At 69.0% G+C, this 57,671-nt stretch carries 40 protein-coding genes and 1 tRNA gene (1 of these 41 cut by a window edge); 23 read left to right on the forward strand and 18 right to left on the reverse strand.

What is annotated here, in order from left to right; all coding sequences use genetic code 11:
- Window positions 1-73 precede the first annotated feature (73 nt).
- On the forward strand, window positions 74-919 hold the full coding sequence (locus tag HMPREF0058_RS04835; RefSeq protein ID WP_040319530.1) for a PHP domain-containing protein: 846 nt from the start codon (window positions 74-76) through the stop codon (window positions 917-919).
- Window positions 920-1,018: 99 nt separating this feature from the next.
- On the forward strand, window positions 1,019-1,648 hold the full coding sequence (locus HMPREF0058_RS04840) for a MarC family protein (protein WP_006548591.1): 630 nt from the start codon (window positions 1,019-1,021) through the stop codon (window positions 1,646-1,648).
- A 120-nt stretch (window positions 1,649-1,768) separates the two neighbouring features.
- On the opposite strand, the gene HMPREF0058_RS04845 is transcribed toward HMPREF0058_RS04840, so the two are convergent.
- Window positions 1,769-3,442, reverse strand: coding sequence for a DEAD/DEAH box helicase (locus HMPREF0058_RS04845; RefSeq protein WP_006548592.1), 1,674 nt, complete (start codon window positions 3,440-3,442; stop codon window positions 1,769-1,771).
- Between the two features lie 321 nt (window positions 3,443-3,763).
- On the opposite strand from HMPREF0058_RS04845, the gene HMPREF0058_RS04850 reads away from it, so the two are divergent.
- A complete protein-coding gene (locus tag HMPREF0058_RS04850; RefSeq protein WP_034237073.1) occupies window positions 3,764-4,417 on the forward strand; it encodes a ferritin-like fold-containing protein in 654 nt (217 codons plus the stop codon).
- A gap of 102 nt (window positions 4,418-4,519) precedes the next feature.
- Here HMPREF0058_RS04850 and HMPREF0058_RS04855 read toward each other — a convergent pair whose 3' ends face one another.
- Both HMPREF0058_RS04855 and HMPREF0058_RS04865 read right to left on the reverse strand, forming a co-directional pair.
- Window positions 4,520-9,265, reverse strand: coding sequence for a S8 family serine peptidase (locus HMPREF0058_RS04855; protein WP_006548594.1), 4,746 nt, complete (start codon window positions 9,263-9,265; stop codon window positions 4,520-4,522).
- A gap of 690 nt (window positions 9,266-9,955) precedes the next feature.
- A complete protein-coding gene (locus HMPREF0058_RS04865) occupies window positions 9,956-10,171 on the reverse strand; it encodes a DUF3107 domain-containing protein (RefSeq protein ID WP_006548596.1) in 216 nt (71 codons plus the stop codon).
- A 250-nt stretch (window positions 10,172-10,421) separates the two neighbouring features.
- On the opposite strand from HMPREF0058_RS04865, the gene HMPREF0058_RS04870 reads away from it, so the two are divergent.
- Complete coding sequence (locus HMPREF0058_RS04870; protein ID WP_006548597.1) at window positions 10,422-13,892, forward strand: PD-(D/E)XK nuclease family protein; 3,471 nt, start codon at window positions 10,422-10,424, stop codon at window positions 13,890-13,892.
- Complete coding sequence (locus tag HMPREF0058_RS04875; protein WP_101638117.1) at window positions 13,892-17,347, forward strand: ATP-dependent helicase; 3,456 nt, start codon at window positions 13,892-13,894, stop codon at window positions 17,345-17,347. The genes HMPREF0058_RS04870 and HMPREF0058_RS04875 overlap by 1 nt, the downstream gene beginning before the upstream one ends.
- On the opposite strand, the gene HMPREF0058_RS04880 is transcribed toward HMPREF0058_RS04875, so the two are convergent.
- A complete protein-coding gene (locus HMPREF0058_RS04880) occupies window positions 17,319-18,644 on the reverse strand; it encodes a phosphotransferase (RefSeq protein ID WP_006548599.1) in 1,326 nt (441 codons plus the stop codon). The genes HMPREF0058_RS04875 and HMPREF0058_RS04880 overlap by 29 nt on opposite strands.
- 336 nt (window positions 18,645-18,980) lie before the next feature.
- Here HMPREF0058_RS04880 and HMPREF0058_RS11730 point away from each other — a divergent pair, with 336 nt between their 5' ends.
- Entirely contained in the window at window positions 18,981-19,691 is a 711-nt protein-coding gene (locus tag HMPREF0058_RS11730) for a type II secretion system F family protein (protein WP_048684726.1), read from the forward strand.
- On the forward strand, window positions 19,688-20,383 hold the full coding sequence (locus tag HMPREF0058_RS04890; RefSeq protein WP_006548601.1) for a type II secretion system F family protein: 696 nt from the start codon (window positions 19,688-19,690) through the stop codon (window positions 20,381-20,383). The genes HMPREF0058_RS11730 and HMPREF0058_RS04890 overlap by 4 nt, the downstream gene beginning before the upstream one ends.
- A 53-nt stretch (window positions 20,384-20,436) precedes the next feature.
- On the opposite strand, the gene HMPREF0058_RS04895 is transcribed toward HMPREF0058_RS04890, so the two are convergent.
- Window positions 20,437-20,778: a CBU_0592 family membrane protein gene (locus tag HMPREF0058_RS04895; RefSeq protein WP_006548602.1), complete on the reverse strand. Its 342-nt coding sequence runs from the start codon at window positions 20,776-20,778 to the stop codon at window positions 20,437-20,439.
- An 83-nt stretch (window positions 20,779-20,861) separates the two neighbouring features.
- Here HMPREF0058_RS04895 and HMPREF0058_RS04900 point away from each other — a divergent pair, with 83 nt between their 5' ends.
- Together HMPREF0058_RS04900 and prfB are read left to right on the forward strand one after the other, a co-directional pair.
- Window positions 20,862-21,773 (forward strand): LysR family transcriptional regulator, encoded by a 912-nt coding sequence (locus HMPREF0058_RS04900; protein ID WP_006548603.1) that lies wholly within the window; start codon window positions 20,862-20,864, stop codon window positions 21,771-21,773.
- Between the two features lie 57 nt (window positions 21,774-21,830).
- On the forward strand, window positions 21,831-22,955 hold the full coding sequence (gene prfB, locus HMPREF0058_RS04905) for a peptide chain release factor 2 (RefSeq protein WP_006548604.1): 1,125 nt from the start codon (window positions 21,831-21,833) through the stop codon (window positions 22,953-22,955).
- 190 nt (window positions 22,956-23,145) lie between these two features.
- Here prfB and ettA read toward each other — a convergent pair whose 3' ends face one another.
- The 3 genes from ettA to ptsP all read right to left on the reverse strand — a co-directional run bounded on the left by ettA (window position 23,146) and on the right by ptsP (window position 27,759).
- Window positions 23,146-24,828 carry an energy-dependent translational throttle protein EttA gene (gene ettA, locus HMPREF0058_RS04910; RefSeq protein ID WP_006548605.1) on the reverse strand — a complete coding sequence of 561 codons (1,683 nt, stop codon included), beginning with the start codon at window positions 24,826-24,828 and terminating at the stop codon, window positions 23,146-23,148.
- Window positions 24,829-24,976: 148 nt separating this feature from the next.
- Window positions 24,977-26,065: an acyl-CoA thioesterase gene (locus HMPREF0058_RS04915; RefSeq protein WP_006548606.1), complete on the reverse strand. Its 1,089-nt coding sequence runs from the start codon at window positions 26,063-26,065 to the stop codon at window positions 24,977-24,979.
- On the reverse strand, window positions 26,062-27,759 hold the full coding sequence (gene ptsP, locus HMPREF0058_RS04920; RefSeq protein WP_034234692.1) for a phosphoenolpyruvate--protein phosphotransferase: 1,698 nt from the start codon (window positions 27,757-27,759) through the stop codon (window positions 26,062-26,064). Before ptsP ends, HMPREF0058_RS04915 begins: the two co-directional genes overlap by 4 nt.
- Window positions 27,760-27,911: 152 nt before the next feature.
- Here ptsP and HMPREF0058_RS04925 point away from each other — a divergent pair, with 152 nt between their 5' ends.
- Window positions 27,912-28,142, forward strand: a complete 231-nt coding sequence (locus HMPREF0058_RS04925; RefSeq protein WP_006548608.1) for a PTS sugar transporter subunit IIB — start codon at window positions 27,912-27,914, stop codon at window positions 28,140-28,142.
- Between the two features lie 259 nt (window positions 28,143-28,401).
- Window positions 28,402-30,558 (forward strand): 4-alpha-glucanotransferase, encoded by a 2,157-nt coding sequence (gene malQ / locus HMPREF0058_RS04930; protein WP_006548609.1) that lies wholly within the window; start codon window positions 28,402-28,404, stop codon window positions 30,556-30,558.
- 117 nt (window positions 30,559-30,675) lie between these two features.
- Here the strand turns inward: malQ and HMPREF0058_RS04935 are convergent, their stop codons facing one another.
- From HMPREF0058_RS04935 to HMPREF0058_RS04945, 3 genes are all read right to left on the reverse strand, one after another.
- A complete protein-coding gene (locus HMPREF0058_RS04935; RefSeq protein ID WP_006548610.1) occupies window positions 30,676-31,131 on the reverse strand; it encodes a PTS sugar transporter subunit IIA in 456 nt (151 codons plus the stop codon).
- A complete protein-coding gene (locus HMPREF0058_RS04940) occupies window positions 31,128-31,358 on the reverse strand; it encodes a PTS sugar transporter subunit IIB (protein WP_006548611.1) in 231 nt (76 codons plus the stop codon). Before HMPREF0058_RS04940 ends, HMPREF0058_RS04935 begins: the two co-directional genes overlap by 4 nt.
- 163 nt (window positions 31,359-31,521) lie before the next feature.
- On the reverse strand, window positions 31,522-32,301 hold the full coding sequence (locus tag HMPREF0058_RS04945) for a GntR family transcriptional regulator (RefSeq protein WP_006548612.1): 780 nt from the start codon (window positions 32,299-32,301) through the stop codon (window positions 31,522-31,524).
- Window positions 32,302-32,566: 265 nt separating this feature from the next.
- Here HMPREF0058_RS04945 and HMPREF0058_RS04950 point away from each other — a divergent pair, with 265 nt between their 5' ends.
- A complete protein-coding gene (locus HMPREF0058_RS04950; protein ID WP_034234698.1) occupies window positions 32,567-34,015 on the forward strand; it encodes a PTS transporter subunit EIIC in 1,449 nt (482 codons plus the stop codon).
- A gap of 198 nt (window positions 34,016-34,213) precedes the next feature.
- Here HMPREF0058_RS04950 and pepN read toward each other — a convergent pair whose 3' ends face one another.
- The gene (pepN, locus tag HMPREF0058_RS04955; RefSeq protein ID WP_006548614.1) at window positions 34,214-36,781 is read right to left on the reverse strand and encodes an aminopeptidase N; all 2,568 of its coding nucleotides are present in this window, start codon (window positions 36,779-36,781) and stop codon (window positions 34,214-34,216) included.
- 185 nt (window positions 36,782-36,966) lie between these two features.
- Between pepN and HMPREF0058_RS04960 the strand changes: the two genes are divergently transcribed.
- A complete protein-coding gene (locus tag HMPREF0058_RS04960) occupies window positions 36,967-38,082 on the forward strand; it encodes a glycerate kinase (RefSeq protein WP_006548615.1) in 1,116 nt (371 codons plus the stop codon).
- Between the two features lie 78 nt (window positions 38,083-38,160).
- Here the strand turns inward: HMPREF0058_RS04960 and HMPREF0058_RS04965 are convergent, their stop codons facing one another.
- The gene (locus HMPREF0058_RS04965) at window positions 38,161-40,242 is read right to left on the reverse strand and encodes a M13 family metallopeptidase (RefSeq protein WP_006548616.1); all 2,082 of its coding nucleotides are present in this window, start codon (window positions 40,240-40,242) and stop codon (window positions 38,161-38,163) included.
- A gap of 85 nt (window positions 40,243-40,327) precedes the next feature.
- Between HMPREF0058_RS04965 and HMPREF0058_RS04970 the strand changes: the two genes are divergently transcribed.
- The 3 genes from HMPREF0058_RS04970 (at window position 40,328) to HMPREF0058_RS04980 (ending at window position 43,283) form a co-directional block, all read left to right on the forward strand.
- Window positions 40,328-40,786: a ribose-5-phosphate isomerase gene (locus HMPREF0058_RS04970; protein WP_006548617.1), complete on the forward strand. Its 459-nt coding sequence runs from the start codon at window positions 40,328-40,330 to the stop codon at window positions 40,784-40,786.
- A 24-nt stretch (window positions 40,787-40,810) separates the two neighbouring features.
- A complete protein-coding gene (locus HMPREF0058_RS04975; RefSeq protein ID WP_006548618.1) occupies window positions 40,811-41,893 on the forward strand; it encodes an Fpg/Nei family DNA glycosylase in 1,083 nt (360 codons plus the stop codon).
- An 85-nt stretch (window positions 41,894-41,978) separates the two neighbouring features.
- A complete protein-coding gene (locus HMPREF0058_RS04980; protein ID WP_006548619.1) occupies window positions 41,979-43,283 on the forward strand; it encodes an alpha/beta fold hydrolase in 1,305 nt (434 codons plus the stop codon).
- A gap of 23 nt (window positions 43,284-43,306) precedes the next feature.
- Here HMPREF0058_RS04980 and epsC read toward each other — a convergent pair whose 3' ends face one another.
- From epsC to HMPREF0058_RS04995, 3 genes are all read right to left on the reverse strand, one after another.
- Window positions 43,307-43,882: a serine O-acetyltransferase EpsC gene (gene epsC, locus HMPREF0058_RS04985; protein WP_006548620.1), complete on the reverse strand. Its 576-nt coding sequence runs from the start codon at window positions 43,880-43,882 to the stop codon at window positions 43,307-43,309.
- 142 nt (window positions 43,883-44,024) lie between these two features.
- On the reverse strand, window positions 44,025-44,948 hold the full coding sequence (gene cysK / locus HMPREF0058_RS04990; RefSeq protein ID WP_006548621.1) for a cysteine synthase A: 924 nt from the start codon (window positions 44,946-44,948) through the stop codon (window positions 44,025-44,027).
- A gap of 355 nt (window positions 44,949-45,303) precedes the next feature.
- Window positions 45,304-45,987 (reverse strand): IMPACT family protein, encoded by a 684-nt coding sequence (locus tag HMPREF0058_RS04995; RefSeq protein WP_040319531.1) that lies wholly within the window; start codon window positions 45,985-45,987, stop codon window positions 45,304-45,306.
- 183 nt (window positions 45,988-46,170) lie between these two features.
- On the opposite strand from HMPREF0058_RS04995, the gene rpmF reads away from it, so the two are divergent.
- The 7 genes from rpmF (at window position 46,171) to HMPREF0058_RS05025 (ending at window position 54,300) form a co-directional block, all read left to right on the forward strand.
- Entirely contained in the window at window positions 46,171-46,335 is a 165-nt protein-coding gene (gene rpmF / locus HMPREF0058_RS05000; protein WP_006548624.1) for a 50S ribosomal protein L32, read from the forward strand.
- A 59-nt stretch (window positions 46,336-46,394) separates the two neighbouring features.
- Window positions 46,395-46,468 (forward strand) — tRNA-Gly (locus HMPREF0058_RS05005).
- A gap of 117 nt (window positions 46,469-46,585) precedes the next feature.
- Window positions 46,586-47,965: a tyrosine-type recombinase/integrase gene (locus tag HMPREF0058_RS05010; protein WP_006548625.1), complete on the forward strand. Its 1,380-nt coding sequence runs from the start codon at window positions 46,586-46,588 to the stop codon at window positions 47,963-47,965.
- 83 nt (window positions 47,966-48,048) lie between these two features.
- A complete protein-coding gene (locus HMPREF0058_RS11735) occupies window positions 48,049-49,428 on the forward strand; it encodes a tyrosine-type recombinase/integrase (RefSeq protein WP_050765643.1) in 1,380 nt (459 codons plus the stop codon).
- Between the two features lie 992 nt (window positions 49,429-50,420).
- Window positions 50,421-50,882: a helix-turn-helix domain-containing protein gene (locus HMPREF0058_RS13005; protein ID WP_006548627.1), complete on the forward strand. Its 462-nt coding sequence runs from the start codon at window positions 50,421-50,423 to the stop codon at window positions 50,880-50,882.
- Between the two features lie 1,562 nt (window positions 50,883-52,444).
- Window positions 52,445-52,951, forward strand: a complete 507-nt coding sequence (locus HMPREF0058_RS12295; protein ID WP_006548629.1) for a hypothetical protein — start codon at window positions 52,445-52,447, stop codon at window positions 52,949-52,951.
- A complete protein-coding gene (locus tag HMPREF0058_RS05025; protein WP_040319532.1) occupies window positions 52,948-54,300 on the forward strand; it encodes a site-specific integrase in 1,353 nt (450 codons plus the stop codon). Before HMPREF0058_RS12295 ends, HMPREF0058_RS05025 begins: the two co-directional genes overlap by 4 nt.
- A 598-nt stretch (window positions 54,301-54,898) precedes the next feature.
- Here the strand turns inward: HMPREF0058_RS05025 and HMPREF0058_RS12300 are convergent.
- Window positions 54,899-55,384, reverse strand: coding sequence for a hypothetical protein (locus HMPREF0058_RS12300; RefSeq protein WP_141560465.1), 486 nt, complete (start codon window positions 55,382-55,384; stop codon window positions 54,899-54,901).
- 2 nt (window positions 55,385-55,386) lie between these two features.
- Window positions 55,387-57,671: the 3' portion of a DEAD/DEAH box helicase family protein gene (locus HMPREF0058_RS05030; RefSeq protein WP_248596998.1), read on the reverse strand. It continues 163 nt past the right edge of the window; the window shows 2,285 of its 2,448 coding nt (coding positions 164-2,448); its start codon lies beyond the right edge, outside the window; it ends in the stop codon at window positions 55,387-55,389.

A 57,671-nucleotide genomic window follows, 5' to 3' on the forward strand; every position in this document is an offset into this window, starting at 1 on the left:
CCGTTGGCGCGGGCCGGGCAGCGAGGCCGGAGCGTGCACGACCGCCACGGCAGGCGCCTCCTAGACTGCACGGGTGCGCATCGACCCTCATACCCACTCCGCGTGCTCTGACGGCACCGACTCCCCGGCCGGGCTCATGGAGGCTGCGGCCAGGGCGGGCCTCGACGTCGTGGGGCTGACCGACCACGACACGACGGCCGGCTGGGCCGAGGCGGCGGCAGCCGTGCCCGAGACCGGGGTGAGCCTGCTGCGCGGGATCGAGATCTCCTGCATGGACCGTGGTGTCACCCTCCACCTGCTGGCCTACCTGCCCGATCCCGAGGCCCCGGGGCTGGAGGAGGCCTTCGAGCACGCGCGAGCCTCGCGGGAGGGCCGCGCCCAGCGCATCGTCGAGCGCCTGAGCCAGGACTACCCGATCACGTGGGAGGACGTGGTGACCCAGGCCTCCCAGGCCGTGACGATCGGGCGTCCGCATATCGCTGACGCGCTGGTGGCTGCGGGATCCTTCCCTGATCGCTCGGCTGCCTTCGCCGGGCCGCTGGCCACGGGCAGTCCCTACTACGTCGGCCACTGGGCACTGGACCCGGTGCGTGCCTGCGAGCTGGTCCGGGCCGCCGGTGGTGTGCCCGTGGCTGCGCATCCGCGCGCCGGCGGGCGTCAGCGCCGTCTGGTGCCAGATGAGACCTTCGCGCGGATGGCGGAGGCAGGCCTGGCTGCCCTCGAGGTCGATCACCGAGATCACGACGCCGCCCAGCGCGAGCAGGCCCGAGAGCTCGCCCACCGCCTGGGCCTGGCCTGCTCGGGGGCCTCGGACTACCACGGCGCGGGCAAGCCGAACCGACTGGGGGAGAACCTCATGCCGGCTGAGCTGCTAGAGCAGATCGTGGAGGAGGGCAGCCTGCCGCTCCTGCCCCCCTGACGACCTCGGGGCGCGCGGCCGTGCCAGAGATGCCGGCTGCGCCAGGAGCGTCTACGCTGCCACTCATCCGTCACCTAGTAGAGGATCGCCAGACCCCGCATGCTCGACTCGATCTTCAGCCTGTCCCTGTTCGCCACCTCCTTCACCACGATCCTGGTGATCCAGGACCCTCTGGGCGCGGTGCCGATCTTCCTGTCACTGACCAGCAGGCAGACCGACGCCCAGCGCAGGGCCTCGGCCCGGCAGGCCACGCTTGTCGCCTTCGCCGTCATCGTGGCCTTCGCGCTCTTCGGGCGCTACATCCTGACCTTCCTGGGGATCTCGGTGCCTGCTCTGCAGTTCTCCGGCGGCCTGCTCCTGCTGCTGGTGGCTCTGGAGCTGCTGACCGACCGGGCTGACGAGAACCCGGACCCGGACGCCGTGACGGCCAACGCGGCCCTGGTCCCGCTGGGTACGCCCCTGCTGGCCGGTCCCGGCGCGATCGTCGCCGCGATGGTGGCCGTGGACTCGGCCAGCACGCCGGTGGTTGGGTGGGTGAGCATCGTCGCGGCCCTCGTGGCGACTCACGTCGTCATCTGGCTGTCACTGCGCTTCTCTCTGCCACTGCACCGTGTGCTGGGGGAGTCCGGCATCCGCGTGCTTACCCGGATCTTTGGGCTGCTCCTGGCCGCGATCGCGGTGCAGATGATGGGCGACGGCGTCCTGGCCTGGATCCACCAGCACTTCTGAACCCGTCCAGAGGCTCGCTGCCCCTCGCGCCCCGCGCCGTCCCAGGCCATGTCTTCCTGGGGGACGCGGGAGGTGAGGGGCAGCGGTGGATCGCCGTGAGGCAGAGGTATACGGGGCGGCTCAGTCCTCGCTAGGACGGTCGCTACGACCGCCACGGGTGCGCTTGCGGGTACGCGTTCGAGGCTTGCGCTGCGAGCCGGAGGATCCGCCCGACGTCGTCTCATTGCCCTCGCGGGCGGGCTCGCCGCCGCGACGGCCGCGAGACGAGCCGTGCGAGCCTGAGCGCGACCCTCGCCCACCCCGGCCGCCAGAGCGGGAACCGCGCCCGCCCTCGCGGTGTCGCTTGCCAGTCTCGCCCAGGTCCTCGATCTCCTCGGCCGCCAGTCCCGCCAGCGTGCGCTGGTTCTTGGGCAGCGTGCCGCTCACGCCCTCGGGGATATCGAGGTCGGAGAAGAGGTGGTCACTGGTGTGGTAGGTCTCCACCGGCTCCTCGACCGGCAGGCCCAGGGCCTTGGCGATCAGGCGCCAGCGAGGGACGTCGTCCCAGTCGACGAAGGTGACGGCGGTGCCGGAGTGCCCAGCACGGCCGGTCCGGCCGATGCGGTGGACGTAGATCTTCTCGTCCTCGGGGCACTGGTAGTTGATGACGTGGGTGACGTCGTCGACGTCAATGCCTCGCGCGGCTACGTCAGTGGCCACGAGGACGTCAACCTTGCCGTGGCGGAAGGCCCGCAGAGCCTGCTCGCGCGCGCCCTGACCCAGGTCCCCGTGCAGGGCGGCCGTGGCGAATCCACGCGATCCCAGGTCCTCGGCCACGCGGGCCGCCGTGCGCTTGGTGCGGGTGAAGATGATGGTCCGCCCACGTCCACGGGCCTGCAGGATGCGCGAGACCACCTCGACCTTGTTCAGGGCGTGGGTGCGGTAGACGACCTGCTTGACGCTGGTGACCGTCATCGACTCGTCGCCCGGGTCCTGAGCGCGGATGTGGGTGGGCTTGGACATGTAGCGGCGGGCCAGCGCCACGACGGCGCCGGGCATGGTGGCGCTGAAGAGCATGGTCTGGCGGTCCGGGCGCGTGCGCGCCAGGATCTTCTCCACATCCGGCAGGAAGCCGAGGTCAAGCATCTCGTCGGCCTCGTCCAGGACCACGGTGGTCACGTGTTCCAGGGACAGCACGCCCCGCTCCATGAGGTCGATGAGTCGGCCGGGGGTTCCCACGACCACCTCAGCGCCCTTCTCCAGGGCCTCGATCTGAGGCTCGTAGGCACGACCGCCGTAGACCTGGACGATGCGCACCGTGCGCTTGGCTGCGGCCTGGGCCAGCTCGGTGGCCACCTGCTTGGCCAGCTCGCGGGTGGGAAGGACCACCAGGGCCTGCGGGGAGCCGGAGGCCGGGTCCTCGTCCCAGCCCTCCTCGCCCGGGCCCAGGGTGTCCATGAGCAGCGGGATCCCGAAGCCGAGCGTCTTACCGGTCCCGGTCTTGGCCTGGCCAATGACGTCGCGTCCGTCCAGGGCCACCGGCAGGGTCAGCGCCTGGATGGGGAAGGGGTGGATGATGCCCTTGTCTGCCAGGGCCTGGCTGATCTCAGGCTCGACGCCGAAGTCGGCGAAGGTCTTGGCGCTCAGGTCGGTCTCGTCACCCTCGTCAGTGATATCGGGGGTGGCCTCGTCCAGGACGGGGGCGTGGGCCTGGGCGGTCTCGATGACCCCGGAGCTCGGCTGGGCCGGGGCGGCGTCGGTGGTGGGCTGGGCGCCGGGCTCGCTGGCGTCCTGGGCGGTGATGTCGTCAGTCACGACGTTCCTTCAGTCTGATCGGCCGCGTGCGTTCCCGTGCCGGACAGCGGCACAGGCTCGCTAGCCGCGGCCTGCCGGGTCTGAGGCGGTGGGCCTCGGGCTGACAGGCGGCGGCGAGGGCGGCCTGGCATCGATGGCAGCCGATCGTGAATCTGCTCCGTTCAGGGCCTCGAGCCGGCGGGGCGTGGCTGCTGGACGACCGGGCAACCGTGGACAGGGCCACCTTAGCGGCCCGTCATCGCTTCCGTCCTGGTCAGCGGCGGCCCTACGGGGCCGGCGTGGGCGAACTCACGGCGAGAGTGGGGGACCTACGCTGTGTCCATGACTGATGCCCCATCGCCCCTGTCAGCGCCGTCCTCCACCGGGTACCTGCCCGCGGTCCTGGGCATGGTTGCCTTCGCCTCCTCGGTGGCGAGTATCCGGCACGCCAAGGACGCGGACAAGGCTCCCTCGATGGCCCTGAGGATCGAGCTGCTGCAGACGGCGGCGCGCCGTGTGGACTCCTTCGCTCAGGTGGAGGCGGTCTGCGCGGAGCAGGGATGGCAGGCCACCACGCTCGCAGAGGTCTTCCGTGGCTCCCTGGGTGAGTTTGACGAGCGCCTGCGCCCGGCCGACTGGCCCGAGCGCCTGCTCAAGACCTACCTGAGCCTGGGGCTGCTGAGTGACTTCTGCCTGACCCTGGTCGCGGGCCTGGGGCAGGAGCACGCCGGAGAGCTGGCGGGGCTGGTCCGCGAGGACTCTTTTGACACCCTGGCGGTGGCCCAGCTGCTGCCCGGCATCGAGGCCGACGCCCAGCTGGCCGGTCGCCTGGGCCTGTGGGGACGACGCGTGGTGGGGGAGGAGATCGGCACCCTGCTGGGCATGCTGGCCACCTACCCGGCTCTGCTGGAAGGACCAGCAGACCGCGCTGACCTCCACGAGGCACTGTCGCAGGGTGCCGTACAGCGCATGCGTGGGATTGGTCTGCGCGTGTGAGACCGCCTCGTCGGCTTGGACGCGGCAGCGCCCGTCCCCACCGAGGGGACGGGCGCTGCCGCGCATGAGCCGGGGCGGGCCGGGGCAGCGGCCCACCGTGGCTCAGGCCTGACGACGGCGGCGAGCCGCCAGGACCAGGCCCGTGGCGACCACCATCGTGGAGGCCAGGAGGAGGGTGCCGGAGTCAGCGCCCGTGCGTGACAGGGAACCACGCTGGCTGCGTCCGGTCGCAGAGCCGGATGCAGCGGCGGTCGAGCCCTGGCAGGAACCGGTCACGACGGCGTCGGGAGCCTGACCCGGTGCGACCAGTAGGTAGGTCGCCCGCGAGGGACCGGTGAAGGTCACCACGCCCTCGGCCCAGGTCGAGGCCACCGGGACCTCACGGCCGTCAGCCAGCACGCGCCACACGCTGGTGCCCTGCACGGCGGGGGCGGTGATGACCGCCTCGATGGCTGCCAGACCCTCCCGGTTGGACACCACCAGGCGGCCATCGCTCACGGTGGTGCTCAGGGCGTCGTCGCGGCGGAAGGTTCCCGTGGCTGTGACCTGGCCGTCGTGCAGGGTCAGTGTCTCCAGGGTGAGCGTGAGCGTGACGGTGCGTCCGGCGGTGTCGGTGGCCACGAGCGTGACCGTCTGCTCGCCCTCGGTCAGGACCGTGCCCGCCAGCAGGGACAGGGCGTCGGCTCCCTCGATCTGCGCCGCGGCGTCGACGACGAAGCTGACGGTCTGGGTCGACTCGTTGCCGGCCAGGTCGCGTGCGGTGACCGACACCGTGTGACGGCCCAGCGCCAGGTCCGCGGTGGGTACCTGGGCGCTCAGGACCGGGGAGTCAGCTTCATCGACCGCGCGGGCGGCCTGCCCGGCCTCGCCGCGAGCCTCCTCCTGGGTCGCCTCGTCCGGGACCGCCTGCTGCGACGCCGCTGTATTGGGCTCCTCGCCCTCCTGCGAGGAGGCTGACGAGCCGGCGGGAGCCAGCGCGCCCTGAACGGTGCCGGCCTTGGCGGTGGTCGGGGTCGACAGGGAGTCGACGACCTTGCCGTCAACGGTGGCCTGGGCGGTGGCCAGGTGCTGGTCCGTGGCCGAGACGGTCAGGACCCGCTGGTCGGCGACGGTCTCGCCCTCACTGACGGTGCTGATCTGGGTGTCCGGCGCCTGGGTGTCGACGACGACCGGGATCCCACCGGCCAGGGTGTTGCCCATCGAGTCACCCGCCACGATCAGCAGAATGTCGCCGTCGGCGACGGTGACGTCCCGGGAGAACTCCCGCTTGTTGGACTCAGGTCCTGTGCCGGAGCCGTTGTAGACGTCGATGACGGCCGAGTCGTTGATCTTGAGCTGGTAGCCCCAGCCGTCGTCCTCAGCGCTGCCCGCGAAGGTGACGGGGCTGTCCTTGGTGTACAGGACGCCGTCGTAGAGCGTGGGCGTGGCGAAGGAGAGAGTCGGCATCGTGACGTCGAGGTAGAGGAAGAAGGGGTGGTCGTAGCCGGGCACGACCGCCCCCGTGCTGTCCAGGACCTCCAGCCGGAACTGGTTGATACCCGGCTGCGTGGGCAGATCGAGGGAGAAAGTGCCGTCGCCGTTGTTCCGGGCCTGGATCGGCTCGGGGTTGATGACCGAGCCGTCCTCGCTCACGCGCGTGGCTGGGGTCAGGCGGATGACGGAGGCGTCACCCATCGAGCCAGTCAGCGTGTAGCTGGTGGCTGTGGCCCCGCTGTCCGCGGCCGAGACGAAGCAGGCACTGAGGTTCGCCTGGCAGCTGCCGTTGAAGGTCGGCGGTGTGAAGGCGGCCTCGGTCTGCCCCGAGCGGCCGGCGATCGGCAGGCTGGTGGAGGCGGTGTTCGCCCCGTCGGAGGCGACGACGGGGACGGTCACCAGCTTCTCGTCCGGGGTGACGGTGACAGAGAAGGACCCGTCAGGGCCGACCTCGACCTTCTGACCGGCCACCGTGACTGACAACGCGGCGTCACCACGCTCGTCACTGACCGAGCCCGTGACGGTGACGGTGCCGTCCTGTGCCAGGGCGAGGGCGCCGTCGTCGTCCAGCTGTCCGGTCACCGTGAGAACCGGCGCCTGGGAGTCGTAGGTGACCGGGACCGTCAGGGTCTGGAGGACCGTCCCGTCCGCGGCGTAGGCCACGACCTCGATCTCCTGCCGGCCCTCAGTCAGCGGGACGAAGGCGTTGGCGCGTCCGTCGGCCACCTCGACCTCCTGGCCGGCCACGGTGAGGTGGTCAACCGTGGAGGAGACGAAGGCCTGCAGGTGCAGCTGGCCACCGGACACCAGCGGCGAGGCCGAGACGATGACGGAGGAGGACAGAGTCTCAGCGTCAGGGATGACCAGGTCGGTGTCCGGTGCCAGGATCGTGGTGGCAACAGCGAGGTTGAACCCGCGGTCGACGACCGAGGCGGTGAGGTAGGGCGTGCCCTGCGGGACCTCGACGACGAAGGTGTTCTCACCGGTCGAGGTCACCGTGAGGTCCTTGCCGTCGGGGCCGGTGACGGTGGGCACGTCCATCAGCCCGGAGCCGGTCTCGGTGACCGTGATGGTTAGGCGGCCGTCCTGGAGCGTGCCGAAGGTGAGCACCGGGGCCGTGGCATCGATCGTGAAGGGCATCTCGGTGGTCTGCCACGCTGTGTCTGCGCTCAGGCGGGTACGCACCCGGAAGGTGTACTGGCCGTCGGGAACGCGGACGAACTCGGCGCTGGCCGGGTCCCACACGGTGCCATCGAAGGTCTGGGAGGTGGCGACGTAGGCGCTGGAGCCATCGGCCACCGAGACCTCGGAGCCGGTGGAGCGGCGCAGCCCCTGCTCCTGACCGATGACCTTGAGGACCTGGCCGGAGGAGTCGACGACCTCGTACTCGGCGTCCGAGGCGTTGCGCATGAGCACCAGGCTCGGGGCGACGACGTCCATGTCACCGTCGCCGTTGGGGGAGACCGCGAAGGTGCCCAGCTCAGAGCTCAGCGGAACGGTCATTCCGCTCCATGTGGCTACCAGCCCGGTGGCCGAGGCGTTGGGGTCGTAGGAGGCGGGCAGGGGGTCGCCCGGCGCGCGCACGATCGCCTCGGCGTTCCAGTCGCCCACCAGGCCCAGGTAGGGCACGGACAGGTCCGGGGCGCCCTCGGTGACCGAGACCAGACGCGCCCAGCCCTCGATGTAGTGGGTGGAGGAGGTGTCAGGTGTCAGCGTGAAGCTGAGCGTGGCGCTGCCTCCGGCCGGGACGGTGACCTCGGAGGCGTCGGCGACCAGGGACTCAGACGAGACGTGAGTGGTGGTCTGTGCTCCTGCCTCGTTGGACTCGCCCACCACCTGCTGGGCCGGGACCGTGTAGCGCACGTCCTTGTCCGAGCGGTTGGTGAGGGTCACCGTGAAGGAGCGAGCGCCGTCGATCTGGCGCAGGGCGACGGCGGCCTTGTCAGGCTGGTCCTCGACCGTGGCGTAGACGCTGGTCGCCATGGCCTTGTCCACCTGGGCCAGGCCCGCGCCGACCTGACGCGGGGAGTAGGGAACGGACTGGGCGTCGGTAGGGATCTGCGCGGTGTTCATCAGCGCCACGCGGATGAGCTCAGCGCGCTCGGTGGCGGACAGGGAGGGGAAGCGCTGGGCGTACTCCTCGACCATGAGCGAGGCCATGCCCGACACGTTCGGGGTTGCCATCGAGGTGCCCGACTTCGTGCCGTAGCGGTTGTCGTTGAGGGTGGAGTAGACCTCACCACCGATGCCGGCGAGCCGGGGCTTGAAGTCCAGCGACGGTGTCGGTCCCCAGGAGGTGAAGGAGGAGGGCGTCAGGGCCTTGTCGTTGTCCGAGACCAGGACCTTGGTCGTCAGACGGATGCTCACGTCCTTGTTCTGCTCAAGCGCCTGGCGAAGTTCCAGGGCCTTGCTGCGCGGGATCGAGCCGCCCGCAACCGTGTAGGAGTCGATCCCGGCCATGGACAGCAGCTCGTCACCGCCCGCAGCGTTGTTGAAGACCAGCACGCCGCCGGCGCCGTGCTCGACCGCGTTGGCGAGCTTGTCCGCGAAGGTGATCTCGCCGCGCTCGACCAGCGCGTAGGCGCCGGCAAGGTCCTGGCCGGCGGTGTAGTTCTCGGGCCGGCCCAGGCCCACGTCCACCAGCGGGTGGTCCTGGCCGTCAGCCGTGCCGGACTGCAGGGAGTAGAGCATGCCTTGCTCTGAACCGTCGATGACCCGATAGGCCTGGGGCTGAGTCACCGTCGTGTTCTCGATCGAGGCGATCGTGAAGGCGTCGGCGTTGGAGGAGGGCGAGCCCAGGGCGGCGTCGTCAAGGACGCCCAGCAGGTCAGAGGTCTCCTCGTCGGAGGAGAAGCTGAGACCGGCGTTGCCGGCGGCGATGTCCACGATGGCGCCGGCCTGGCGTGCCTTGGCCAGGGCGCGGTAGGTGCCGTCGGAGGTGTCGTTGAGGCCGTTGGGCGAGCCCAGGGAGAGGTTGAGCACGTCCGCGCCCAGCTTCGCCGAGTCCTCGATGGCAGCGATGATGTCCGCGTCGCGGGCGCCGCCGCCGGAGTTGGAGAAGACCTTCATGGCCAGCAGCTGGGCGTTCGGGGCGACGCCGTCCAGACGCCCCTTGGCCCACGCCTGCTCGGCGGTCTCGCCGTCGAGGGAGCCGTTGGCGGCCACGATGCCGGCCACGTGCATGCCGTGCTGGTCCTTCGTGGCGTCCTTGACGACGTAGTTCTCGTCGGCGTAGTTGTAGCCGGCCGGGACCTTCTCGTTGAAGTGCGCCTCAGGGGCCGGGTTGACGGTCTTGATCTTGGCCTTGTCTCGCGCGCTGGAGTCCAGGTGCATGTCCTGGTGCTCGGGATCGATCCCGGAGTCGATGATGGCCACGACCGTCCGGTGCCGTCCGCGCCGTAGTCCTTGAGCGCCGTCGGCACTCCCTGCGCCACGCGCGCGGAGTGCTGGGACGGGGTGAGCTCCAGGGACTGGGACGAGGCGAGGTCAGGGGCGTCTCCGGTCTCGACGTGGTCGTAGACACGCTCGATCTTGACCGAGGCGACGGCGCTCTCCTGAGCCAGGGCCAGCATCTTGCCGGCCGGCATCGAGGCGGAGAAGCCGTTGACGAGGTAGCCGAACTGACGCTCGACGCTCAGGTCGTAGCGGTCGGACCACGCGGCGATCAGCGCGTCCTGGTCGGCGACGTTGCTCTTCTCCTGGCCGGTTGAGGGTGTGGCCGGCTGGTCCTTGAGCAGGACGACGACGTTGACGCGCTGGTCGGAGGAGGCGGAGGCGGAAGCGGTCGATGGTGCAGGCACAGCGGGAGCAGCGCTCGCGGTGGCTGAGGCTGGCGCCAGGAGCGCCAGAGCCAGCACCGCTGCGAGCCCGCCACGATATGAAGATCTCGCAGGGACGCCTTCGGGTCGGGTGCACAGGGTGCCGGAAGGCTAAAGGGTGGTGTGTGTCATATATGTGACGTGCCCGTTTCATGAGACAGGGCGGGTCACCCACCCTGGAGGTGAGCGACCCGCCCTGGTTCAGCGGCCAGATCTGCCGCGTTGCGGTGCGCTGTGGCTGAGGCCTTCAGATGCCGAAGCCGACGCGGCGAGGGGTGGCCTCGCCCAGCTCGACGTAGGCGAGGGAACCGGCCGGGACGAACACCTTGCGGCCCTTGTCATCAGCCAGGGTGATGTCCTGGGTGGCGGCGCCCGCCAGCGTCGCCAGGACCTCGTCCTGGCTGGCGGAGGTCTCCAGGGCCAGTTCGCGGCCGGAGTGCTTGATTCCGATGGTGACCTGCATGGGTGCTCCTCATGGTCGACGACGGGGTGACGGCGGCGTGGCGCCGTGGCGTGGGCGGTTGCCCACCTGCAGCGTGATGCCTGGGATCCTAGGCGAGCCGTGAGGCTCGGGCGGTGCGGTGGGAGCGCTGGCGCCCGCTTTTCGCGCCACGCGGACGCCGCTGGTCCCTCAGGTGAGGTGACGGCGGGTCCGGCACGGCTCAGCGCGTCGAGCACGAGTTCGTGTCGGTGGGTCGTGATGGGATTGCCTCATGTCCGACGACGTCATGACCCAGCCCATCCGGCTGCTGCCACCGCTGCCTGTGGTCCCGCTTCCTGAGCCTGACGAGCAGACCGCCCAGGTCCTGGAGCAGGTGCGCGGGGGCAGCAACCTGGTGGTGCTCGGGGCTGCTGGCACCGGCAAGTCGAGCCTGGCCCTGCGGCTCCTGGTCGAGGCCGTGGAGCAGGGACGCGATGCGCTCATCCTGGCCCCGACCCGTGGCAGGGCCGAGCAGCTGCGTGAGCGTGCGGCTCAGCTCCTGGCCGGGCAGGGCAGCGGTGCGGTGAGGGTGCGTACGCCGGGTTCCTACGCCTTCATGGTGCTGTCCACCTCGCTGTCATCCCGGCCGGACCCGCTTCCGGCCCCGGTCCTGCTGGTCGGGGCGGAGGAGGACGCGGCCCTGGCGCAGATGCTCCACCCTGCCCACTGGCAGCCGCTGCCGCCTGAGGCCGTGACCTCGCGCGCCTTCAGGTCCGAGCTGCGCAACCTGCTGGCTCGCGCTGGGGAGCTGGGAGTGGGAGCGGCCGAGCTCGCAGAGCTGGCTGAGGAGCTCGACGTCGAGATCTGGAGGCAGGCGGTGCCGCTGCTGCGTGCCTGGGACGCTCAGGGGCGCCCGAGCTCCTCACGGCGCAGTCAGACCCGCAAGATGGACTCGGCCCGGATCCAGGACCGTGCCCGCGAGGCCCTGGAGCGCTGGAATGCTGACGGCGTCCAGGTTCCTCCGCCCGTTCCGGACCTCGTCATCGTGGACGACTACCAGGACTGCACGGCAGCCACCTCCAGGCTCCTGGCACGCCTGGCGCGTCCAGACTCCTCCGGGCACCGTAGCCAGGTGGTGGTCCTGGGAGATCCGGACGTTGCGGTCGAGACCTTCCGCGGGGGCACACCCAGCCTGCTGGTGGAGGCTGAGGACCGTTCCGGCCTGGCCGCCACCAGGATGACACTGCGTACCCGCTACCGCGGCGGTGCCGAGCTCGTGCGGGTGTGGGAGGACCAGGCCGATCGGGTGCCGGTGACCGGTAGCCCGGTGCACCGCCACCCGCGGCTCGCGGAGCAGGAGGTCTCCGGGGGCTGCCAGCCCTCGGAGACCTGCACAGTAGTGGCTGGGGAGCGCACTGCGGCCGTGACGGCGATCGTGGCCTCCAGCGCCTGTCAGGAGACCGCGCATGTGGCGCGGGTGATGCGTAGCGAGCACGTTCTCCACGGCACCGCCTGGGACCAGATGGCGGTGATCGTGCGGTCGGCCGGCGCCGCCCAGGCGGTGGCGCGTGAGTTGCGACGGCGCGGCGTACCCCTGTCCGCCTCCAGCCCAGCGGTGCTGCTGCGCGCTGAGCCAGCCGCGGCAGCGGTGACGGACGTGGCCAGGTCCGCTTTGGCTGGTGAGCTGGGGCAGGACGATGCGCCGGCCCAGCGCGAGGCGGTGCTCAGGCTGCTGACGAGCCCCCTGATCGGGTTAAGCGTGCTCGACCTGCGGCGGCTGCGTCGTCGGCTGCGCACGGCCTTCCCGCAGCAGGAGGCTGATGAGGTGCTGGTGAGGACCGCCTGCAGCCTGCAGCTGGCGCGGGCGCTGCTCGAGCAGCTGCGCCAGGACCCGTTGGTGTCTCAGGCCAGGAGCCTGGAGCGGGCCGCACGCATCGTGACCGAGGTCCGCGCGGTGGTCCAGGCCTGCCATGACGCGCGGCCCCAGGGGGATGAGGGGACCGGCCAGGGGCGTGTGGATGCAGAGGAGCTGCTGTGGGCGGCGTGGCAGGCCTCCGGATGCGCCGAGCAGTGGCGTCAGGTCTCGCTCGGTGGGGACACCGGTAGCGGTGAGGATGGTGTGCTCGCTGAGGCCGCTGAGCACGATCTGGACGTGGTGACGGCGCTGTTCAAGCGTGCTGAGGTCTGGGCCGAGCGTCATCCAGGCCAGGACGCTGCGGTGTTCCTCAGCGAGTTGGCCGGCGAGGTCCTGCCGTCAGACTCCGTGGCCCCCACGGGTGTCAGGCCTGCAGGCGTCAGCGTGCTGACCCCGGCAGCCGCCGCAGGACGCCAGTGGGAGGTCGTGGCCGTCACCGGTGTCAACCGGGACCAGTGGCCGGACCTACGACTGCGTGACTCCCTGACCCGCGCTGGTCTCCTGGTGGAGGCGGTGACGGACCGGCTGCCCCGTGAGCCTGGTGGACGGCGCAGCGCGCAGATGGACCGCGTCTCGGCACGTGCCCAGGTACGCGCTGATGAGCGTCGGATGCTCCTGGCCGCGCTGACCCGGGCCACGCGTCGCCTGGTGGTCACGGCCTGCCAGGACGAGGAGCACGCTCCGTCAGGCTTCTTCCTGGAGGTGGCTCGCAGCGCAGGTGTGCAGGTCAGCGATGAGGACGGCCAGGTGCTCACCAGCCCCGACGTCGGTGAGCTGACCCTGCGCGGCCTGGTGGCCGAGCTGCGGCGCGCGACGGTGAGGGGGCACCTTCCTACCGCCACGGAGCAGGAGCGCCAGCAGGGCCGCCAGGCGGCGGCGCTCCTGGCCTCGGTGGCCCAGGCGGGGATCGGCCAGGCAGACCCGAGCTCCTGGCCCCACGGCGTGGCGACCTCCGCCACGGCCTTGGTGGCGGACGGCGAGCGTGTCCGGGTCAGCCCCTCCGACGTCGACAACCTGTCAACCTGCCCCTTGCGGTGGTTCCTTCAGCGCCATGGTGGGGACACCGGGACCTCCGGCCAGCAGCGTCTGGGCAACGTGGTCCACGCCATCGCTGAGCGGGCACAGCGTGAGGGGCTGCGCGGCGAGAGCCTGCACGAGCTCCTGGAGGCCCAGATGCCTGAGCTGTCCGATCCTGGGACCTGGATCGAGCAGCTGGCCCGGCAGCGCGCCCACGACATCATCGACCGCCTGGACTCCTACCTCGCCTCCGTGCCCGGGCAGGTCCTGGTGGAGAAACGGATCGACGTCGAGCTGGACCTGCCCCTGCCTCCGTCTGAGGATACTGACGACGAACCGGGGCGTGACGGCGTGATCGGGGTGCGGCTGGCCGGCCGGATCGACCGGATCGAGATGGTCGAGGCCCTGGACGAGATGCAGTCAGGAACCCAGGAGCTGGACCAGCTTCCTGCGGGCCAGGGCAGGCGTGTGAGAGTGATGGATCTCAAGACCGGGCGGCGTCCGGCTGGTGACGTGGCGCGCAACGCGCAGCTGGCGACCTACCGCATGGCCCTGGAGGCACTGGGCTATGAGGTCAGCGGCGCTGGGCTGGTGGCCTTGGGGGAGAGTGCGGACCGCAACGGACAGACCCGGATCTATCCCCCCGGTGCGGCCTTGGCTGCCAGTCCTGATGCACAGACGGGGGAGGACTGGGCCAGCCAGCTCGTTGCCGGTGCGGCTGTAGACGCCTCGGGCGCCCGCCTGGAGGCGCGCGTTGGCGACCACTGCCGGTTCTGCTCGGTCAAGAGCTCGTGCCCGGCTGTTCCCGAAGGTCGAAGGAGTGTCGCATGATGTCCACCACCCCCGCTGCCTCCTCTGCTCCCCAGGCGGAGCTGACCCCCGCCTACCTGGCACGGGCGCTGGGCATCCATGAGCCCACGCCTGAGCAGGCTGCCGTCATCTGTCATCCCTTGAGCCCTGTGCTGGTGGTGGCAGGTGCCGGCAGTGGCAAGACGGCAACCATGAGCCAGCGCGTGGTCTACCTTGTGGCCAGTGGCGCGGTCGAGCCTGGCGAGGTCCTGGGACTGACCTTCACCCGCAAGGCGGCGGCCGAGCTGGCCCAGCGCATCAGCGTGCGCCTGGACGCCCTGGCTGGCTCGGGTCTGATTGAGCGAGACGAGGAGGGGCTGGACCCGACGATCGCCACCTACAACTCCTTCGCCGGCACCATCGTGCGAGACCACGGCCTGCGCATCGGGGTGGACCCGGACGCGACGCTCATCACCGAGGCACGGGCCTGGCAGGTGGTCTCCGCCATCGTCGAGCGACGCCGGCAGCCCCTGCCCCTGGAGTCTCCCGCCCGAGTCACCGAGCTGGTGCTCGCCTTGGACGGTGCCCTGTGCGAGAACCTGCTGGAGGTGGATCAGGCCCGCGAGCAGTTGGGTGAGCTGGACTCATTCTTCGAGTCCCTGGCCACGGTGCGGGGGCTCAAGACTGCGGTCAAGGGCTTTGACACCGCGATGAAGACGCGTCTGGCGCTGCTGGACCTGGTCCAGGAGTACCGGGACGTCAAGCGCTCCCAGGGCATGCTGACTTTCGGGGACCAGATTGCCCTGGCCTACCGGGTTGTCAGCGCACCGGGATCACAGGAGGTCGTTGCGGCGCTGCGCGAGCAGTACCGTGGCGTTCTGCTCGACGAGTTCCAGGACACCTCGACGGCGCAGGTCAGGCTCCTGGCCCGTCTCTTCGCCGATAGCGGCGTGACCGCCGTCGGCGACCCCAACCAAGCGATCTACGGATGGCGTGGTGCCAGCGCCGCGGCGCTGGATGAGTTCCACCGTGCCTTCAATCCCGCTGGTTGCCAGGCGGTCCACAGGGGCGCGGACCCGCTGACCACCATCCCGGTCCTGCCCTTGTCCACGGCATGGCGCAATGACAGTCGGGTCCTTGAGGCAGCGAACGCCCTGTCTGCCCCGTTGCGGCACCACACCCCGGCACCCGGGGACGCGCCGGCACCGCGGGTGCCTGTGGAGCAGCTGCACGCCAGGCCCCGCCAGGCGGGCCTGGCTGAAGGAGCCGTACTTGGTGCCTACCTGGCCGATCCGCTCCAGGAGGCAGAGGTGGTCGCGAGCTTCCTGGCGGACAGGTGGAACCCACAGGCGCAGCTGGCCGTGCTCAGCCGTACCCGGGACTCGCTCCTGCCCGTGGCTGAGGCGCTGCGAGCACGCTCGCTGCCTTACGAGATCGTGGGGATCGGAGGCATGCTCACGATTCCGGAGGTCGCGGACGTGCGCGCCCTGCTCACGGTGGCCGCCAACCCTGAGCGCGGCGACTGGCTGGTCCGTCTGCTGACCGCAGGCGGCATCGGCGCAGCGGACCTGGCCGCCCTCTACGCTCACGCTCGCCGTCAGATGCGCGGCACCTCACCATTCCAGCCGCCCGCTGACAAGAGCTCACAAGGGGCAAGCAGCGTCGCGCAGATTCCGGACGCCGAGCCGGACTCTCCGATGCTGGCTGAGGCGATCGAGGCCGTGGCCCGCAGCGCGGACCGTCATCCAGACGGGCTGGCGGGCGTCCGCGTGCCTGGACTGAGCCCGGCAGCCACGCGCCTGGCTGACCGCCTGGCGCGCCAGCTGCGTCGGGTACGCCGGGCGATGCGGTTGCCGCTGGCGGACCTCGTGACGCTGGCCGAACAGTGCCTGGACCTTGATATCGAGGTCGCGGCCAGGGTCGATGACCGGATCGGACGGCGGGGACTGGACGGGCTGCGCGAGGTCGCCGAGCAATTCACCCGGGACCTGGACTCTGCGAGCCTCCCGAGCTTCCTAGAGTGGCTGGACGCGGCAGAGGCTCACGAGCGTGCCCTGTCTGCCCCGGAGGTCGAGCCCGAGCCGGGCGCGGTCCAGCTCATGACGATTCACGCCTCCAAGGGGCTGGAGTGGGACCACGTGGCGGTGATCGGCATGAATGAGAAGGGTTTCCCGCTCTACTCCACGCAGCCGCGTGAGGACCTCTCCGTGCGCTCGAAGTCCTGGATGGGCTCGGCCGATGAGTTCCCGCACCCGCTGCGGATGGACGCTGCCACCTTGCCACCTTTCACTTTGGGTGTCCTTGAGCCGCCTGAGGTGGACAAGGACGAGGTCAAGGACCTGTTGGATCAGTACTGCCTGGCGCTGGGGCGCTACGGCGTCTCGGAGGAACGTCGCCTGGCCTACGTGGCCCTGACACGCGCTCGCCATGACGTTCTGCTCACGGGCTCCCATCTGTCCAAGAGCTCGACGACGCCGCGGCCAATGAGCCGGTTCCTGGCTGAGCTGCGACGCCGTGACCTGGTCCAGCCCTATGGCCCTGGATGGGTCGACTTCGATCCTGAGCACGGCAACGGCCTGGTGACGCGTCGTGCGCGGGTGCTGTGGCCGGTGCAGCCGGGAGCTGCTGACGAGGCGGAGGACCGTGACGGTGTGGCCCTGGCGCGTCAGCAGGCTGCGGAGGAGGTCGCTCAGGCCTGCCAGGATGCCTCTGTCCGGCTTCGCCATGAGTCTGAGCACAGCGAGGGTGATCAGCAGGCAGCGCCTGAGGCGGAGGTCGATGGCGAGCCGAGCACCCTCGTGGCGCGCTGGTGCGAGGAGGCGCGTGTTCTGCTGGCCGAGCGCGAGCAGGAGGCCAGTGCTCCGCGTCAGCTTCACCTTCCTGCCCACTTGGCTGCCACGCAGCTCGATGCCTTGCGCACCGATCCAGAGGAGCTGGCCCTCCACCTGCGCAGGCCCCTACCTTCCCGGCCCAGTGCCTCGGCGCGGCTGGGCACGGTCTTCCACGACTCCGTCACGCAGCGCTTGTCACCGCATTCGGCCCTGTTCAGCCTGGAGGAGGCTGGCGTACCGGACACTGTCTCGGCTCAGGACCGGCAGACCCTGGAACGCTGGCTCGCCACGGCGCAGGACCTTGACCTGCTCCAGGGCTACCTCCTACATGACACGGAGGTTGAGCGTGAGATGACGATCAGCGGGGTCACCTTGCGCTGCCGGATCGACGCGGTCTTCCGGCGGGAGGGCAGCGGCGAGGATGAGCCGGCCGCCTGGCTCATCGTCGACTGGAAGACGGGCCGTCACCACGTGCCGGTGGACCAACTCAGTGTCTACGTCCACGTCTGGGCTGCCTCACTCGGCATCCCGGCCGAGGCGGTCAGGGCCGCCTACGCCTACGTCGACTACCCCGGTGGCAAGGTCGATGAACTGAGCGGCCAGGAGCTGCTGAGCATGGAGACGCTCACCCGCACGCTCAGTCTTGCGCACGCTCCTGGGCGCTGAGCGGGACCACGGCGGCCAGGTCCGTGGTGGGGGTCTGGTCCGCCGCCAGGTCGGTGCGCGCCGAGACAGCGGCGTCGCCGGTGACCTCGGCGTCGGTGCCTGAGTGATCGGCCTGGCGTTCGACCATCGTGATCTCGCTCGTGGCCTCGTCAGGGCCGGCGCTCGTCCGAGTTCCCGGAACGGGGGCCAGACGCGGCTCGTGGGGCTCGACCAGCGGCTCGTCGCCGACCTGGTCGAGCAGGTCGGCCAGCATCGAGACTGCGTCGTCGATGATCTCCTGGTCCTGGGAACGCACCCCGTGCAGCAGCCACTTGGCCAGGCTCATCTCGCTGACCAGCTCGGCTCGGTCACGCAGGTGCTTGTCCACGCCCTCGGTCCGGGCCAGGTCGTAGGCCGCCTCGATCGAGTCCAGACAGTCCACCGGAGCGGTCGAGTAGATCCAGGCCAGGTCCTCGGCCGGGTCGCCAACGTGGATCTGTGACAGGCCCTGCAGCGCCACGACACCGCCACCGGCCGTCAGCACATTCTCCTCGGCCAGGTCCCCGTGGACGACCGTGGGGCGGAAGCGCCACAGCGCGGTGTCGTCCAGGACCTGCTCCCATCGAGACAGCAGGGAGGCGGGCACCTTGCCGGTGGCGGCGACGTCGTCGAGCAGGGTAAGCCAGTTCGTGCGGACCTCGTCGGCGTCGTAGACGGGCAGACCGGCCTCGGAGACAACCGTGGTGGACAGCTCGTGGAGCTCTCCCAGTGCTCGGCCTAGCCCTGCTGACAGGCCGGGGCCGGGCCGAAGGGAGGCGATGCTGATGGGCTTTCCCTCGATGTGCGAGCGCACCTGGACGTGGAGACCCTCGCGTCGCAGTGAGCCTGCGGGGCGGGAGACGTCGAAGGAGACCAGGCCGTCGTCATGGCTGCGGGCGATGCGGCGCAGAACCTCGGCCTCGGCGTCGAGCGAGGCTCCGGCCGCGTCCGAGCGCGCCTGGAGCACCTCCCAGTGACGGCCGCGGGAGTCGATGACGCCGACGGTGCGCAGGGAGGCCGAGGCCTCTTGCGGCAGGGCGAGGCGGGCCGGATCGAGCCCAGGAACGGCGACGGCGGCCATGGCTGCCAGCGTGAGGGCCGAGGGCTCCCGCTCCGGCGTGGTCGAGGTGTGGCTGTGTGACGTGCCTGCGGCAGGCTCATCCACGCGCTCAGCCTCGGTCGCGGGGGCTGGGGCGTCCTGTGGGACCGGGGCATCCTGTCCGGCATCCGGCGTGGCCTCGGTTGCGGGCCGGGTCGGGTCAGTTGGCGTGGTCGACATGCTCCCACCGTAGGCGAGGACTCCCAGGGGGTGGCGGTGACGCGCTGACCGCCACCGTGGCAGAGCCCGTGAGGGCCGTGGCGGGGCGCCAGAGAGACCGGGCGCGAATCTCGACGGAGATTGTCCGCGCAAAGCCCCACGAAGAGGAGTGAGCCATGTCATAGTGTGGATGTGCCCTCCTCAAGGATGAGCGGGGCACACCTTCCCCTATCCCTCATCTGCGCACAGAGGTGCCTCATGCACGCGATGTGTCGGCGCCCTTGCCGTGCCTGCCAGTGCGCCAGGGCGCCGAGGCTCGGGTGTCTGTTCCGGCGGGTTTCGCACTGGCTTGGGCAGGTGGCGGCCTCGCCGTCCACGCGTGCTGGCTGGGCGCTGGTGCTTGGGCTCGTCATGGGCGTGGGGGTGCAGGCTGCGGCGCTGCCATGGGCTGCGACGGCGGCGGTTTGCGTGGCCTCGATGGTGGTGGTCGTCCTGGCGCTGCGCCACGGTGTGGAGGTGCGCCGCAGACGTCAGGTGGAGAGCTGGCCTGAGGCTGTTGACCTGCTGGGTGCGGCCTTGAGTCAGGGAGTGGGCCTGCCGGAGGCCCTGTCCGGGCTCGCCGAGGCGGGACCGCCAGCCCTGCGCCCTGCATTTAGGGCCTTCGCGCTCAGCTACACCCTGTCCGGGATCCTCGACGAAGCACTGGATCGTCTCGATGGCGAGCTGGATGACTGGGTGGGGGAGCACCTCATGGCGCTGGTGCGACTGGCTCAGGAGACGGGCACGGCTGGGCTGGCGACGGCGTTGCATGAGCTCTCGGCGACGCTGCGGGTGGAGCGCGCCTCGCGCCGGTTGATGGTCAGCTCACTGGCCTGGGGTGCCCGTGGGTCCTGTCTCCTGGCGTTCGTGCCGTGGTTGGTCATCGGTGCCCTGCACTGTTCGGTGGTGCACCTCACGCCCCACGCCTCCAGTACGCGGCAGCTGCTGGCTGGGGCCTGCCTGTCAGGCGCGGCGGGGATCCTGGCCTGTGTGGCGGGTGGGTTGCCGCAGGGAGCGAGGAGGCCGTGATCTGGCTGGTGCTCGCCGTCCTGCTTCTGGCGGGAGTGGGCGCCTGGGGGTACTGGCGCGAGCGACGCCGCAACGTCCTGTTGCGCCGGACCTTGCCGTATCTCTCGCGTCCGCCGGTCCGGTCTCGCCAGTGGCGGCCGTGGCTCGTGGTGTCCGGGTGGGCGTGGGCTGCCACCGGCCCCATGGCGCGGGTCCTGGGGCTGCGTACCGGCCTGCCGGGATGGGTGCGAAGGCGGCAGATCGAGGCGAGCCTGCCTGAGGCGCTGGATGTCCTTGCCCTGGCTGTTGATACGGGGTGGCAGCCGGTGCAGGGTGCGGAACGTCTGATGGTCTCCACCTTCAATGCTGCGTTCGCGCACGAGCTGGCCGGGATCCTGCCTCCCGATGGGGCTCCGCTGATACCGGAGCTGGTGTCGAGGCTCGGCGCTGAGCCGGGAGCGTCGGCCCAGGTGCTACGGCTTCAGCGGGCCTTTGTCAGCGCGCCTGAAGGGGGAGAGGTCCTGTCCGGGCTCTTGCGTGCCCAGGCCGCAGACCTGCGTGAGCGGCGTCGTCAGCAGTTGGCGCGACGTGTTGGGTGCAGGCTGGCGTTCCAGGCGGCGCTGGTTCTCCTGATCCAGGTTCCCGTCATGGTGGTGGCGTTCGCGGTGCTGGTGCGCGCCCTCCTGGAACCAGGGTCCTGGTGGGCTGGGTGATTGGCGCGATGAGGTGACTGCGTGAGGGGAGGGAGAGGAGGGGCGGAGCTGCCTCAGGCCCGGCGGAGGCTGAGGTCGGCGTGGTCGCGGCGGTGCAGGCGTGCGCGCAGGTCCTGGCTGTGGTGGCGGGCCAGCTGAGCGATGTAGGCGCGCTTGACGGTCGCCAGGATGTTGACGCCGACGAAGACGTAGAAGACGTTGGCGATGGCGCTGGGCCAGGCCCCGGTGTGTGCGCAGTTGATGAGCAGCAGCACGGAGGCGGAGAGGTTGAGGGCCTGATACTTCAGGGAGTCTCCGGCGATGCGGCCCTTGGAGACCAGGAAGTAGGCGAGGAGGAACTCGGCGGCGCCGATCCATCCGCCGATGGCGATGAGGGTGGGAATCACGTCAGTCATGCAATGATCTTGTCCTGTCCTGGACTACAGTTCAATCTAAGGTATCTGCATCCGGCATGAAGAAAAGCTGAAGTAGGGCGCTCATGGATCTGTCTGCACACCGCCTGGCCCTCCTGCTGGCCGTCCACCGTGCCGGAGGCATCGTGGCTGCCGCAGAATCACAACGTTTGTCTCCTTCCGCCGTCAGTCAGCAAATCAAGCTGCTGGAGAAGGAGGTCGGAACGCATGTGCTCGATCGCACACCCTCCGGCTCGGTTCTGACGGAGGCGGGCCGCATCCTCGCCGACACGGCTGAGCGCATCGAGGATGAGCTGACCTCAGCGCGCCGGGAGCTTGCGGAGCTGGATGACTCCACCCCGACCGGGCGTGTGCGCATCGGGTCCTTTGCCACGGCGATCCGCGCGCTGCTGCTGCCCATGCTTGATCATGCGGCCGTCAGCCACCCGGGCCTGCACCTGACGATCGAGGAGACTGAGGAGCGCGCTGGTCTGGCGCGGCTGCGGCGCGGTGAGCTGGACCTGGTCCTGCTGGAGCGTGACGTGCACTCGTTGACGACGGCGCCGCGTGCCATGGCGGACGTGCCGCTGCTGGATGAGTCCTGGCTCATCGTGGTTCCGCCCGAGCAGCCGGCTCCCTCGACGCTCGCGGACCTGGTGCGGGCGACCTGGATCGACCTGGATCCCAACACGGCCGGTGCCGAGGCCTTGGTACGCCTGTCACGCCAGCTGGGCACGCCCCTGACCACGCACCACGTCGGCTACGACTACGACGTCGTCCTGGCGATGGTGAGCTTCGGACTGGGCTACGCCCTCCTGCCTGAGCTCGCAGTCGTCTCCGGGCAGGTTCCTGAGGGAGTGAGTGTGGTGCGTCTGCCTGGGCTGGGTACGCGTCAGCTCGTCGTGCGCCACCGAGCCACCCGCACGGACCCGAGCTCTGCGACCCGCGCGGTGCTTGACCTCCTGCTGGCTCAGGCGCAGGCGATGGAGCTGGGGTAGGCGGCGGCCGAGGTCCTGGAGGGCGAGGCGGGTGCGCCCTGCCGTAGACTCGCCTCCGTGGCCACTGACTTTCCTGCAGAAATCGAGCGACTCCGACACACTCACGCCTCCATCGAGGCGGTGACTGACCCGCAGGCGCTGCGTGCGCGCATCGCTGAGCTCAGCGAGCAGGCGGCTGCACCGGACCTGTGGGACGATCCTGACGCCGCTCAGGTGGTGACCTCGAACCTCTCTCACGCCCAGGCAGACCTCAAGCGTGTGGAGGACCTCGGCTCACGTATTGATGACCTGGAGGCCATGGTGGAGATGGCCGGTGAGGAAGAGGGGGACGACGCCGCCGAGCTGCTGGCGGAGGCAGAGTCGGACCTGGCCTCGATCTCCAAGGACCTGTCCGAGCTGGAGATCCGCACGCTGCTGAGCGGCGAGTACGACCAGCGCGACGCCGTCGTCACCATCCGCTCGGGCGCGGGCGGCGTGGACGCGGCGGACTTTGCCGAGATGCTGCTGCGCATGTACCTGCGCTGGGCTGAGCGCCACGGCTACGCCACCAAGGTGCTGGACACCTCCTACGCCGAGGAGGCGGGCTTGAAGTCGGTGACCTTCGAGGTTCACGCGCCCTACGCCTACGGCACGCTGAGCGTGGAGGGCGGTACCCACCGCCTGGTGCGCATCAGCCCCTTCGACAACCAGGGGCGTCGTCAGACCTCCTTCGCCGCCGTCGAGGTCATCCCGCTCATCGAGTCCACGGACCACATCGAGGTCCCTGAGACTGACATCCGTATTGACGTCTTCCGCTCCTCCGGCCCTGGCGGCCAGTCCGTCAACACCACCGACTCGGCCGTGCGCATCACGCACCTTCCCACCGGCCTCGTGGTCTCCATGCAGGACGAGAAGTCCCAGATCCAGAACCGCGCCGCCGCGATGCGCGTGCTGCAGTCGCGCCTGCTGCTGCTCAAGCAGCAGGAGGAGGACGCCAAGAAGAAGGAGCTGGCCGGGGACGTCAAGGCCTCATGGGGTGACCAGATGCGCTCCTACGTCCTCAACCCCTACCAGATGGTCAAGGACCTGCGCACCAGCTACGAGGTCGGTAACCCCGACTCGGTCTTCGACGGCGACATCGACGGCTTCATTGACGCCGGCATCCGTTGGCGCAAGCAGCAGGAGCAGGCCGAGGAGGACTGAGCCTGCCGGATCAGCCTTCCGCGGTTGCCCGCTCTGAGATGACGACGGCGCCGCCCACCTTCACTGTGGTGGGCGGCGCCGTCGTCATCACCGGCATCCCTTGGCCGGGTCGCGCGTGCTCGGCCTGCGGCCTGCAACGCGACTCAATCGCCTCGGATACTAGAGCAAGCCAAGCTCGGCATCCCTCGGCTCAATCGCGCGTGAGCTTCCTGTAGGTGACTCGGTGCGGGCGGGCGGCGTCGGCACCCAGGCGCGCGACCTTGTTCTCCTCGTAGGAGGCGAAGTTGCCCTCGAACCAGTACCAGGAGGCCGGGTTCTCCTCGGTCCCCTCCCAGGCCAGGATGTGGGTGGCCACGCGATCGAGGAACCAACGGTCGTGGGTGATGACCACGGCGCAGCCGGGGAACTCCAGCAGCGCGTTCTCCAGGCTGGACAGGGTCTCCACGTCCAGGTCGTTGGTGGGCTCGTCCAGGAGGATGAGGTTGCCGCCCTGCTTGAGGGTCAGCGCCAGGTTGAGGCGGTTGCGCTCACCACCGGAGAGCACCCCGGCCGGCTTCTGCTGGTCAGCGCCCTTGAAACCGAAGGAGGCCACGTAGGCACGCGAGGGCATCTCCACGTTGCCGACCTGGATGTAGTCCAGGCCGTCGGAGACGACCTCCCACAGGGTCTTCTTCGGGTCAATACCGGCGCGGTTCTGGTCCACGTAGGACAGCTTGACCGTCTGACCGATCTTGAGGTCCCCGCCGTCCAGCGGCTCCAGGCCCACGATGGTCTTGAACAGGGTGGTCTTACCCACGCCGTTGGGACCGACGATGCCCACGATGCCGTTGCGCGGCAGCGTGAAGGACAGGTCATCAATGAGCGTGCGCCCGTCGAAGCCCTTGGTGATGTGGCTGGCCTCAAGGACCACGTTGCCCAGGCGCGGACCCGGCGGGATCTGGATCTCCTCGAAGTCGAGCTTGCGCGTGCGCTCGGCCTCGGCAGCCATTTCCTCATAGCGGGCCAGACGGGCCTTGGACTTGGCCTGGCGCCCCTTGGCGGACGAGCGCACCCACTCCAGCTCCTCCTTGAGTCGCTTGGCGAGCTTGGCGTCCTTCTTGCCCTGGACCTCCAGGCGCTTCTCCTTGGTCTCCAGGTAGGTGGAGTAGTTGCCCTCGTAGGGGTAGAGGTGACCGCGGTCGACCTCCGCGATCCACTCGGCCACGTGGTCGAGGAAGTAGCGGTCGTGGGTGACGGCGATGACGGCACCCTTGTAGGTGGACAGGTGCTGCTCCAGCCACAGCACGCTCTCGGCGTCCAGGTGGTTGGTGGGCTCGTCCAGCAGCAGCAGGTCAGGTGCCTCCAGCAGCAGCTTGCACAGGGCCACGCGGCGGCGCTCACCACCGGACAGGTGCTTGACCTCGGCGTCCGGCGGCGGGCAGCGCAGGGCGTCCATGGCCTGCTCGAGCTGGGAGTCCAGGTCCCAGGCGTTCGCGGCGTCGATCTCGGTCTGGAGCTTGCCCATCTCCTCCATGAGAGCGTCGAAGTCCGCGTCAGGATCGGCCATCTGGGCGGAGATCTCGTTGAAGCGGTCCAGCTTGCCCTTGATCTCGGCCACGCCCTCCTCGACGTTGCCCAGCACCGTCTTGTCCTCGTTGAGCGGAGGCTCCTGCATGAGGATGCCGACCGTGTAGCCCGGGGTCAGACGAGCCTCGCCGTTGGAGGGCTGGTCCAAGCCGGCCATGATCTTGAGGATGGAGGACTTACCGGCGCCGTTGGGACCGACCATGCCGATCTTGGCGCCGGGCAGGAAGGACATGGAGACGTCGTCGAGGATGACCTTGTCTCCGTGGGCCTTGCGGGCCCGGATCATCTGGTAGATGTACTCAGCCACGGGGGAGGTACGCCTTTCGTGTGGTGGTAAGGGTCGAGTCGCCGGGGCTCCTCGCGCGCAGTCCGACGGCGCAGCGTGCCTGGCGTCCTCGGGTGCGGTTCCGGCGCCTAGCCTACGTGAGGCACGGCCTCGCCGTCGGCCGGCCGGCTCAGTGACTGGCGCCGGTGGTGCCTTCAGGGCCAGCGCCGTCGTCCATGCGGATCTCCCAGCGGCCGTGGCCTGCCTGGCCATGCGCCTGCTGACCAGGCGAGGGCGTGCGGATCATGCCCTCCTGGGCGATGGTCGAGACGAGCTGCCCGGCAGCGTTGAAGACCTCCGCCCTGGCCATGGCGCGCCCGCCCTGCGAGGTCGGGGAGTCCTGGACGAAGAGCAGCCAGTCATTGACATCGACGTCGCGGTGGAACCACTGGGCGTGGTCGAGCGTGGCCAGGCTCATCCCGGGGGTCTGCCAGCACAGCCCCTGGCTGCGTAGTGCGGGCTCCAGCATGATCTGGTCACACATATAGGCCAGCAGTGCCCGGTGCACGGTCTGGGACGCCTGGGCGGGTACGACGCCGCGGGCACGTGCCCACAGGTGCTGGCGCCCCACGCGCTCGGCGGCAGGACGCAGGTAGAGGTTTCCCTCCACGTGCCGCAGGTCGAAGGCAGCGGTGCGTCCCAGGAACTTGGCCACCGGGTGGTTGATGGTCCGGAAGATCTCCAGGGCGCTGCGCAGCTCCTCGGGCGCGGGGACCTGGGGCGCGTCCAGCTGGACCTCAGCGCCGGGCTGGGTCTCCTGGAAGGAGGTGATCATGGACAAGATCGCCTTGCCGTGCTGGAGGGCAGTGGCGCGCCGCTGGGTGAAGGAACGGCCGTCGCGCAGCCGCTCCACCTCGAAGCGGATCGCCTCGTCCGGCAGGCCGCCTCGCATGAAGGAGGCGTGGACGGAGTGAGGTAGCCGGGGCCCGTCCTCGTCCTCCACCACGGTGGCCGCCGCGGCGAGCAGCCCTTGGGCCACCACCTGGCCGCCATAGACCCGCCCCGACAGCTGGGGCAGGCTGTGACCGGAGAAGACGTCCCAGGGCTCATCCGTGGTGAGGGAGCCGGCCCTTGTCACGGGCGCGTCCTTGCCGCGGGGGACCGGGCTCAGCGCCAGGACGCGGGTGACCGAGCCCAGCGGCTCCTCCGACGCCGGTGGAACCGGGTAGGGCTGCGTGGCGGACTGGGCCTGGGGCGTGGGCCGCGTACCGGCCGTCACAGGCCCAGCTCCTCCAGGATCGGCAGCTCGGCACGGACGGCCTGACGGGCCTGCTCGGCCGTTGCAGCCGCCACGGCGAGGGAGGCGATGCGTTGGCACTCAGCCAGGGTGACCGACTTCAGCACGGCGTCCACGTCCGGCAGGGCGCGGGCCGTCATGGACAGGCTCGCAACCCCCAGGCCCACCAGGACGACGGCGAGCGCCGGGTCCGCGGCTGCCTCACCACACACGCCCACGGGGCGGCCGTGGGGCTCGGCTCCCTGGCAGGCGGTGGCGATCAGGCGCAGGACGGCGGGCTGCCAGGCGGTGGACAGGTCTGCCAGCGAGGACAGCAGCCGGTCGGCAGCCATGACGTACTGGGTGAGGTCGTTGGTGCCCACCGAGGCGAAGTCGGCGTGCTCGAACATCTTGTCCGCCATGAGGGCGGCCGAGGGGACCTCGATCATCATGCCGGCCGTCTTCAGCCCGTAGGAACGGGCCTTGTCCGTGAAGGCCTTGGCCTCCTCGACGGTGGAGATCATGGGAGCCATGACCCACACCTTCGCCTCCGTCAGGGCCTCAGCCTTGGCCAGGGCCTCCAGCTGGTGGTCGAGGACCTCGGGGTCGCGTCGGGTCGTGCGGTAGGCGCGCACGCCCAGTGCCGGGTTGGCCTCGGTGGCGTCGGTGAGGAAGGGCAGGGGCTTGTCCGCGCCCGCGTCCAGGGTGCGCACCACGACCTTCTTGCCAGGGAAGGCCTCCAGCACGCTGCGGTAGGCCTCGACCTGCGCGTCAACCGTGGGCTCCTCGGGCTGGTCCAGGAAGCAGAACTCGGTGCGGAACAGACCGATGCCCATCGCACCGGCCTCGGCAGCGGCACGGGCGCCGGCGCCGTCTCCGACGTTGGCGAGCAGCTGGACCTCATGGCCGTCCTTGGTGGCGCCGTCGCCCTTGAACTCGCGCACCCGGCTGGCCAGCTCTCGGGCGTGGTCGATCTCGGCCTGGCTGGGGGAGCGTGTGATCGTGCCCTTGGTGCCGTCAACCAGGATGGTCTCGCCCTCGATCAGGGCCTGGGTCACCTGGGCGCCGGTTCCCACGATCGCGGGGATGCCCAGCGCGCGGGCGAGGATGGCGGTGTGGGAGGTGGGGCCGCCCTCGGAAGTAATGAAGGCCACGACCTTCTCGGGGTCGAGCAGCGCGGTGTCGGCCGGAGCCAGGTCCTCGGCAACCAGGACAAAGTGCTCAGCCATCTGCGGGATGCCGGGCATGGGGGAGTCGGTGAGGACCGCGACGATGCGGTCGCGCACGTCAGCGACGTCGCGCGTGCGCTCAGCCATGTAGCCGCCCAGGGACTCCAGCATGTCTGAGAGCGTGCCCGCGGCCTCCCACACGGCGCGCTCAGGCACCAGGCGACGCTCACGGATGATCGCCTGGGCGGTGGAGGTCAGCGTCGGGTCGGCGGCCATCTGTGCCGTCATCTCCAGCAGGGTGCGCCCCTCGCCCTTGGCCTGGGCGGCTGAGGCCTCCAGGTTGCCCTTGACAGTCTGGGCCGCCTCAGCGACCCGGTCACACTCGTGCTCGGTGGGACGACTGGGGTCCAGGGTCTCGATGGCAGGCTCCTCGATACCGAGCGCCATGTGGGCGACGGGCCCGGCTACCAGGCCCGGGCTTACGCCGATTCCGGTTAGTGCGGTGGGGGTGGCGTCTGGCGTAGGCATAGGGGGTGCTCCTCAGCGGTACCGGAGAGGTGGACACTCTCATTGTGCCCCGGACGGGCGGTTACATGCGCCATTCCGCCCTCGGGTGAATGGGGAGAAGGCAGATCTGAGATAAAGTGAGAACGGACACTACGCAGTGGAAGGGGAACAGGATGAGCAGCGCTCAGCAGATCGTCGAGGGACTGGGTGGACGCGAGAACATCACGGACCTGGAGCCGTGTATCACGCGGCTGCGCGTCGAGGTCGTCGACCAGGACAAGGTTGATGAGGAGGCGCTGCGCGCGACCGGCGCCTTCGGTGTGGTGCGCTCGGGCCGAGTGGTGCAGGTCGTCGTCGGCCCGACGGCGGACGAGCTTGCCGCTGAGATCGCCGCGCTCGACTGAGCCGACCGGATGCGTTGACCACGGCGTGCGATGGCTGTTGCAAGTCAGGAGGACGCCGTGACACTCGAATCATCTTGGCGCCGCGCCACCTTCAGGGTTGGCGCGGCGCTAGAGTGTGTGAAACGCTTGCAGCAAGGTGCAAGGAACCCCTCCCGACGGTGCGCCGTGGCACCGACGAACCGCTCCTCGGGCGTTCCGGCTCCTTCACCCCGCTGGTCCACCTGCGCCGTCGGCGCCTGAGCACAAGGCAGTTCCTGTCATGACTGACGCTTCCCCCGCTTCTGCCCCCGCCTCCGAGCGGCTCCGACAGCTTGCCGAGGCCCACGGGGTGACGACCCGGCACTGGGACTTTCACGGCAACCCGGCCTCGCCGTCTCGCCAGACCCTCGTGGCGGTTCTCGCCGCGCTCGGGGTAGCCGCAGCCACGGACGAGGAGATCGAGGCCTCGCTGCGTGAGGCCGAGACCGCCCCCTGGCGTCAGGTCCTGCCGGCCACGGTGGTGGCTCGGGCCGGAGCCCAGACCCCCGTGGTCGTCCACCTGCCCGACGGCGCCCCGTTACGTGTCCAGGTCCGTCTGGAGGACGGCGGGGTGCGTGAGCTCAGTCAGGCCGATGACTGGACGCCGGCCCGCGAGGTTGACGGCGTCATGACCGGCCAGGCCACCGTCTTAGTCCCTGCGGACCTGCCGCTGGGGTGGCACGAGCTCGTGGCCGAGATCGGTCAGAGCTGGGCAGGACCGGCCCGCACCGCCACCGCGGCGCTGGCGGTCACGCCGGACCGCCTGGAGCTGCCCGCGGCGCTGGGAGGCCGGGGCTGGGGCGCGATGGCTCAACTCTACTCCACGCGTTCACGCGGTTCGTGGGGCGTCGGGGACCTCGATGACCTGACGGAGATGCTCAGCTTCCTGGGCGACGAGGGTGCTGACTTCCTGCTCATCAACCCGCTGCACGCCGCCGAGCCGACCGTGCCGATGACGCCCTCGCCCTACCTGCCGGTCACGCGTCGTTTCGTCAACCCGATCTACATCCGTCCCGAGAACATCCTGGAGGTTTCCCGGCTCTCCGGGCCACGGCGCTCGCTGGTCCAGTGGGCGGCCGAGGAGGTCCATCCCGCCAACCTGTCAGCCGCTCCGATCGACCGCGACGCCGCGTGGAAGGCCAAGAGCGAGGCGCTGGAGGTGATCTTCGCCGCCGGCCGCTCACGCGCGCGCCAGCGGGACTTCGAGCGCTTCCGCGCCGAGCAGGGGCAGGGGCTGGAGCGCTTTGCCCTGTGGAGCGCGCTGACGGAGAAGTACGGGCCGATGCGGCAGTGGCCCGAGCACCTGCGTGAGGCTGACTCCGCCTTCGTGGCCAACGAGGCGCGCACGCTGACCGAGCGCATCGACTTCTTCGCCTGGCTGCAGTGGATCGTGGACGAGCAGCTGTGCCGGGCCCAGGCGCAGGCCAAGGCCTCGGGGATGGCGCTGGGCGTCATGGAGGACCTGGCCGTGGGAGTCCACCCGCGCGGCGCGGACGTGTGGACCACGCCTCAGGCCTTTGCCTCTGGTATGGCTGTGGGGGCGCCCCCGGACATGTACAACCAGCTGGGGCAGAACTGGTCCCAGCCGCCATGGAGCGCGGTCTACCTGGCCGAGCACGCCTACCAGCCGTTGCGGGACATGGCCCGCACGGTGCTGCGCCACGCCGGTGCGCTGCGCGTGGACCACATCATCGGTCTGTTCCGCCTGTGGTGGATCCCTGAGGGGATGGGCGCTGACCAAGGCGCCTACGTGCGCTACGACCACGAGGCCATGGTCGGGATCGTCATGCTGGAGGCATACCGCGCGGGTGCCGTCATCATTGGCGAGGACCTGGGAACGGTGGAGCCGTGGGTGCGTGACTATCTGGCCAGCCGCGGGATCCTGGGCACGGCTGTGCTCTGGTTTGAGAACCAGGACGACGGCTGGCCCAAGCAGCCCGAGGCCTACCGGCACCTGTCTCTGGCGACCGTGACGACTCACGACCTGCCTCCCACGGCCGGCTACCTGGCTGACGAGCACGTGGCCCTGCGTGAGAGCCTTGGCCTGCTGACGGAGCCGGTGGACCAGGTCCGCGCTCAGGCACGCCTGGAGCGCGAGCGCATGCTCGCCCGCCTGCGGGAGCACGGCCTGCTGGGGGAGCAGCCCTCCGAGCGCGAGATCGTCGAGGCCCTGCACCGCTACGTCGCGCGCACGCCGGCGGCGCTCATCGCGGTGGCGCTGGTGGACGGGGTCGGGGACCGACGCGCCCAGAACCAGCCCGGGACGGACCAGGAGTACCCCAACTGGAAGCAGCCCTTGTGCGACGGCTCAGGCGACGTCGTGCTCGTGGACGACCTTCCTGCCAATGCGCGCCTGGCCAGTCTCTTGGCGACGGTCCGCCAGAGCCTGGGGCGCTGAACCTGGGCACTGATCCTGCGGCTGCCTGCGCCCGCCTGGGCGCAGGCAGGTCGACGCGAGGAGGCCCTCAGCCAGAAACGGTCTGGCTGAGGGCCTCCTGGCGCGAGTAGCTCGGGATCAGGCCCAGCTGAAGGCCTCGTCCCCGGCAGCGAGCTGCGTGCCGGCCTCTGTGAGCCTCAGCGCGCTGTCCTGAGCCTCCAGGGCGATGACGGGAACGATGGGGTTGAGGCCCTTGGCCTCGACCTCGGCGGGGTTCCAGGTCACCATCGGTGCTCCGGCCTCCACCTGGTCACCCTCGGTGGCGTGGAGGATGAATCCCTCGCCAGCCAGGCTCACGGTGTCCAGCCCGAGGTGGGTGAGCACTCCGCGTCCCGCAGAGTTGACGACGATAAAGGCGTGCGGGTGGACCTTGGCGACGGTGCCGCTGATGGGGGCGACCGCCGTGACCTCACCCTCGCGGGCGGGGTCGATGGCCAGTCCCGGGCCGACGAACTGCCCGGCGAAGACCGGGTCCGGCACGTCCTGGACCGCGACGACCTTCCCGGCCAGGGGAGCCAGGACGGACAGGCTCATCGCAGGTCCTCGATGTCCTCGGCGATGGTGTCAGCGTTGGGGCCGACGATGACCTGGACGGTGTCGCCCATGGTGACCACGCCGTGGGCGCCGGCCTCCTTGAGAGCGGCCTCGTCGATGACCGAGCCGTCCTCCAGCTCGCAGCGCAGACGGGTGATACAGGGCTCGATCTCGACGATGTTGTCGAATCCGCCGAGAGCGTCAACGATCTTCTGGGCCTGAGACATGGGGTCCTCCTGAGGTTGGTGCCACTAAGGGCAGATGCGGTGGACGGACAGGTTGGGCGCGGGCGCCGTCGCCCGGTACCGGACGAGTGGTCCATACCAGTTGTCATGGTACCGGCTGCCACGCGGTTGTCCAGTCCTGACTGTGACCAGCGCGGGCCGTGGCTTAGCGGGGCCGTGGGGCGATTGCAGCGCCCTCGGGCCGGCGACGCCGCGGGCCGGGGGCAGCCACCGGCACCCACAGGGTGTAACGGTCTGCCCGGTACAGGGACCGGGAGTAGTCCACCGCCAGGTGCTCGTGGAAGGTCCGGCGGGTGATGTCCAGGGCGGGGGAGCGCTCAGGCACGCCCAGCAGGGCCGCCTCCTCTGAGGTGATGGTGTGGCCCTCGATCACGTCCTCACCCCACTGGGGCGGTGTGCCGGCGCGGGTCAGCTCGTTGTAGACCGAGAAGGTCAGGGGCCCGGAGAGGAGGTCGGGGAGGATCGAGGCGGGGATCCAGTTCTCCTCGATCGCCATCGGGGCCGCGTCCGCCGTCAGCAGCCGGCGCAGGTGGTGGACCATCGCGCCAGGCTCCAGCTCCAGGGCCTTGGCGACCGATGCGGGGGCGGGCACCGTCTCCGCCGTGAGGAAGACGGCGCCTGGCTCCATCCCCCGGCGCTGCATCTCCTCACGAAAGGAGGTCAGGCGCAGCTGCAGGTCCATCTTGGGCGGGGCGACGAAGGTGCCCTTGCCCTGGTGGCGCTCCAGGACGCCGTCGGCCACGAGGGCGTCAACGGCCTGCCGTACGGTCATGCGGGAGACCGTGAAGGTCTCGCACAGCTCGCGCTCGGAGGGGATCGCGTCTCCGGGGCGCAGGCCGTCGGCGATGAGGGCGAGAAGGTGGTCGCGCACGACGACGTGCTTGGCTCGCGTCTTTGCGGAGCCGGGGGGCGTGAGGGGCAGCATAGGTGACTCGTGACGTGGAGGGACAGGGTGGACAAGACCATTGTGCCCCGATTCATGCCGCGCAGGTAAACTTCTGGCGCGGTAATTTTCCGAGTCCTTGGCGTGACGCGGAAAAACGCGGTACTTGACATGGGTGAGGTGGCGGGCTTTGCTGGTGCCACTGGTCCAGACCTGTGCGTCGCAGCCCAGCCGGACCATGGCTGCCCACCTGGGCAGCACCCACGCGGCACCGCTGCCGCTTCCCTCCCGAACACTGGAGAACAACGTGTCTGACAAGAAGAAGTCGGGCGGCGCCTTTGCCGTCGCCCAGCGGCTCGGGCGCTCTCTTATGCTCCCGATCGCGACGCTGCCTGCCGCAGGCCTCCTCCTGCGCCTGGGACAGGCCGACATGCTGGGAGCCGATGGGCTCGCCAAGCACCTGAGCTGGATGCAGCCGGTGGCGGACGTGCTGGCAGCGGCCGGTAACGCGGTCTTCAACAACCTCGCGCTCATCTTCGCCGTCGGCGTCGCCGTGGGCTTCGCCAAGAAGTCTGATGGCTCGACCGGTGTGGCCGGACTGTTCGGTTACCTGGTCTTCCAGGGCGTGCTGTGGGTGCTGGCCCCGCTGATCCTGGGCAAGCCGGCCGCTCCGACGGCCGACCAGCTGGACTGCCTGCACAACTTCGATCCGGCCGTTGACTCGATCGGCCAGGTGGGCCCCTGGAACCAGGGCGTGAGCGTGTGCGGTCTGGCCACCCAGCAGCCGATCAACTACGGCGTCCTCGGCGGTATCGTCATGGGTATCACCGCCGCCCTGCTGTGGCAGAAGTACTACCGCATCAAGCTGCCTGACTGGCTGGCCTTCTTCGGCGGGCGCCGCTTCGTTCCGATCGTCACCTCGGTGGCTGCCGTGGTCATCGCCCTGGTCATGGGCCTGATCTATCCCGCCTTCAACTGGCTCATCAACGAGCAGCTTGGTGGCTGGCTCATGACGGCCGGCACCGAGGGCGGCATCGGCGCCATGCTGGCGGCCTTCGTCTTCGGCACGGCCAACCGCCTGCTCATCCCCTTCGGCCTGCACCACCTGCTCAACTCCATTCCGTGGTTCCAGCTGGGTCAGTGCGAGACGGCTGACGGCGGAGTCGCTCACGGTGACCTCACCTGCTTCTTCTCCGGTGTCAACGGCTCCAACGCCTGGACCGGCTCCTTCATGACCGGCTTCTTCCCGATCATGATGTTCGCCCTGCCGGCCGCCGCCCTGGCCATCTGGCACACCGCCAAGCCGGCCAAGCGCAAGGCCACCGGTGCCCTCATGGTCTCGGTCGCCCTGACTGCCTTCATCACGGGTATCACCGAGCCCTTGGAGTACGCCTTCGCCTACGTGGCGTTCCCGATCTACGCGGTCCACGCCGTGCTCACGGGTACCTCGTTGGCCCTGGTCAACGCCCTGGGCATCAAGGACGGCTTCTCCTTCTCCGCCGGTGCGATCGACTACGTGCTGAACTTTGGCAAGTCGGCTGAGCTGTCCGGCGGCGCCGTGGGTGGCCCGCTCCTGCTGGTGGTCATCGGCCTGGTCTACGCCGTCATCTACTACTTCCTCTTCCGGTTCCTCATCACGAAGTTCGACTTCAAGACCCCGGGCCGCGAGGACGACGACGTCGACTCCTTCAAGGCTGCCCAGGCGGCTGCGGCTGAGTCGACCGGCAAGAACGCCGAGGCTGCGCGCAAGCGCTGAGCCACCGCCGCTCTCCTGCACGACGACGGCGCCGCTCTCCTTCCCCACGGAAGGCGGGCGGCGCCGTCGTTCATACACGCCTCAGGCAGGGCCTCCTGGCGTCTCAACCGTGGTTTCCTGTGCTGGACCGTCGGCTACGAGGCGCCGAGGGGCCGGTGGTGCACAGGAAACGACGATTGAGATGGTGCGCGGTGCGTATCAGCCCTGCAGCTCGCGAGCCTGGACCGCCACCACGCGGCGGGTGTCGTCCAGGTTCTCGCTCACGATGCGACGGAAGGCGTCCGGGGCGTCAGCGTGGGAGGCCAGCCACGCCTCCAGCGCCCCCACCGGGTCCACGCCCTCGAGCCCCACGGTGGCCACCGACCACAGCCGCGACAGGAGGTTCTCAGCCATGTGGAAGGTCCGCGAGGCCCAGATGGCGTCCGCCTCGCGCACGTACTCGCTCACGAAGGGCACGAGCAGCTCAGGGTGACGCTCGACGGCGGCAAAGCCCAGCAGGGTCTTGACCTGGGTCTCGTTGGGCATGGCGGAGCTCTCCACGAGCTCGCGCCAGGTCGCGGCCTTGGCCTCGGGCGTGGGCAGGGCCGCGCGGGCCTGGGCGGCGCGCTCACGGCCCGTGGTCGTACGGTCACGCTGCTCCTCGGCAGCGATCTCGGCCTCGCCGGCCTGGCCCGCCGCGACGAGGCCGATGAGCAGCTCCCAGCGCAGGTCCTGGTCCACCGTCAGGCCCTCAAGGACCTCGGAGCCGTCCAGCCACGCGGCCACCGTCGCGGTCTGCTCAGGCGTGACGGCGTGGGCGGCCACGGCGCGCACCAGCTGCAGCTGCTTGTCGCCGTCCGGCTCGGCAGCACGCGCCAGCCCCAGCAGCGACTGCGCGGCGCCGGGGGCCGCGGCCTTGCGGGAGGCTGGCGGCAGGTAGAAGGACAGGCAGGTCGTGATCCGCGCGAGCAGGCCCTGGACCACCGAGGAGTGGGTCTCGACCTCAAGCGCCTTCAGCGCCGCGGCAAGGTAGCGCGAGGCCGGCATCTCGGCGTCGCGCACCATGTCCCAGGCCGAGGCGAGCACGATCGAGCGGGGCAGGGAGTCGGTGAAGGACGCAATACCAGCCAGCCCGGCCTCCAGGGAGGCCTCGTCCAGGCGCACCTTGGCGTAGGTGAGGTCGTCGTCGTTGAGGACGAGCACGTCGGCACGAGTGGTACCAACCAGCTCGGAGACCTCGGTGCGAGCCCCCTCCACGTCCAGCTCCACGCGCCCGGTGCGAGCAAGCGCCCCGTCGGCCAGGCTGTAGCTGCCGATCGCCACCCGGTGCGGGCGCAGGCTCGCCGGAGAACCCTGCGGGATCTCCTGGAGGACGGCGGCGGAGGTGATGACGCCGTCGGCATCGGTGTCCAGCTCCATGCGCAGGGTGGTGACCCCGGCCTCCTGCAGCCAGACCTTGGTCCAGGCCCCCAGGTCACGCCCGGAGGTCTTCTCCAGCTCGGCCAGCAGGTCAGCCAGCGTGGCGTTGGAGTAGGCGTGGGCGGCCAGGTAGGAGGCGATGCCCTTGAAGAAGGCCTCGCGGCCCACGTAGGCCACCAGCGCCGTGAGCACCGAGGCGCCCTTGGCGTAGGTGATGCCGTCGAAGTTGACCTCGACGTCGTGCAGGTCCTTGATCTCAGCGGCGATGGGGTGGGTGGAGGAGAGCTGGTCCTGGTTGTAGGCCCAGGTCTTCTCCAGCGCCTGGAAGGTGGTCCAGGCATCGGTGAAGCGCGTGGTCTCCGCGGTGGCCAGGGTGGAGGTGTACTCGGCGAAGGACTCATTGAGCCACAGGTCGTTCCACCACTTCATCGTCACCATGTCCCCGAACCACATGTGGGCCAGCTCGTGGAGGATGGTGACGGCGCGGCGCTCGACGCGGGCCTCGACGGGCCGTGAGCGGAAGATGTAGTCGTCGCGGTGGGTCACGCAACCAGCGTTTTCCATCGCTCCTGCGTTGAACTCAGGTACGAAAACCTGGTCGTACTTGGTGAAGGCGTAGGGGGTGCCGAACAGCTCCTCGTAGAAGGCGAAGCCGCCCTTGGTGATGTCCAGGATCTCCTCGGCGTCCATGTACTGCGCCAGCGAGGCGCGGCAGTAGGTGCCCAGCGGGATCTCGCGGCCGTCAACGCTGGTGTAGGAGCCGGTCACTCCCTCATACGGGCCGGCCACGATCGCGGTGATGTAGGAGCTGATGCGCTCGGTGGGGGAGAAGGCGAAGACCTGCGTGCCCTCGTGGGCGCCCGAGGTGGGTGCGGGCGTGGGGGAGTTGGAGAAGACCGTCCAGCCGGCCGGGGCCGTGACGGTGAAGGTGAAGGAGGCCTTGAGGTCAGGCTGCTCGAAGACGGTGAAGACCCGGCGCGAGTCCGGCACCTCGAACTGGGAGTAGAGGTAGGTCTCGCCGTCAGCGGGGTCGGTGAAGCGGTGAAGGCCCTCGCCGGTGTGCATGTAAGCGCAGTCAGCGACGACCGTCAGCTCGTTGTCAGCCTTGAGGTCACCCAGGACGATCCGCGAGTCCACGTAGACCTCGGCCGGGTCCAGGTCCTTGCCGTTGAGCACGATCGAGTGGACGGTGGGGGCGATGAGGTCGATGAAGGTGGTGGCCCCGGGCGTCGCGCTGAAGCGCACGGTGGTGGCCGAGTGGAAGGTCTCCTCGCCGCGGGTCAGGTCCAGGGCGATGTCGTAGCTGGCGACTGAGAGGAGCTCGGCGCGCTTGGCCGCCTCCTCGCGGGTCAGGTTCTGACCGGGCATGGGGTCTCCTTCGTCTGGGTCTGCTGGTGGTGCGCGTCTTGTGACCGGCGCGCCCCGCCGCAGGAGTAGCCCGACGGCGGAGCGGCACCGCCGGCCATCCTCTCACCGCCCGGTGCGTGACCCAAGCCGCACCGTGCCCCGGCCTCGGCTAGCCTCGGTGGCAGCGACCCGCGAGAGGAGCAGGTATGAGGATCGTGGCAGCGCCGGACTCCTTCAAGGAGTCCATGACCGCGCGCCAGGCGGCCCTGGCGATGGAGCGGGGAACGCACGCGGTGCTGCCCGAGGCTGAGGTCGCCAGCGTCCCGATGTCCGACGGCGGAGAGGGCTTCGTTGAGGCTGTCGCCTCAGCCTGGGGCGCCCGGCTGGTCGAGGTGGACACGGTCGATGCCCTGGGGCGCCCGATACGGGTGCGCTACGGCCTCGATGCCGGCCGCGCGGTGATGGACGTGGCCAGCTGTGCCGGGCTGGAGCTCGTGGCGCCGGCGGATCGTGACGTCATGGCCTCCACGACGGCGGGGCTGGGGCTCGTCATCCGTCACGCGCTGTCCCGCGGTGCGCGCCACCTGCTGCTGGGGATCGGTGGCTCGGCCACCAATGACTGCGGCATGGGCATGCTCGCGGCGCTGGGAGCCCGGCTGGAGGACTCCGGCGGACGTGAGGTGGCTCCCGCCTGCCCCTCGCAGCTGGCACGCGTGGTGAGGATCGACGTATCTGGGCTGGACCCGGCGCTCGCGGACACCGATCTGGAAGTGGCCTGCGACGTGACCAACCCGCTCACCGGTCCGTATGGAGCCACGGCTGTCTTTGGGCCGCAGAAGGGGGTGCGTGCTGATCAGGTGGGGCAGTTGGACGCCCTGCTGGGACACCTGGCGCAGGTCAGTGGGCACCAGGCCGTGGCTCAGGAGGCCGGGGCCGGCGCAGCGGGTGGCCTGGGTTTCGCGCTGCGGGCCTTTCTGGGGGTGCGCCTTGTGCCGGGCACGGAGCTGGTGGCTCGCGCCGTCGGCCTGGAGGAGGCTGTCAAGGGCGCTGACCTCGTGCTCACGGGTGAGGGCTCGGTGGACGCCCAGACGGCCGCAGGTAAGACCCCGGCCGGCGTGGCGGTGCTGGCTCGCCGAGCCGGCGTGCCGTGCGTGGTCTTTGCCGGCAGGATCGGCCCGGGGGCGAGCGCGCTGGAGGAGCTGGGCGCGCGAGTGGTGCCGATCGTGGACGAGGAGGTCGCGGTCGAGCAGGCGCTGCGAGAGGGGCCGCGCAACCTCGCGCGGGCGGTGGCGCGGTACCTGGAAGGCACTGCGCAGAGTTGACGGCGAAGGGCGGCCCGAGTGGCGCCGTCGCGCTCCTCAGGCCGCCCTCGTCCCGTTCTCAGTCCTGGGCGCTGTAGCTCACCAGATGCTGACTCGCTCCTTGGGGTCAAGCCACAGGCCATCACCCTCGACCACGCCGAAGGCCTCGTAGAAGGCCTCGACGTTGCGCACGATCCCGTTGCAGCGGAACTCCGCCGGGGAGTGCGGGTCGATCGTCAGGAGCAGCTCGGCCTGCTCATCGCGGTTCTTGCCTCGCCAGATCCGGGCCCAGGAGTAGAAGAAACGCTCCAGCGCGCTGAGCCCGTCGATGACCGGTGCCTCGCCCACCGAGCTGACGCCCTCGCGTGCCAGCGCCAGGCGGTAGGCCTTGAGCGCGATACCCAGCCCACCCAGGTCACCGATGTTCTCCCCGATGGTCAGCGCGCCGTTGACGTGCGGCACCTCGGCCACCGGCGTGCCCTCACGCTCGGCCCGGGCCACGAGCGAGGCGGGCTGGAAGGCGTCGTACTGGGCGATGAGTGCCTTGGTGCGCTCAGCGAAGGCCTCACGGTCCTCGTCGGTCCACCAGTCCACCACCTTTCCGGTGCCGTCGAAGGTCGAGCCCTGGTCATCGAAGCCGTGCCCGATCTCGTGCCCGATCACCGCGCCGATGCCGGCGTAGTTCACGGCGGCGTCGGCCTGCGGGTCGAAGAAGGGAGGCTGGAGGATGGCGGCGGGGAAGACGATCTCGTTCATCGTCGGGTTGTAGTAGGCGTTGACCGTCTGCGGGGTCATGTGCCACTCGTCGCGGTCCACCGGGCCAGCGAGCTTGCGCAGCGCTCGGGCCAGGTCGAAGTCCTCCACGCTGCGCACGCTGGCCAGCAGGTCCCCGGGCGTGATGACGACGGCGGAGTAGTCGCGCCAGGTGGTCGGGTAACCGATCTTCGGGGTGAACTGGGCCAGCTTGTCCAGCGCGCGCTCGCGCGTGGCCGGCCCCATCCACTCCAGCGAGGAGATGGACTGGCGGTAGGCCTCGATAAGGTCGGCGACCAGCGTCTCCATGGCCTCCTTGTGCGAGGGCGGGAAGTGCCGCTCAACGTAGATCTCGCCCAGCGCCTCGCCCAGGCACGCCTCGACCAGGCCGACGCCCCGCTTCCAGCGGGGGCGCAGCTCGTCCACACCCTGCAGGTGCTGGGAGTAGAAGGAGAAGTTCTCGTTGACGAAGGAGGAGGACAGCAGCGTCGCGCGGCCGTGAACCACGTGCCAGGCCGCCCACAGCCTCAGGTCCTCCAGGTCGGTCGCGCGCCACACGCTGGCGGCGTGGGCGAGGTAGTCAGGCTGCTCGACGATGGCGTGTGCAAGGAAGTCGCCCATCTGCGCGCCCGCGGCACGGGCTGCTGCCTCGATGCCCTCGCGCCAGGCCTGCCAGGGGAAGCCTGCTCCAGCCTGGACGATCTCCTGCCAGGAGCGTGGGTTGTTCATCTTCTCGATGTCGCGGCAGGCCACGCGGTCCCAGTGCCCCTTGGCCAGCGCGGTCTCCACGGCCATGACGCGCGCTACAGCGCGTGCGGCGGCTGCCTCGTCCTCGGCGATCCCGGCCAGGCGCAGCATCGTGGCGATGTGTGCCACGTAGGCCTGGCGGACCTCGGCCTGGGCCTCCTCGCGGTAGTAGGACTCGTCAGGCAGGCCGATACCGGCCTGGCCCACCCAGGTGGTGTAGCGCTCGGGGGCGTTGAGGTCGTTCTCCACGTCCACGCCGACCACGCCGCTAAACCCGGTGGGGATCAAGGAACCGAGCAACCGCGCCAGCTCCTCCTTGGTGGTGGCGGCCAGGACCGGGGCAAGCTCTGCCTCCAAGGGCTGGGCGCCGAGGGACTCGATGTGCTCGGCATCCATGAAGGTGGCGTACAGGCCGGCGATCTTGCCTGCTGGCGTGGTTAGATCGGGCTGGGAGGCCGCCAGCTCCTCCAGGATCGCGTGGCAGGCCTCTTCGGAGGCGTCACGCAGGTCGTAGAAGGAACCGGCGCTCGGGCGGTCTGCAGGGATCGGGGCGGTGGCCAGCCAAGTGCCGTTGACGTGGCGGAAGAGGTCGTCCTGGACGCGGACGGAGGTGTCAGCGGCGGCGGTGTCCAGCACGCCGGCCAGGATCGGGGAGGCGTCGGTCGGTGTGGTCTCAGTCATGGTGACAACCTAGTGGTCGCCGCGTCCCGTGCTCGATCGTGCTCACGGTCGGCGGTGACTGTTCGCGTGAGGCACAATTGCGCCCATGCGTATTCACATTGGAACGGACCATGCTGGATTTGAGCTCAAGGGTGTGCTCGTCAGCCACCTCACTGAGCAGGGTCACGAGGTTGTGGACCACGGCTGCTACGTCTACGACCGCCTCGATGACTACCCTGAGTTCTGCTTTGCCGCAGCCGAGGCCGTCGTCGCTGACCCCGGCTCGCTCGGCATCGTGCTGGGCGGATCGGGCAACGGTGAGCAGATCGCCGCCAACAAGGTCGACGGCGTGCGCGCGGCACTGGTCTGGAACGTCGAGACCGCCAGGCTCGCCCGCCAGCACAACAACGCCAACGTGGCGGGCCTGGGCGCGCGTCAGCACTCCACCGAGGAAGCCATCGAGATCCTCGACGCCTTCGTGGCCGAGCCCTTCTCTGGCGAGGAGCGTCACCAGGGCCGCATTGACCAGGTCCTGGACTACGAGCGCGCCCACCACAGCGCCTGAGCCAGGCCGGGTACCGTCTGGCCCATGCCTGAAGGTCATACGATCCACCGGCTCGCCGCCGCCCTCAGCGAGCTCTTTGGCGGCCAGCGCCTGCACGTGTCCTCCCCACAGGGGCGTTTTGCTGCCGGCGCCGCGCGCCTGGACGGCCAGGTACTGGTGGGGGCCGAGGCTCACGGCAAGCACCTCTTCGTTGCCTTCGCTCCGCAGGCTGATATTCCCTTCGAGCTGCCCGGCGCGGGCAGCGTTCGTGCTGGATCGGGTCAGGCGCGCGCTCGCAGGCTGACTGAGAGCGCTGACTGCCTGCCAGCCGACGGGCCGGCGCCGGTGACATGGCTGCGGATTCACCTGGGCCTGTACGGCTCGTGGACCTTCGACGGCGACTCCACCTTCACCGCGCCCCACGCCATCGGGGCACCCCGCCGGCGGGTGGGGGAGCGTGGTGAGCACGCGCTGGCCCACGGCGGCGGCTCGGCCCTGTCAGGTCTGTCTGGCGGGCAGGACGACGCCGCAGGCCTCCCTGCGGAGCCTTCGCCCGGCCAGTGGCAGGCGCCCGAGCCCCGAGGTGCGGTGCGAGTACGCCTGGAAGGTGATCACGGCGTCGCCGACCTGACCGGACCGGCGGCATGCGAGATCCTCGATGCCTGCGGGGTGGCGCAGGTCCGCCGTCGCCTTGGCCCTGATCCGCTGAGGCCCGACGGCGACCCGCAGGTCTTCGTGGACGCCGTGCGCCGTCGTCGTAAGGCGGTCGGCGAGCTGCTCATGGACCAGTCGGTCATCTCCGGAGTCGGCAACATCTACCGTGCCGAGTCCCTGCTGCGCAGGGGCGTGAGCCCCTTCGTGCCCGGCAACCGGGTGAGCGAGAAACGTCTGCACGGGCTGTGGGAGGACCTGGTCCCGCTCATGGAGTACGGCGTGGCCACAGGCTTCATCACCACCGTGGAGCCCGAGGACGTGCCCGAGCCGGTGCCGGCCGGGGACGAGGAAGCGGCCCGCTGGTACGTCTACCACCGCACGGGCCGGCCCTGTCTACGTTGTGGCACGCCCGTGAGCGAGAGGGAGGTCGCCGGACGGCGCCTGTTCTGGTGCCCCCGCTGCCAGGCTCGCTGAGCTGCCGGGCTCGCTGAGCTGCCGGGTCTGCTGAGCCGGGAGGGTCTGGCTGCTGCCTGGGCGGCGAGTGGGTAGCGTGAGGCCTATGAGCACCACCTCGCGCCTGATCACCGGCCCCTGGACCACCTCCGTCGCGGGACTGTTCTGCCGCGACCTGCACCTACGGGTGCCGCTGGATCGCTCTGGAGCCGGGGACACCCTGCCTGATGGCAGCCGCGAGATCACCGTCTACGCCCGTGAGGTCGCCCGGCGCTCGGCCCTGGAGGCAGCCCCGAGTGAGCTGCCGGCGCTCGTCTTCCTCCAGGGAGGACCGGGCTGCGAGTCACCGCGCCCGGGCGGCGACGGCGGGGCGGGCTGGCTGAGCGCGGTGCTCGAGCACTACCGCGTCATCCTGCTTGACCAGCGAGGCACAGGTGCCTCCACGCCGATCGACCGGCCCGATGCCGGGGGAGATGCCCGAGGCACAGCACGCCTGCTCACTCATTTCCGCGCTGACGAGATCGTCGAGGACTGCGAAGACCTGCGCCGGGCGATGGGGATCGAGCGGTGGAGCCTGCTGGGCCAGTCCTTCGGGGGCTTCTGCACGATCCGCTACGCCAGTGCTCATCCCGACAGCCTGGAGACCATCTACCTCACAGGAGGCCTGCCCGCCGTCGGGCGCTCCATCGACGAGGTCTACGCCCTCACCTACGAGGCGATGCGGGCCAAGTCCGAGGAGCACTACGCGCGCTACCCCGGTGACCGTCAGGCGATGGCGCGCCTGGCCGAGCTGGCGGGGCGCGGCGAGCTGACGACGTCGAGCGGGGAGGTGGTGGGACCGGAGCGGCTGCGGTCGCTGGGCTCGCTGCTGGGGGCCAGCGGCGGTACGGACACGCTGCACTACCTGCTGGAGCGGGACCCGGAGAGCTGGGCCTTGCGCTACGGCCTCGGCCAGCTGCTGGCTTTCGGCGGGCGCTTTCCGCTCTACGCCGTCATCCACGAGTCCTGCTGGGCCGATGGCGGCGTGACGGGCTGGGCCGCGGCGCGTGTGCGTCCGGCGGTCTTCGATGACGATCCGACGCTGCTGACCGGTGAGCACGTGCGCCCGGAGTTCTTCACCGAGGACGCCACGTTGCGGCCCTGGCGTGAGGTCGCTGAGCTCGTGGCGCACCAGGAGTGGCCGGCGCTCTACGACCCGGCGAGCCTGGCCAGCGGAGGCGTGCGCGGGGCGGCGGCGGTGTATGCCAGGGACGTGTACGTGCCGATGCAGACCTCGCTCGCCACGGCGGCGCTGGTGCCCGGCCTGCGCACCTGGGTGACCAGCGAGTACGAGCACAACGGCTCGCGCGCCAGCGGGGGAGAGGTCTTCCGTCGCCTGCGGGACCTGGCCGGCGGCGTCGTCGTGCGCTGAGCGCCCCTGGGGGCGAGGGAGTCTCAGATATAGATCGTGGGGTCGAGCATGAGCTCGGGATCGGTGCGTGGGTCGCGCACGCGCGCGGGCACGCCCACGCCCACGTGCTCAGCCGGCAGGTTCTTCACCAGCACCGCGTTCGCCCCGATCTTGGCGCCGTCCTCGACCGTGACAGGGCCGAGCACCTTCGCGCCGGCCCCGATCTGGACGTTGTTGCCGATCGTGGGGTGCCGCTTGCCGGGGTTGGTGGAGACACCGCCCAGGGTGACGCCGTGGTACATGAGGACGTCGTCACCCACCTCGGCGGTCTCCCCGATGACCACACCCATGCCGTGGTCAATGAAGAACCTCTGGCCGATCGTGGCGCCGGGGTGGATCTCGATACCGGTGAGGTTGCGGGCCGTCTGGGAGATCGCCCGCGCAGCGAAGGTATGCCCGGATCCCCACAGGTGATGGGCCAGGCGATAGGCCCATACCGCGTGTACGCCTGGGTAGAGCAGGGCGACCTCCAGGTTGGAACGGGCCGCCGGGTCCTGACGCCGTGCGGCGGCCAGGTCCTCCTTGGCCGTGCGGAGGAGAGAACGGTGGGTGGATCGCATGGGTAGTCCTGGTCGTGGAAGAAGCTGGTCACTAGACGAACGCCGACGGCGGCTCCCCTGTTCCCAGGGGAGCCGCCGTCGTATGACGGGACAGCTCGGGAGTGCTCACCCCGCAGCGGGACCGCGCCTTGGCCGGCAGGTCTTAGCTGAGGTAGTCGGCGTACAGCGGGGTGGACAGGTAGCGCTCGCCGGTATCAGGAAGCACCGTCACGATGGTCTTGCCCTCCAGCTCCGGGCGCTGGGAGAGCAGGTCCGCGGCGGCCAGGGCGGCACCGGAGGAGATGCCGACCAGCAGGCCCTCCTCCTTGGCGGCGCGGCGGGCGTAGGTCAGCGCGTCCTCGGAGGAGATGTGCAGCAGCTCGTCCCAGATGCCCTGGTCGAGGACCTCCGGGACCATGTTCGGGCCCAGGCCCTGGATCTTGTGCGGGGCAGCGTGGCCCTCGCTCAGCAGCGGGGACTCGGCAGGCTCGACGCCGTAGATCTTGACGCCGGGAACCCTCTCGCGCAGCACGGTGCCCACGCCGGTCAGCGTGCCGCCGGTGCCGATTCCGGCGACGAAGGCGTCCACCGTGCCGGCCTGCTCCAGGATCTCCAGGGCCGTGGTCTCGCGGTGGACCTTGGGGTTGGCCGGGTTGGTGAACTGGGAGGCGAGGATCGAGTTCTCGGTGGCTGCCTGGATCTCCTGGGCCTTCTTGACCGCTCCGGCGACCCCGCCCTCGGAGGTGAGCACCAGCTCGGCGCCGAAGGCGCGCATGATGGCGCGGCGCTCCTTGCTCATGGTCTCAGGCATGGTGATGACCACGCGGTAGCCGAGGGCAGCGCCCACCATCGCCAGTCCCACGCCCGTGTTGCCACTGGTGGCCTCGACGATCGTGCCACCGGGCTTGAGCGCCCCGGCGGCCTCGGCCGCGCGCACGATCGACAGGGCGATGCGGTCCTTGACCGAGCTGGCGGGCTCGAAGGCCTCGACCTTGGCCAGGACGGTGGCGGGGCCGGAGATGACGCGGTTGATCTTGACCAGCGGGGTGTTGCCGACGGCCTCGGTGATGTTGGACAGGTAAGCCATGATGCTTCTTCCTTGTGATGTCCCGGGTACTCATGTCCCGGCAGATGGGTCAGTCAGAGGTGCGAGTGTGGGGCAGGGGTGCTGCTGATACAGGGGTGGGCTGATGCCCTGAGCGCCGGGCAAGTACGCGTCATCGCGCGCACTCAAGCTCGTGGCCTGGCGCCCTACCGACACTGGCAGCAGGAGAGGGACATCGCACACATGACGCCGTTGGCCATCATGGGGGTCCTCCTCTCCTGAGGCGTGGCTCGGTGCTGTGCCAAGCCTGACTGGTTGAGGTGACAATAACCCTCGCGGTAGGAGGGACGTCAAGGCGTCCGCATAGTGACCTGCGCCGGTCGCGGGGTGCTAGCGCTCAGACGGGCAGCTCGACGACGGCGCTTCCGGCCGGCTCGGGAACCGCCTCGCCCTGGGTAAGGGAGGCGAGCAGCTCAGCCAGGGGTGCAGGGTCGGGTGAGTCGGTGGCCAGCAGGACGACGGCGTGGGTCGGCCCCCAGATCATCTCCTTGACGCTGAGGTCTGGATGGGCACGCAGGTCCGCCTCCAGGCGGCCGGCGTCGGTGACGGGCACGCGTACGTCCCACAGGTAACGGGTGGCGAGGCGGACCTGGGACGCCGCTGCCAGACCCTGGGCAGCGGCGTCGGAGTAGGCGCGGACCAGCCCTCCGGTTCCCAGCAGCGTGCCCCCGAAGTAGCGGGTGACCACGACGGTGGTGTTCGTCAGTCCCGTTCCCCGCAGGACCTCCAGCATCGGCTGACCGGCGGTGCCGGAGGGCTCGCCGTCGTCCGACGAGCGCTCGATGGGCAGGGCGCCGGGGACCGAGACGATGAAGGCCGAGCAGTGGTGCCGGGCCGTGGGGTGGGCTGCGCGTACCGAGGCGATGAAGGCCCGGGCCTCCTCCTCAGAGTCGGTGCGGGCTGCGCGAGCCAGGAAGTGGGAGCGCTTGACCTCCAGATCAGTCTCCGGGTGAGGCTGGCGGGCCAGTGTCAGCATGGCAGGGGGAGTGGAGGCGGCGCTGGAGGGAGATGCGGAGGGCATGACAGGATCCTCCCAGACGCCGCGTGTGGCTCAGATGCCAGGCGGCTGACGGCGCAAGGGACTGATCTCACATGCCGAAGCGGGGTAGCGGGGTGGAAGCCGCTCCATGGAAGTCGTTATGGTGTCCCTCGGTCCAGTTTTCGATGGATCGTGCGATCCCCAGACTTTGGAAGGAGCGGGCTCATGGCAGTGCCGAAGCGGAAGATGTCCCGCAGCAACACCCGCAACCGCCGCTCGCAGTGGAAGGCTGAGCTCACCGAGCTCAACACCATCCGCGTCGCGGGCCGCGAGATCACCGTGCCCCGCCGCCTGGCGAAGGCCTACAAGACCGGTCTCCTGGAGCACTGAGTCTTGACTGACTCAGCCGCCTAGCGGCTTGAGTCTCGGGGCTGGAACCAGCCCTGCACGCGAGTGTAGTTCAATGGTAGAACGGCAGCCTTCCAAGCTGCACACGCGGGTTCGATTCCCGTCACTCGCTCCATGACTTTCCGTTGAAACGGCGCCGATTCCTCACCCGAGGCAGCGGCGCCGTCTCGCTGGAAACGTGCACGCGTGGTCCAAAATGGTCTAGCGGTGACGCAGCGGGAGAGGACTCCCCATGGCACCCCGCGCCGCCCGCTCGGCCTTCGGCACCATCACCGGCCTGCCCTCAGGCCGCTTTCGGGTGCGCTACACCGGCCCTGACGGGGCCAAGCACTCAGCCCCCACCACCTTCGACACACGCGCCCAGGCAGAAGCCTGGCTGATCGGCGTACAGGCTGACGTGCTGCGCGGCACCTGGACAGCCCCCACCCTCATAGCCCCCACCACGCTGGCCGAGTACGTCCCCACCTTCCTAACCCAACGCGCCGCCGAACTGCGCCCCTCGACCCTGGGCCTGTACGACCGCCTGGCACGCTCCTTCATCCTCACCCCCGTTGGGACCGGGACTAACACGGTTGACCTGTCCACGGTGCCCCTGGCTCAGATCACCACCCCACTCGTACGCGACTGGCACACCGCCCTGTGTGAGCAACTCGACCACTCAACCACCACACGCACCACCACTGCCGCCGTACGCGCCACGCGCCGCACCCACCCTGCCCGCGCCTGGGCCAAGGCCAGTGGGATCGACGTCCCAGCCACCGGACGCCTGCCCCGCACGGTCCTGGCCGCCTGGCAGGCCGCCGGACGTCCTCAGCCGGCCCCGCACCTCCGGGAGGACATCGGACGCCGTCCAGGCCGTTGCCAGGCCTCACAGGCCTACAGGCTGCTGCGAACCGTCCTCAACCAGGCCGTAGAGGACGGGCTAATCGACCACAACCCCGCCCGCGTACGAGGCGCAGGAACCTCACGCGCACCCGAACGCAAGCCACTGACCCCCGCCGAAGTCTCAGCCCTGGCAGCCGCCATGCCGCCACACCTACGCGCCGCCACACTGCTAGCCGCCTACTCAGGACTACGCCCCGGCGAGGTGTTCGCCCTACGCCGCCGAGACATCGACCTCAGCGACCCAACCAACCCCACCGTCACAGTCGAACGCACACAAACCAGCACACGAAACCGCCAACCCACCATTGGCGCCCCCAAGACCGCCGCCGGACGGCGCACCGTCACCATCCCGGCAACCGTCGCCCGCGCCATCGCCACACACCTGGACACCTACACCGCCCCCGGCCCCGACGCCCTGGCATTCACCAGCACCACAGGAGGCCCCATGCTCGCATCCCACCGCTCGCGCGCCATGGCCACCGCCCGCGCCACCATCGGACGCGACGACGTGACATGGCACCACCTGCGCCACACCGGCGCCACCCTGGCCGCCATCAGCGGCGCCACCATGGCCGAACTACAGGCACGCATCGGCCACGCCTCACCACGCGCCGCCGCCATCTACCAACACGCCATCGCGGGCCGAGACGCCCAGATCGCCGCCGCCCTGGACACCTACGCCGCCACACCCACCAACGTTGTGCCACTCCGCCGCCTCAGCGCCTAACCACCACCTGCACCCCGAACGCCGGGCATGCGTGCTGTGCTCGACACCTACCCGGCACTGCCCACCCATCTAGGAGAACACTCATGGCCACCCACTCCCACCGTCCTACGGTTCTCGTGCACCGCCCGCTGAACGAGCCACAGGGCCCCAACGGACGCCCCGACGCCCCACCCCTGCCCCCTGCCTGGGACAGCCTGATCAGGGTCTACCTAGCCGAGTGCGCCCAGACCGGCACCAAACCCACCACCCTGACCGCCCGACGCGGCCACCTGAGACGCCTCGCCCTGGACCACCCCCACCACACACCCGGCACCATCACAGCCCCCGACCTGCTGACATGGCTAGACAGCCTCGACCTAGCCCACGCTACCCGCCGCGGCATCCGCTACACCGTGCGAGGCTTCTTCGCCTGGGCCCAGGCAAGGGGCTACGTCTCAACCAGCCCAGCCAGACACCTGCCCCCGATCCCACGCATCGCCCCACCAGAGGGCCAGGACGTGCCAGGACTAGACGACCCCCATGCTCAGGACCGCGGCCCCGTGCGCCGAACCGGCCCGGTCGCCGCGCCCATCCCACCCATGTGGGAAGAGGCAATCACCGGATTCATGGCATTCGAACGCATCCAAGGACGCGCCACCACATCCCGAAAAAAGAACCGCGAACAACTCGCACACCTCGCCCGCACCATCCCCAACGCCGAGTACGGCCCGTGGTCCGTGACCACCCCCACCCTGCTTCAGTGGTACACAGACCGCGAGATCGCCCTAGAAACACGCCACTCCCTACGCACCACCCTGCGAGCCTTCTACGCGTGGGGAGTCGCCGCCGGACACCTCACCACCTCACCGGCCGACGTGATCCCACCCGTACGCCGCCCCGGACCCAACCCGCACCCGCTACCCGACGACCTCCTAGGCCAGGCACTGGCCAAGGCTGACGCGCGGCAGACCCTGATACTGCGCTGCGCAGCCGAGGCAGGCCTACGCCGCGCCGAGATCGCCGCCATCCACGCCCGCGACCTCCTACAGACCTCAGGCGGCACAGTCCTAGCCGTCCACGGCAAAGGCTCCAAACAACGACTAGTACCCCTCGCCCCCGGCCTGGCCGCACTCCTGACCGACGCCACCAACGCCGACCCGCACGGCTACGCCCTACCCAACGGACAAGGCTCACACCTCAGCGCCGAACGCGTGGCAGACAGCGTGCGCCACCTGATCCCCTCGCCCTACACCCTGCACGCCCTACGCCACCGCTTCGCCACCACCGCCTACGACGCCACACGCGACCTGTTCTCCGTCCAACGACTCCTAGGCCACGCAAGCCCCACCACCACACAACGCTACGTAGCAACCGACGCCGACCAACTGCGCGCCGTCGTCGCCGCCGTGGCACAACGCAGCGAGTACGCAGCCCTGCCCCACCCCATCCCAGGGCCTGAACGTGGGAGAAATCGGGCCAAATGAGGACCACACGGCAAATCTGCTTGCCCTAGGTAAACGTCCGCGCCATGCTCTCACCCATGACACGCAGCCACCGCCGACCACGGCCCAACCCATCGCACGCACCCCGTGCACTGGGCCTCCGCCTGGCACGGCTGCACCCACTGATCACCTCCCACCCCGACGTTGCCGCCCTCATCGACGAACTGGCCAACGATCGCCGCCCTCGTAGCCAGTGGCGCCTCAACGTGGATGGCACCGTGTTGCGCGTGTGCACTGCGCTCAACGACGCGGCTACCTCGTTGCGCGTTTCTGGGCTGTCGCCTCATGCCATCCTCGCTGCTGAACGCTCTGCGGCCTGGCTGGCCTTCGAACTGTCGTACCTGCATACTCCACGGGGCGAATGGTCAGCTACCCGGCGTGCAGGGCGAGCCGCACGGATTCGGCGGGTGCACGGTGTACTCCGGCGGATTGTGATGCCCGAATCAACTGCCTTACAGCGCCTTCCCATCGTGGAAAGATGGGAGGATGAATGGGACGACGTAAGCGGGCACACCGCCGGGCGTCTACTGCGTCCCCTTGAATGGCTCCGTTTCCAGGTCCACCCACATCCACGTTGCTCAATGCGTGCTTTTGCTCGTTACGAAGAATTGAAGCATCGGTGCAGAGACTTTTATGCCTACTACGCCGAGCGCGCCCTACACGACACGGCTACGTTCTCGTCGTTACCTGAGTTCGTGCCCGGACTCGATGACGTACCCGCGCCAACATGGCGCCGGGCATCTAGCACTGACGCGTGGCCGCTGCCGTGGCGGCCCGTCCTAGTCAGCCTGACGCGCGCGGTCCTGACCGCTGCCCCTCCTACCGTGGCCCCTGTGCCGGTGGGTGAGGGGAGTTGCGCCCGTTTCACCCTGGCCGCCTGAAACCCAGTTAGGCGACCCCTCAACCACATACCACCGGCATAGGCGCCCGGCGGCCTCTCAGTACACCCGTACCCCTGAGAGGACACCCAAGCCATGCCTACCCCTAACCCTCTGCGCCCGATCGGCACCCCGACCGTCACCCTGCCGCTACTGCTGACCCGCTCCGACGTGGCAGGAATCTGCCGCGTTCACCCGATCACGGTCACGCGCTGGCTCAGTGACGGCTCCCTACCCGTCCTTCGCATCGGCACCCGCCCGCGCGTCCCGGCGGCTGCCGTGCTGGACTACGCCACACGTGGCATGTCCGCTGACTGCCGTCGCACTTTCCTCACCGTGGCTGATCCGGCCACAGTTGACGTACCGGCCATGCTGCGTCCTAACGAGGTCGCTCAGTGCCTGGCTGTCAGCCTGTCCACGGTCAACCGGCTGATCCGTGATGGCGAGTTGCCACGTGTGGGCACGGTGCGCTCGTGCCAGGTTCCCGCGACCGCCGTAGCCGCGTGGATCGACGCCAACACCACCCCCGCACGCGTCCCGCTGAGCCTGCGAGGCTAAGCCATGTCGGGCCACCTCACAGTTGACGGTGCCCGCCCACACGTCGCCACAGTTAGCGCAGCCATCGCCTCATGCCGATACCCCCTGACACCATCGGCCAGGCTCGTGGCCTACCTGCTGGCTGCTGACGACTACGGCAAAGGCACCGCCCCCGGACGCGACAATCTCAGCGGATGGGGACACCTGCCGCTGACCACCGTGCGCCGTGCCCTGTGCGACCTACGCACCCCACCTGCTGGCACGGACCCGCTTGTGACGACATCACGCGCCCGGGCAGGGGAGGGGTGGCGTACCCGCTACGCCTTCACACCCTCATGGGCTAAGCACGCTCAGACCTACGAGCGCACCCAGCCGCTCACTGTCACGGGCGAGCGCCCAGCGGTCACGGACTGGGTAGCCTGCACGGTTCTGGCTAGTCAGCCTGTCAGCGTCCGGCTCGTGTCCTTCGTTCTTGCCTTGGCCTCGACCGACGGTCTGACCGTGACAGCCACGAGGGCGGAACTGGCAGCCTGGACAGGGCTCAACCGAAAGAGCCTGGCCGCCACGCTCGCCACGCTAGACACCCTCGGCGTAGCGCAGCCACAGGCTACGGGGAACGGCTACAGCCTTGCGACCCTGGCCACCTACAGGCAGGCCCTGGCCCGCATGGTCGCAGACCTGGACGCCCAAGGCCAGGCCCTAAGCCCTGAGACGGCCTGCGTCTGGGCAGAGGGCAAGCCCCGCAACGACGCCGCTCCTGCGAGGGCGCTGGCCCGGTGGCTGACCGCAACAGGCGCCCAGGGCAGCCCGGGCGACGTTGTGGCTGCCTTCCTCACGCACATGGAGACCGAGGCAGCACCCTCCCAGCGGGGGAGACGGGCGACCTACTACAGGTTGGAGTTCCTGGCCTCGCAGGTGCGAGACCGAACGGGGGTCCGAACGGGTCCAATTCAGGGCGCGGAACGGGGGTCTGAACGGGGGTCTGAACGGGTCCAATTCGCGACCAACCTGCCAGGTCTGAACGGGGGTCTGAACGGGGGTCTGAACGGGGGTCTGAACGGGTCCAAAACCGGGCGCGGAACGGGTGTAGAAATGTGCCCCCTCCCTAATACCCTTCCCTTCCCTACCCCTGACGGTTGGCCCGTCGGTGACCTGCCCGGGGAGGTTGTGCTAGCGGTGCGCGGCCCACTAGGTCCATTTGTCCGAGATACCCGCTTACCTCTCGATCCGGACACGCTGGCCCGTTGGGTCTTGGTCTACGCCGAGCGGGCCGGGCAGTCACGGGAATGGGCACTAGACCGGGTTCGTTCCCTCGCTGCCGAACCGTTGACCGGGGCGCGCGAGCCGTCCGCTGAACTATGGCACCGGCTCATGGCTCACCTGCCAGGCGGTGATGCCTGATGACTGCCCTCGTTTTTTCTGAGCTTGATCCCACTGGAACACCCCGCGCCAGCGTGTTTTCTCCCCCAGAGGAGGGAAGAAAAAACGACCGAACGCGAGAAGTATCGGATCAGAGAGACGAAAAATGCCCAGGTTCGTCCCTGACGGGCAGTGCGTGTTTAGCCGAGGGGTGTTCCAAGCCTGTGCAGGGCCGTGGTCTGTGCGCTGCCCACTACCGGCGTGCTCGCGGCCTTCATCCGGGCACCCTCGACGGCTACGCCGCTGCCCAGGAGTCAGGACGGTGGGTAGGTGACGAACTCGCGGGCTACGGCTGCGCTCACGTGCGCGTGCTCCATGCTCGTGGCTTCGCCTCGCTGTATGCCTGCACGATGCCCGGCTGCCACTCCCAGGCAGCCGAGTGGGCACTACGCCCTGACGCCGCCCACGCCCGTCGTGACGACACCGGCACGTGGTCGCCCGATCCCTGGGACTACACACCCATGTGCGCCGCGTGTCACCGGCAGATGGACGCCGTCACCCGTGCCGCTCGCAAGAGCCGTGCCACGCCGTTACCCGCCCCGTGGTCCTGGCCCTCCGTCCCCACCTTCGCCCCCGTGCGCCGCTGGCAGGCAGCACAGGCCCCGCTACCAGCGCCCGCCCCGCCCACCGGGCAGACCCCGCCCATGCTCGACCTAGGAGAACTCTCATGACCGCCCGCTCCCACCGCCGCGCCTTCGGCACCATCAGCCGCCTACCGTCGGGGCGATTCCGTGCCCGCTACACGGGTGCCGACGGGGCCAAGCACTCAGCCCCCACCACCTTCGACACACGCGCACGGGCCGAGGCATGGCTAGTGACCGCACGCGCTGAGGTGATACGAGGCCGAATGCCCGTTCCTGAGACTGCCAGCCTCACCCTGGCCACCTACCTCCCGGCCTTTCTAACCCACCGTTCCGCTGAACTGCGCCCCTCGACCCTGGGCCTGTACGACCGCCTGGCAGGCTGCTTCATCCTCACCCCTGTGGGGACCGGGGCCAACATGGTGGACCTGTCCACGGTGCCCCTGGCTCAGATCACCACCCCGCTCGTACGCGACTGGCACACCGCTCTGCTGACACAGTTCGCCCAGATCACCCCACAGTCAACCACTCGCCGCGTTCACCCCGCCCGCGCATGGGCGAAGGCCAACGGGATCGACGTACCGGCCACCGGACGCCTGCCCCGCGCGGTCCTCGACGCCTGGCAGGCTGCTGGACGCCCCGACCCTGCCAGGCGGACACCCAACGTTCACACCGGGCATGGGCGCACCCAGGCAGCCCAGGCATACAGGCTGCTGCGAACCGTGCTTAGTCGGGCTGTGGAGGACGGGCTGATCGACCGTAACCCGGCCTGCCTACGCGGGGCAGCCACCGCCCCGGCGTCTGAGCGCAAGCCGCTCACCCCTGCACAGGTCTCAGCTCTGGCCGCTGCGATGCCGCCACATCTTCGGGCCGCCGCCTTGCTGGCTGCATACTCAGGCCTGCGCCCCGGCGAGGTGTTCGCCCTACGCCGCCGAGACATCGACCTCAGCGACCCAACCAACCCCACCGTCACCGTGGAACGCACGCAGACACGAACTCGCGCAGGCCAGAGCGCGTTCGGGCCGCCTAAGACCGCCGCCGGGCGGCGCACGGTCGCCATTCCGGCCACCGTCGCCCGCGCCCTGGCCGATCACCTGGCCGCCTACACCGCCCAAGGGGCCAACGCACTTGTGTTCACTACCCCCGCCGGAGGCGTCGTATCCGCTTCCTACCGCTCTCGTGCCATGGTCACCGCCCGCGCCATCATCGGGCGCACTGACCTGCGATGGCACGACCTGCGCCACACCGGCGCCACCCTGGCCGCTGCGAGCGGCGCAACCATGGCTGAGTTACAGGCTCGCATCGGTCACACCTCGACGCAGGCCGCCGCAATCTATCAGCACGCCCTAGCGGGCCGAGACGCACAGATTGCCGCTGCCCTGGACGCCTTCGCCGCTGCCCCGTCCAACGTCATCCCCTTGCGAGCACGCACAGCCTGACCCGCTTGCCGTGCCCTGCCGCCGTCTGTCCGGTGGGAGGGCACGGCATTATCTGTTATCGCATTCAAAAAGTCGAAACCCTCGCAATAAACTTGCAGCCCAAAAATGGCCAAAAAACGTGTTTTCGTGGTCTAACGTGGTCCAGGGGTTGCGAATTTGAGACTCGAACGGCTAACCTCAGACAAACAACGACAGTGAATAAACGCTGCAATATCGCCGAATTCCAACGGATTCGAGGTGTCGCCCCGACGCCTTCCAAGCTGCACACGCGGGTTCGATTCCCGTCACTCGCTCCAATAGAACGTCACTTTGGATACAAGGATTTCCGGCCCGGCCGGGAAGTGTCCGGGGTGGCGTTTTCGCTGTTCCGGGGCGGTTTTCGGGGTGTTCGGGTTGGGTGTATGGGGCCGTGGAGCGGCTCTCAGCTGGGGCGGATCGTGTCCTCAGAGCGTCCTCCCGGTGGCTTGGTCGGCCAGTTAAGGCAGGAAGCGTCAAAAAATATGGCCTAGCGTCAAAAGGTTCAGCCCCGCGTCAAAAAGTATGGGGCTTGCGTCAAAAGGTATCGAGCAAGCGTCAAAGGGTACGGAGCTCGGGCGAACTAGGCAACGCTGCGTCGTGTTTCGTGAATCTGATCCTCACCTTTGAAGCGCCACTTAATAATCAGGGCGTCTACCGTCAAACCCCATGCGCCAAGGATGGTCAGCGCGTACTGATCTCCATAGTCCAGACGATGAGGAAGCGATGAGTAACGCACGAATTGCTCGGCTTCATCCGGGAGTGCTGAGATCGCCACCAACTCAATGACGCGACCAGACTGATTGGTGAATGCCCATTTGTGCTTGTCCAGCCGCACCAATTCACTCAGAGGGGCGGGTGCTTCTCGTTCTGCTAGTTCAAGTGCCTGCGCACTGATGAGGTTCGCCTTGTCAGCATGCTCATTCGATTGCTCTGCGAGCGTGTTAGCACATTCAGCGATTCGGTTGGCTTCTGCTGAGCGCCTATTGGCTCGGTGCGACTCGACAGCAGCCCAGATGGCAATGATGAGCGCACCGGCAGACAGAACGATGGAAATAACGCTACCCATGCTCATTCAGATTTCAGGGTAATGACGGTGTCGTACAGGCCAACTTGGCGCAGGTCTTCACGGCGCTTTTGCTCCGCATGGGAGGCGTAGCCGGCGTAGGACAGGGAAGCATCCTCATAGCGACGGAAGGCGAAGACAGCCTGGTTCATGTGGATGGAGTTGAAGACCCCCAGGTTCACCAGGAGATTGAAATCCTCCACGGACAAACCGGTGACCCGCTTGAACAGGTCTGGTTCGATCTTGGTGATGACGTCGTAGAGCGTGTTCTCCCTGAAGTCAGTCAGGTACATGAACGCTGGGATCCGGGTAGCGAACTTGATGAGCTTTTCCTGGATCTGCTTGCGCTTGGACTTGTACTCCTTCTCCTCAGCTGTGAGCTCCTTCTTCTCCTTCTTGGTCAGCGAGTCACCCTTTTCCTTCTTCATCTTCGACACCGATTCACTCTTGTTGACCACGGTCTCGAAGATGTCAACACCCAGGGCACGGAAGCCTTCGATATTGAGGATGGCTTCCATGGCACGCTCGTCGTTCATGATCTTCTTGAGCGTCATGTTGTCGACGTTGACGAGGATCGCGGACTCCCACTTCTTCGCCAGGAGGGTGGCCGAGGTGCCAGACATAGCGATGTCGAGCACCTCGCCCGCATCGATCTCCTTCATTGTGGCACCGTCGTAGGCCAGAACCGGGAGGTAGTTGACGAGCTCGGCGACGGCATGTTCGGGGCTCTTCGCCTCGGGATGTAGCCCTGTGCCGTAGTCGGCGATCTGGCGCAGAGCGCGCGTGGGTGCGAAGTCGAAAACGAATCCGACAGGCTTGAGGACCTCCTCCCGGTTCGGGTCATCCCCATTGGGGTTCTTGATTGCCCACGGGGACTGCACCCGGAAAGCGGCCTGGAAGTAGGACTCCGGGCTGGTGAGGTTGCGCAGCATCAGGATCGATGACCACTGCTTGACGGTCACCCCGGTGGTGAGCTTGCCGCACGACAGCGTGATGGTCTTGGTGTCGTGCCCGTCCCCAATTGCCTCACGCACGGGCGGGAGTGCTTCAACCCCAACCCCAGCGCCCACGCCAGCAGCGACGATCACCTGGTACTGATGCCAGAAGGTGTTGTGCCGCGCAGCGAGCAGGTTCGCCATGGCCTGGCAGGCAGCGACGTTTGGCAAGTACCAGAACGAGTGCTGGAGGTAAGGAAGCAGACGGGCATCCGCATACGGGAAGGGTGGGCGGCCACCAGCTTTGAGCATGTCCATCTGTGTAGGCGCGTGCTCGCCACGGATAAGGTCCAGCCACTTCTGTACGTCAGATTCGTGGACGAACCGCGCTGTCTCATTACTGCCTGTGGCTTCGAAGAAGGTGTTGAGGTCGAACTCGTTAAACTCACCCTGGTGCGCGATAGCCACCAGGTCATCGGGCATCCGGTAGGTCAGCAGACGCATCTCCGGTAGCGCGGCATACGGGTTCCACTCACCGGGATGCTCACGCGCCCATTCGCGTTTGGCAAGCTGTTCGTCGGTATAGGTCCAGTTGAAGATCTGTTCCTCGATGAACTCGCCCGTGGCAAGAGCCTTGAAGGGTGTACCCGAGAGGTAGAGGTAGGAGCGGGTCGTGATGGGAAGAAAGTCTTCTTCATCGCTACCCAGCTCGTCGAGCTCTTCATCGAAGGCGACCAGCCCCTCGTGGTACTCAGCCTTGAGTTCCTTGGCAGCTTCCTTCTCATCCTCACCTTCGAAGAGGGCTTTGGCGTTCTCCCGCCAGGCTCCGAAGTGGTACTCGTCGAAGACCACCAGGTCCCAGTTGACAGTGTGAATCCACTCGTTCTTGGACTTGATCAGGCCGGTCTTCTTGTCCCGTCCGAGGAGGTCCTGGAAAGAGCCGAAGTAGACCAGAGGCTGATCTGCCTTGACTTCGCCACCCTCATCGAGGGTTTTCGCGCTCAGGTACTGCCAGCCTTCAAAGTCCACGTGGCTTGCCAGGTCTTCACGCCAGGCGTCTTGGACGGCAGGTTTGAAGGTCACCAGCAGCACGCGTTTGGCGCCCATGCGTTTGGCGAGCTGGTAGGTGGTGAAGGTCTTGCCGAAGCGCATCTTCGCGTTCCACAAGAAGCGCGGGACCGCACCCGGATCTTCTTCCCAGATGGAGTTGTAATAGGCAAGAGTTTGTTCGACAGCACGGGCTTGCTCGGGGCGCATCGCGAAGGTCTGGTAGCGCTCGCCCGTGTACTCCACCCCGGTGCGCAGTTCCGCGATAGCAGTGAGCACATCAGCAGGCTTGCAGCGCACCCACTCGG

This window comes from Actinomyces urogenitalis DSM 15434, assembly GCF_000159035.1.
Lineage (GTDB): Bacteria > Actinomycetota > Actinomycetes > Actinomycetales > Actinomycetaceae > Actinomyces > Actinomyces urogenitalis.

Bases quoted from the DNA above. Each gene is read 5' to 3' on its own strand.
- HMPREF0058_RS04965 (WP_006548616.1), bottom strand. From the start codon at position 40,242: ATGACTGAGACCACACCGACCGACGCCTCCCCGATCCTGGCCGGCGTG.
- HMPREF0058_RS04980 (WP_006548619.1), top strand. From the start codon at position 41,979: ATGAGCACCACCTCGCGCCTGATCACCGGCCCCTGGACCACCTCCGTC.
- HMPREF0058_RS05025 (WP_040319532.1), top strand. From the start codon at position 52,948: ATGACCGCCCGCTCCCACCGCCGCGCCTTCGGCACCATCAGCCGCCTA.
- pepN (WP_006548614.1), bottom strand. From the start codon at position 36,781: ATGCCCGGTCAGAACCTGACCCGCGAGGAGGCGGCCAAGCGCGCCGAG.
- HMPREF0058_RS04895 (WP_006548602.1), bottom strand. From the start codon at position 20,778: ATGACTGACGTGATTCCCACCCTCATCGCCATCGGCGGATGGATCGGC.
- HMPREF0058_RS04935 (WP_006548610.1), bottom strand. From the start codon at position 31,131: ATGAGCCTGTCCGTCCTGGCTCCCCTGGCCGGGAAGGTCGTCGCGGTC.
- HMPREF0058_RS04850 (WP_034237073.1), top strand. From the start codon at position 3,764: ATGACTGATGCCCCATCGCCCCTGTCAGCGCCGTCCTCCACCGGGTAC.
- HMPREF0058_RS04840 (WP_006548591.1), top strand. From the start codon at position 1,019: ATGCTCGACTCGATCTTCAGCCTGTCCCTGTTCGCCACCTCCTTCACC.
- HMPREF0058_RS11735 (WP_050765643.1), top strand. From the start codon at position 48,049: ATGGCCACCCACTCCCACCGTCCTACGGTTCTCGTGCACCGCCCGCTG.
- cysK (WP_006548621.1), bottom strand. From the start codon at position 44,948: ATGGCTTACCTGTCCAACATCACCGAGGCCGTCGGCAACACCCCGCTG.
- HMPREF0058_RS04925 (WP_006548608.1), top strand. From the start codon at position 27,912: ATGAGCAGCGCTCAGCAGATCGTCGAGGGACTGGGTGGACGCGAGAAC.
- HMPREF0058_RS04865 (WP_006548596.1), bottom strand. From the start codon at position 10,171: ATGCAGGTCACCATCGGAATCAAGCACTCCGGCCGCGAACTGGCCCTG.
- epsC (WP_006548620.1), bottom strand. From the start codon at position 43,882: ATGCGATCCACCCACCGTTCTCTCCTCCGCACGGCCAAGGAGGACCTG.
- HMPREF0058_RS04960 (WP_006548615.1), top strand. From the start codon at position 36,967: ATGAGGATCGTGGCAGCGCCGGACTCCTTCAAGGAGTCCATGACCGCG.
- HMPREF0058_RS04870 (WP_006548597.1), top strand. From the start codon at position 10,422: ATGTCCGACGACGTCATGACCCAGCCCATCCGGCTGCTGCCACCGCTG.
- HMPREF0058_RS04970 (WP_006548617.1), top strand. From the start codon at position 40,328: ATGCGTATTCACATTGGAACGGACCATGCTGGATTTGAGCTCAAGGGT.
- HMPREF0058_RS04900 (WP_006548603.1), top strand. From the start codon at position 20,862: ATGGATCTGTCTGCACACCGCCTGGCCCTCCTGCTGGCCGTCCACCGT.
- HMPREF0058_RS05010 (WP_006548625.1), top strand. From the start codon at position 46,586: ATGGCACCCCGCGCCGCCCGCTCGGCCTTCGGCACCATCACCGGCCTG.
- HMPREF0058_RS12300 (WP_141560465.1), bottom strand. From the start codon at position 55,384: ATGGGTAGCGTTATTTCCATCGTTCTGTCTGCCGGTGCGCTCATCATT.
- HMPREF0058_RS04975 (WP_006548618.1), top strand. From the start codon at position 40,811: ATGCCTGAAGGTCATACGATCCACCGGCTCGCCGCCGCCCTCAGCGAG.
- HMPREF0058_RS04940 (WP_006548611.1), bottom strand. From the start codon at position 31,358: ATGTCTCAGGCCCAGAAGATCGTTGACGCTCTCGGCGGATTCGACAAC.
- HMPREF0058_RS04995 (WP_040319531.1), bottom strand. From the start codon at position 45,987: ATGCCCTCCGCATCTCCCTCCAGCGCCGCCTCCACTCCCCCTGCCATG.
- ptsP (WP_034234692.1), bottom strand. From the start codon at position 27,759: ATGCCTACGCCAGACGCCACCCCCACCGCACTAACCGGAATCGGCGTA.
- HMPREF0058_RS04880 (WP_006548599.1), bottom strand. From the start codon at position 18,644: ATGTCGACCACGCCAACTGACCCGACCCGGCCCGCAACCGAGGCCACG.
- HMPREF0058_RS04945 (WP_006548612.1), bottom strand. From the start codon at position 32,301: ATGCTGCCCCTCACGCCCCCCGGCTCCGCAAAGACGCGAGCCAAGCAC.
- malQ (WP_006548609.1), top strand. From the start codon at position 28,402: ATGACTGACGCTTCCCCCGCTTCTGCCCCCGCCTCCGAGCGGCTCCGA.
- HMPREF0058_RS13005 (WP_006548627.1), top strand. From the start codon at position 50,421: ATGCCTACCCCTAACCCTCTGCGCCCGATCGGCACCCCGACCGTCACC.
- rpmF (WP_006548624.1), top strand. From the start codon at position 46,171: ATGGCAGTGCCGAAGCGGAAGATGTCCCGCAGCAACACCCGCAACCGC.
- HMPREF0058_RS04875 (WP_101638117.1), top strand. From the start codon at position 13,892: ATGTCCACCACCCCCGCTGCCTCCTCTGCTCCCCAGGCGGAGCTGACC.